Annotated in this window: 41 protein-coding genes and 1 CRISPR repeat array; of the genes, 4 read left to right on the top strand and 37 right to left on the bottom strand. The window is 33.8% G+C overall.

Features of this window, described 5'->3' with window-relative positions:
• Positions 1–19: 19 nt before the first annotated feature.
• Positions 20–2,690: direct repeats of the CRISPR family, unit length 36 nt; unit sequence AATATTGTGTTTTCTAATCTTTAATCAATCCACAAC.
• Between the two features lie 98 nt (positions 2,691–2,788).
• From cas9 to ACODSI_RS11985, 7 genes are all read right to left on the bottom strand, one after another.
• Positions 2,789–6,154 (bottom strand): type II CRISPR RNA-guided endonuclease Cas9, encoded by a 3,366-nt coding sequence (cas9, locus tag ACODSI_RS12015; protein WP_488917097.1) that lies wholly within the window; start codon positions 6,152–6,154, stop codon positions 2,789–2,791.
• A gap of 600 nt (positions 6,155–6,754) precedes the next feature.
• Complete coding sequence (locus tag ACODSI_RS12010) at positions 6,755–7,675, bottom strand: hypothetical protein (protein WP_488917096.1); 921 nt, start codon at positions 7,673–7,675, stop codon at positions 6,755–6,757.
• Positions 7,676–7,679: 4 nt separating this feature from the next.
• Positions 7,680–8,945: an ABC transporter permease gene (locus ACODSI_RS12005; protein ID WP_488917095.1), complete on the bottom strand. Its 1,266-nt coding sequence runs from the start codon at positions 8,943–8,945 to the stop codon at positions 7,680–7,682.
• Positions 8,946–8,948: 3 nt separating this feature from the next.
• Complete coding sequence (locus ACODSI_RS12000) at positions 8,949–9,356, bottom strand: hypothetical protein (protein ID WP_488917094.1); 408 nt, start codon at positions 9,354–9,356, stop codon at positions 8,949–8,951.
• Between the two features lie 4 nt (positions 9,357–9,360).
• Positions 9,361–9,861, bottom strand: a complete 501-nt coding sequence (locus ACODSI_RS11995) for an SH3 domain-containing protein (RefSeq protein WP_488917093.1) — start codon at positions 9,859–9,861, stop codon at positions 9,361–9,363.
• Positions 9,862–10,121: 260 nt separating this feature from the next.
• Complete coding sequence (locus ACODSI_RS11990) at positions 10,122–11,174, bottom strand: type I restriction endonuclease (RefSeq protein ID WP_488917092.1); 1,053 nt, start codon at positions 11,172–11,174, stop codon at positions 10,122–10,124.
• A 138-nt stretch (positions 11,175–11,312) separates the two neighbouring features.
• The gene (locus ACODSI_RS11985) at positions 11,313–11,435 is read right to left on the bottom strand and encodes a hypothetical protein (protein WP_488917091.1); all 123 of its coding nucleotides are present in this window, start codon (positions 11,433–11,435) and stop codon (positions 11,313–11,315) included.
• 147 nt (positions 11,436–11,582) lie between these two features.
• On the opposite strand from ACODSI_RS11985, the gene ACODSI_RS11980 reads away from it, so the two are divergent.
• Positions 11,583–11,717: a hypothetical protein gene (locus ACODSI_RS11980; protein WP_488917090.1), complete on the top strand. Its 135-nt coding sequence runs from the start codon at positions 11,583–11,585 to the stop codon at positions 11,715–11,717.
• 216 nt (positions 11,718–11,933) lie between these two features.
• On the top strand, positions 11,934–12,203 hold the full coding sequence (locus ACODSI_RS11975; RefSeq protein WP_488917089.1) for a hypothetical protein: 270 nt from the start codon (positions 11,934–11,936) through the stop codon (positions 12,201–12,203).
• Between the two features lie 736 nt (positions 12,204–12,939).
• Here the strand turns inward: ACODSI_RS11975 and ACODSI_RS11970 are convergent.
• The 8 genes from ACODSI_RS11970 to ACODSI_RS11935 all read right to left on the bottom strand — a co-directional run bounded on the left by ACODSI_RS11970 (position 12,940) and on the right by ACODSI_RS11935 (position 25,508).
• Positions 12,940–16,584 (bottom strand): DUF6443 domain-containing protein, encoded by a 3,645-nt coding sequence (locus tag ACODSI_RS11970; RefSeq protein WP_488917088.1) that lies wholly within the window; start codon positions 16,582–16,584, stop codon positions 12,940–12,942.
• Between the two features lie 5 nt (positions 16,585–16,589).
• Positions 16,590–20,030: an RHS repeat domain-containing protein gene (locus tag ACODSI_RS11965; protein ID WP_488917087.1), complete on the bottom strand. Its 3,441-nt coding sequence runs from the start codon at positions 20,028–20,030 to the stop codon at positions 16,590–16,592.
• An 11-nt stretch (positions 20,031–20,041) separates the two neighbouring features.
• The gene (locus tag ACODSI_RS11960; protein ID WP_488917086.1) at positions 20,042–21,691 is read right to left on the bottom strand and encodes a T9SS type A sorting domain-containing protein; all 1,650 of its coding nucleotides are present in this window, start codon (positions 21,689–21,691) and stop codon (positions 20,042–20,044) included.
• Between the two features lie 401 nt (positions 21,692–22,092).
• Positions 22,093–22,302: a KTSC domain-containing protein gene (locus tag ACODSI_RS11955; RefSeq protein WP_488917085.1), complete on the bottom strand. Its 210-nt coding sequence runs from the start codon at positions 22,300–22,302 to the stop codon at positions 22,093–22,095.
• A complete protein-coding gene (locus tag ACODSI_RS11950) occupies positions 22,299–22,595 on the bottom strand; it encodes a DUF6804 family protein (RefSeq protein WP_488917084.1) in 297 nt (98 codons plus the stop codon). Before ACODSI_RS11950 ends, ACODSI_RS11955 begins: the two co-directional genes overlap by 4 nt.
• Before the next feature lie 340 nt (positions 22,596–22,935).
• The gene (locus ACODSI_RS11945; protein ID WP_488917083.1) at positions 22,936–23,604 is read right to left on the bottom strand and encodes a response regulator; all 669 of its coding nucleotides are present in this window, start codon (positions 23,602–23,604) and stop codon (positions 22,936–22,938) included.
• A gap of 12 nt (positions 23,605–23,616) precedes the next feature.
• Positions 23,617–25,269 (bottom strand): tetratricopeptide repeat-containing sensor histidine kinase, encoded by a 1,653-nt coding sequence (locus ACODSI_RS11940; RefSeq protein ID WP_488917082.1) that lies wholly within the window; start codon positions 25,267–25,269, stop codon positions 23,617–23,619.
• Positions 25,270–25,319: 50 nt separating this feature from the next.
• The gene (locus tag ACODSI_RS11935; RefSeq protein WP_488917081.1) at positions 25,320–25,508 is read right to left on the bottom strand and encodes a hypothetical protein; all 189 of its coding nucleotides are present in this window, start codon (positions 25,506–25,508) and stop codon (positions 25,320–25,322) included.
• A gap of 322 nt (positions 25,509–25,830) precedes the next feature.
• Here ACODSI_RS11935 and ACODSI_RS11930 point away from each other — a divergent pair, with 322 nt between their 5' ends.
• Positions 25,831–26,682, top strand: a complete 852-nt coding sequence (locus ACODSI_RS11930) for a hypothetical protein (protein WP_488917080.1) — start codon at positions 25,831–25,833, stop codon at positions 26,680–26,682.
• Positions 26,683–26,794: 112 nt separating this feature from the next.
• Here ACODSI_RS11930 and ACODSI_RS11925 read toward each other — a convergent pair whose 3' ends face one another.
• From ACODSI_RS11925 to aspS, 18 genes are all read right to left on the bottom strand, one after another.
• Complete coding sequence (locus ACODSI_RS11925; protein ID WP_488917079.1) at positions 26,795–27,229, bottom strand: LexA family protein; 435 nt, start codon at positions 27,227–27,229, stop codon at positions 26,795–26,797.
• The gene (locus ACODSI_RS11920; RefSeq protein ID WP_488917078.1) at positions 27,220–28,485 is read right to left on the bottom strand and encodes a Y-family DNA polymerase; all 1,266 of its coding nucleotides are present in this window, start codon (positions 28,483–28,485) and stop codon (positions 27,220–27,222) included. The genes ACODSI_RS11925 and ACODSI_RS11920 overlap by 10 nt, the downstream gene beginning before the upstream one ends.
• A 432-nt stretch (positions 28,486–28,917) precedes the next feature.
• Positions 28,918–30,294: an NADH-quinone oxidoreductase subunit N gene (locus ACODSI_RS11915; protein ID WP_488917077.1), complete on the bottom strand. Its 1,377-nt coding sequence runs from the start codon at positions 30,292–30,294 to the stop codon at positions 28,918–28,920.
• 6 nt (positions 30,295–30,300) lie between these two features.
• The gene (locus ACODSI_RS11910; protein ID WP_488917076.1) at positions 30,301–31,743 is read right to left on the bottom strand and encodes a complex I subunit 4 family protein; all 1,443 of its coding nucleotides are present in this window, start codon (positions 31,741–31,743) and stop codon (positions 30,301–30,303) included.
• A gap of 10 nt (positions 31,744–31,753) precedes the next feature.
• Entirely contained in the window at positions 31,754–33,667 is a 1,914-nt protein-coding gene (gene nuoL, locus ACODSI_RS11905) for an NADH-quinone oxidoreductase subunit L (protein WP_488917075.1), read from the bottom strand.
• A gap of 6 nt (positions 33,668–33,673) precedes the next feature.
• Positions 33,674–33,994, bottom strand: coding sequence for an NADH-quinone oxidoreductase subunit NuoK (nuoK, locus tag ACODSI_RS11900; protein ID WP_488917074.1), 321 nt, complete (start codon positions 33,992–33,994; stop codon positions 33,674–33,676).
• 1 nt (position 33,995) lies between these two features.
• Entirely contained in the window at positions 33,996–34,517 is a 522-nt protein-coding gene (locus ACODSI_RS11895; protein ID WP_488917073.1) for an NADH-quinone oxidoreductase subunit J family protein, read from the bottom strand.
• Positions 34,518–34,519: 2 nt separating this feature from the next.
• The gene (locus tag ACODSI_RS11890; protein ID WP_488917072.1) at positions 34,520–35,065 is read right to left on the bottom strand and encodes a NuoI/complex I 23 kDa subunit family protein; all 546 of its coding nucleotides are present in this window, start codon (positions 35,063–35,065) and stop codon (positions 34,520–34,522) included.
• A gap of 12 nt (positions 35,066–35,077) precedes the next feature.
• A complete protein-coding gene (nuoH, locus tag ACODSI_RS11885; protein ID WP_488917071.1) occupies positions 35,078–36,106 on the bottom strand; it encodes an NADH-quinone oxidoreductase subunit NuoH in 1,029 nt (342 codons plus the stop codon).
• Positions 36,099–37,154: an NADH-quinone oxidoreductase subunit G gene (locus ACODSI_RS11880; RefSeq protein ID WP_488917070.1), complete on the bottom strand. Its 1,056-nt coding sequence runs from the start codon at positions 37,152–37,154 to the stop codon at positions 36,099–36,101. The genes nuoH and ACODSI_RS11880 overlap by 8 nt, the downstream gene beginning before the upstream one ends.
• Before the next feature lie 87 nt (positions 37,155–37,241).
• Positions 37,242–38,609: an NADH-quinone oxidoreductase subunit NuoF gene (nuoF, locus tag ACODSI_RS11875; RefSeq protein ID WP_488917069.1), complete on the bottom strand. Its 1,368-nt coding sequence runs from the start codon at positions 38,607–38,609 to the stop codon at positions 37,242–37,244.
• Between the two features lie 4 nt (positions 38,610–38,613).
• Entirely contained in the window at positions 38,614–39,144 is a 531-nt protein-coding gene (locus ACODSI_RS11870; RefSeq protein WP_488917068.1) for a complex I 24 kDa subunit family protein, read from the bottom strand.
• 106 nt (positions 39,145–39,250) lie between these two features.
• Positions 39,251–40,486: an NADH-quinone oxidoreductase subunit D gene (locus ACODSI_RS11865; RefSeq protein WP_488917067.1), complete on the bottom strand. Its 1,236-nt coding sequence runs from the start codon at positions 40,484–40,486 to the stop codon at positions 39,251–39,253.
• A 17-nt stretch (positions 40,487–40,503) separates the two neighbouring features.
• A complete protein-coding gene (locus ACODSI_RS11860) occupies positions 40,504–41,022 on the bottom strand; it encodes an NADH-quinone oxidoreductase subunit C (protein ID WP_488917066.1) in 519 nt (172 codons plus the stop codon).
• A gap of 1 nt (position 41,023) precedes the next feature.
• The gene (locus ACODSI_RS11855) at positions 41,024–41,569 is read right to left on the bottom strand and encodes an NADH-quinone oxidoreductase subunit B (RefSeq protein WP_488917065.1); all 546 of its coding nucleotides are present in this window, start codon (positions 41,567–41,569) and stop codon (positions 41,024–41,026) included.
• Between the two features lie 35 nt (positions 41,570–41,604).
• Positions 41,605–41,970, bottom strand: a complete 366-nt coding sequence (locus ACODSI_RS11850; RefSeq protein WP_488917064.1) for an NADH-quinone oxidoreductase subunit A — start codon at positions 41,968–41,970, stop codon at positions 41,605–41,607.
• A 205-nt stretch (positions 41,971–42,175) separates the two neighbouring features.
• A complete protein-coding gene (locus tag ACODSI_RS11845; protein ID WP_395045125.1) occupies positions 42,176–42,376 on the bottom strand; it encodes a cold-shock protein in 201 nt (66 codons plus the stop codon).
• A gap of 220 nt (positions 42,377–42,596) precedes the next feature.
• Positions 42,597–44,348: an aspartate--tRNA ligase gene (aspS, locus tag ACODSI_RS11840; protein ID WP_488917063.1), complete on the bottom strand. Its 1,752-nt coding sequence runs from the start codon at positions 44,346–44,348 to the stop codon at positions 42,597–42,599.
• 156 nt (positions 44,349–44,504) lie between these two features.
• On the opposite strand from aspS, the gene ACODSI_RS11835 reads away from it, so the two are divergent.
• Positions 44,505–45,500 (top strand): TlpA family protein disulfide reductase, encoded by a 996-nt coding sequence (locus ACODSI_RS11835; protein WP_488917062.1) that lies wholly within the window; start codon positions 44,505–44,507, stop codon positions 45,498–45,500.
• A gap of 68 nt (positions 45,501–45,568) precedes the next feature.
• Here ACODSI_RS11835 and ACODSI_RS11830 read toward each other — a convergent pair whose 3' ends face one another.
• The 4 genes from ACODSI_RS11830 to ACODSI_RS11815 all read right to left on the bottom strand — a co-directional run bounded on the left by ACODSI_RS11830 (position 45,569) and on the right by ACODSI_RS11815 (position 52,215).
• Positions 45,569–49,039, bottom strand: coding sequence for an efflux RND transporter permease subunit (locus ACODSI_RS11830; RefSeq protein ID WP_488917061.1), 3,471 nt, complete (start codon positions 49,037–49,039; stop codon positions 45,569–45,571).
• A gap of 61 nt (positions 49,040–49,100) precedes the next feature.
• Positions 49,101–50,243 carry an efflux RND transporter periplasmic adaptor subunit gene (locus tag ACODSI_RS11825; protein WP_488917060.1) on the bottom strand — a complete coding sequence of 381 codons (1,143 nt, stop codon included), beginning with the start codon at positions 50,241–50,243 and terminating at the stop codon, positions 49,101–49,103.
• A gap of 24 nt (positions 50,244–50,267) precedes the next feature.
• Positions 50,268–51,608 carry a TolC family protein gene (locus ACODSI_RS11820; RefSeq protein WP_488917059.1) on the bottom strand — a complete coding sequence of 447 codons (1,341 nt, stop codon included), beginning with the start codon at positions 51,606–51,608 and terminating at the stop codon, positions 50,268–50,270.
• Positions 51,609–51,618: 10 nt separating this feature from the next.
• Entirely contained in the window at positions 51,619–52,215 is a 597-nt protein-coding gene (locus tag ACODSI_RS11815) for a TetR/AcrR family transcriptional regulator (protein ID WP_488917058.1), read from the bottom strand.
• Positions 52,216–52,292: the final 77 nt, after the last annotated feature.

Raw genomic sequence — 52,292 nt, 5'->3', positions numbered from 1 at the left:
AATATATCAAGAAAACATTAATATTGTGTTTTCTAATCTTTAATCAATCCACAACAACACTACGCAAATATATCAAGAAAACATTAATATTGTGTTTTCTAATCTTTAATCAATCCACAACGGATATAATGTTTTATGTGAAAAAGTAATTAATATTGTGTTTTCTAATCTTTAATCAATCCACAACGCTTTAAACTTACATAAGAAGAAAATTGCAAATATTGTGTTTTCTAATCTTTAATCAATCCACAACACCGCAAAATTATGAATACATTGATTAATAAATATTGTGTTTTCTAATCTTTAATCAATCCACAACGGCACGGATGGTTTAATGTCTCTTTCACTTAATATTGTGTTTTCTAATCTTTAATCAATCCACAACTGCATTTATAGATTTTTTGGAGACGAACCTAATATTGTGTTTTCTAATCTTTAATCAATCCACAACACCATTTTGAAGTCTAACAAGTAGTTAGCTAATATTGTGTTTTCTAATCTTTAATCAATCCACAACGTGGGACTTTTGCATTATATAAATTATGGAAATATTGTGTTTTCTAATCTTTAATCAATCCACAACAGTATTGATAAAGTTATTAATATGAATCAAATATTGTGTTTTCTAATCTTTAATCAATCCACAACCAATATTTGTATAATACCAATTATATTCAAATATTGTGTTTTCTAATCTTTAATCAATCCACAACAGTGAAGATTTAGGTTATAGTTCAAATGCTAATATTGTGTTTTCTAATCTTTAATCAATCCACAACAGATTTTATCGTAACGGTTTAGAAACAGTTAATATTGTGTTTTCTAATCTTTAATCAATCCACAACACGGAGGTACAGAAATAACAGTTCATTTTAAATATTGTGTTTTCTAATCTTTAATCAATCCACAACGAATTAAGAGGATATGATGTAGAATTTCATAATATTGTGTTTTCTAATCTTTAATCAATCCACAACAAGTACATACGGAGGCATTTTTTTTATCCTAATATTGTGTTTTCTAATCTTTAATCAATCCACAACATTACCATTATAAAAATATTGTTGAAGATAATATTGTGTTTTCTAATCTTTAATCAATCCACAACAAAGTGCAGTATAAACCTCCATTTTCAGAAAATATTGTGTTTTCTAATCTTTAATCAATCCACAACTGTTTAACGATTTCGTGTTGTTGCTCGGTAAATATTGTGTTTTCTAATCTTTAATCAATCCACAACCTTTTAGGAACTAAATCAGCATCTAAACCAAATATTGTGTTTTCTAATCTTTAATCAATCCACAACTTTGGGTATCGAGCTATTCGATAATACGACAATATTGTGTTTTCTAATCTTTAATCAATCCACAACTACATAAAATTAGATAATGGAGAAATATTGAATATTGTGTTTTCTAATCTTTAATCAATCCACAACATAAATATCTTAAAAAATAAATTTTAATAAAATATTGTGTTTTCTAATCTTTAATCAATCCACAACGAGTTGGTTAATGAATCTATACTCTTCCGCAATATTGTGTTTTCTAATCTTTAATCAATCCACAACATTATCTGGTGCATTACATACTGTTGTGGAATATTGTGTTTTCTAATCTTTAATCAATCCACAACAAGACAAGGGCGTTTTTACTCAAGTGCTTAAATATTGTGTTTTCTAATCTTTAATCAATCCACAACACAGAGGGTTCGGCAGTTTATTTAAGCGCAAATATTGTGTTTTCTAATCTTTAATCAATCCACAACGTAATTGGGGACAATGGGGAACTAAACAAGAATATTGTGTTTTCTAATCTTTAATCAACCCACAACACCTTTGAGTGGTTTTGACCATAATTACAGAATATCGTGTTTTCTAATCTTTAATCAACCCACAACCCATTTGCTGGCGTATGTTTATAAATACCAAATATCGTGTTTTCTAATCTTTAATCAACCCACAACACGCTATGGCTTCACTGCTAAAAAAAGCCTAATATCGTGTTTTCTAATCTTTAATCAACCCACAACATAGTAAATTCAAATACTTACGGAACAACTAATATCGTGTTTTCTAATCTTTAATCAACCCACAACGTTGGCGCTTCTTCTGTATCTGTAGCTTCTAATATCGTGTTTTCTAATCTTTAATCAACCCACAACATAGTAATATCAACAAAATTTAAAGTAATAAATATCGTGTTTTCTAATCTTTAATCAACCCACAACATGTAGAACAAAAATGTACTTCTTGTCAAAAATATCGTGTTTTCTAATCTTTAATCAACCCACAACTCCTTTGTACTTTGTTTCAAAAGATTTAGTAATATCGTGTTTTCTAATCTTTAATCAACCCACAACATTACGATGGTATTTGGAGAGATGAAAAATAATATCGTGTTTTCTAATCTTTAATCAACCCACAACGGCAAGCGCAAGAGAGGAAATAAACCGACAAATATCGTGTTTTCTAATCTTTAATCAATCCACAACAGGTTAACTATCTAGGAAAAAAAGTAAAAGAATATCGTGTTTTCTAATCTTTAATCAATCCACAACGGAGTAGGATCTATTTTATTACTCACATTAAATATCGTGTTTTCTAATCTTTAATCAATCCACAACGCGGTGTTGACTTATTTCGGAATTAAATAAATATCGTGTTCTCTAATCTTTAATCAAACCACAACGGTAAGTTCCTGCATCTTTTGCAAGTCAGATGCCATAACTTCCAGTTGTGGTTTGGCTGTTTAAGACTATCGTTTTATGTCAAAGAACATTTGTAAAGTTATACTTTTTGAATTTTTCCTGATACTGATATTTTCACTTTTACAGGATTATTTGATATCAATCCTTTTAAACTTTTAATTCTAATTTCTTCATTTTTTTTATCAACACTTGACGCTTTATGAAATCTAAAAGAATAATCAGTAGATGATAATTTCTGAACTCTAAATAAATTTTCATTCAAAACATCATAATCTGGATTATCCCAATTGATTTCTTCTTCCTTTGGCCCTAACAAAAACATATCATTTATGTGCAGTGTAGTGACAATCTCTATACCATCTATTGGTAATTGGTAAACTGGTAATCCTTGTCTTTTTCGTTCTACAACAGTCCAAAAAGTAGCTATTTCTTCTTTTAAATTTTCTTTATCATCTTTATAAATCAATACATGATGGTTATTTCTTGGATTTACCCATTGGTTTACATTATCTTTTAATTGTACTGCTCCACCAATGTTTTCTTTCATTCTTATTTTTAAAATGGGCACTGGAGCACCATTTTTGTTTGGCAAGAATATTTGGGGTTGTTTTATTCCGTTTTCATCAACAATAAAAAAAGTGCTTGCTGGTATTGTTCCTTTTACAAATCCACCTAATTCTTGTATTCTTTTTAGAATAATCATTCTTATAGATTCATCTACTACTTTGTCTAGTTGCTTTTCAGTAGTCAAACTATCAATAGCTTTTCTAACATGGTAGGCTTCTTCTCCATTAAAATCTCTTTTTCCAAAAACAGTTTCTTTATGCAATTGTCCTCTTGCAGCAACACCTACATTTTTATATTTCACTCCGTTTTTTTCTGTGGTGTGTGTCCTTACGGTTATAGTATTGCTAATTCGTTTGTGAGAAATTAATATTTTATCGACTGCTTTTTCGGCATCAAATCGAAACGTTTCCCATGGCATTGGGAACTCTTTTAAATCATAATTTCTATTGTATCGATTCCATTTGGACAATTCTTGCAAATAGCTTGTTTTACCACATGCCATAACCAAAGCGTCAATAGCATGATGGCGATGGTCTTCGCGTGTTTTGGCATTTTCATCATTTAATACCGTGTTCAATCCCCACTTTTGGCGCAAATTAGCCGTCATTTGTCCAGGTGAAACAGTTACTTTGCTACATATTTGCGATAAATATTCTTTTGCTTCTTTACTAATGTATCGTGTATCATTCAATTGTCTTGATGAAAAGTCGTCATCAAATTTTATCTGTACAAATCTTTTAAATTTTTGATAAGCGTTTGGATATTCTCGAGTATCTGAAAACAATTTCAAAGCACGCTCTTTGATAGCTGACCAATTAGACTCATCACTTCCATAAAACTCAAATGGTGTTTTATCTCCTTTTCTTCTGTTTTCGTCAGCCCAACATAAGGTTTTATTATTAAAGCTATCATTAAGCGAACGACTCCAAGGATGAATATGTTCTATTTGTATTTCACCAGTAAAGAGTTTATTTATAGGAATAGCAACTCCTGTATAAGGACAAGTTTGTTTACACTCTTCCCAAAGTTTGAACTTTAAAATGTTATCGTTAGTAACTTTAATATATTTTTCAACCTCTGCTTTTACTCTATCATTTTCACGCTCTAATCGTTTTTGGTCTCTTCTAATTTTGTTACGTTGTGATTTAGATATTTTTAAATCACGCGCCATTTCTACTTTAATTTCGTCCAATTGTCCGTGTTCGTCAATTAATTCATTTACTAATTTTCTCAACTCAAACAAGGCAGTAATAACAATAGGGTTTCTTATAGCTTGAATTTCTTTATCTGCTTCTTTACCAATAGGCAATTTCTCGAGCAATTCTTTTACATCTATAGTAGCCGAATGATGATACATTTTTTTCAATTGTTTATCATTCAAACCAAATTCTTTACGCAACAATTTTTTAATAGTATCTATAAAACCACCCGATATTTTAGATCTAACAATGTCATGAACATTATCAATTACATCTAATTGCTTTTGATTGTTTTGAGCAGTATCATTTTGCCATGTATTACCAAAAACATTTTTAATACCTGCCATTACTACAGCCACATCATAAGTATAGCCTTGTTGTAAAAAAGGCAATATATTACCTATAGCTTTTCTACTCAAACTAGCATAACCATCTTTTACGTTAAATTTAGAAATAGCTTCCGCTTGTTCTTCTGTAAAGTTCCATTTTGATAAAGCATATTCTTTAACATTAGATTTACTATCAAAAAAATAAAGTACATGCCAAATGTCTTCTTGTTCTTTCTCTGTGAAGTCAAACCATTGTTTACCAAAGTACTTTTTATTGGATAAATTTGAAATAGTATGTGTGCCAACTATCTTATCGTCGTCTTTATAATTAAACTTAAACTCTGCACTTTCTTTTCCGATAGCCTTTCTTAATTTCTTAAATTCAATTTTATCATGTGACAGTAACTGTTCGATCAACTTACTTTTTTCATCCTGAGTAATTTTATTTCCATTGTATTCAACAGTATTTACCCATTGGTATATTCGAAATAACTCCACAGGAATAGCACTTATAGGACATTTTGTTTTGCTAGGTTCAAAAGAACAATTCCCTACTAAATGCTTTTGTGAACGCAAAGGGCGTTGATGAAATAAGATTCCATCTGCTGCATAACCATCTTGCTTTCTACCACCAAACAACTCTTTTAAATGGTCATTTAAAACGGAATGAAATTGACTTTGTTTGTTCCATATCACTTCAAATTCATCAACATACATTTTACGAGTAGTGTATCGATTTCTAATTCTTTCCAAATCATCTTGAAAGGGTTGGTTTTCTTTTGGATAGATTTCATATAAGTAAGAACCTAATGTTTTACCTTCAATACTTTCTAATGTATCATCAATACCAATTTTACCTTCTTTAGCATTTCCTTTAAAGATAGCACCATCATCACTACCACCTTTTCTGCTATTGCTTAAAAAACCTCTACGTTGTATTAAATGATAAAATATTCTTCCTATTTGTTCCAACGAAAGTTTTTCATGTAAAGCTTTTTGTCGTAATTCGTATGGATTTAAGGCAAACCAAGTAGCTAATTTTTCTGAAGGAAATTGTTTGGTCTTTTTCCAATCGTCAAAATCTGCAGCCACCATTGGACACATTTTATTTTCAGAAAGTGATTTTAGTAATACTTTTTTCCGTAATCTTCTTCTAAAAAATTGTCTTCTTACACCTCTTGCACCAGTACGGCTTGCATTTTTAGACATTTCATTATCACCATCACCAAGATTTTCAACGCCCATTGGAAATATTCTACTTCCAATACCAAGAATTTTATTCTGTTTGTCATCAACTATTGCCCATCCAATACTGTTTGTCCCTAAATCTAAACCTAAAATTTTTGCCATAATCTGTGCCGTATTAAAATCAATTTCTAAAGATAAATAAAAAATAATTCTTTGTTTTACGGTTTTCCGCATTTACTTGTAATTATTTTATTCCTACATTTGTTACAGATTAAAACAATTCTAATCTTTAATCTTTTCACAATAAGGCTATATGCCGTAGATGAAAATCTTTAGTCCTGCTTCGGTGGGACTTTTTTTGTATAAAAAAAACACTCTTCGGAGTGTTTTTTCTTTAATTATTTTATTGACATTTGAAATTTCTTAAAAACATTATTTCAATATTATTTGGAACTAAAGCGGTATCTGCTCCTGATGAATATACTAAAATTTTTAGTTGAATTGAAACATTTGGACCAGCTAAACTTTTGCTATATCTGTTTAATTAATTTATATCAGCCAGTGTAGCTTTACAGGTGCATTTTACCTCAACAGGAATTTTTGTTTATTTTTCTCTCAACAACAAAATCAGGAATATAAGTTTGACTTCCTCTTCTGTCTTGGGGGTAATTTTCCATACTTCATTTTTGGGGAATTTAGCTCTTAAATTAGTATTGACATTAGGATACATGTGTTTTAAGATACATTAGCCATAGTTATAAATTATTTAGAAGTTATAAATTCTTTAATCACTTTATCCATATTACTTGGCAAATCTGTTTCTTTAATTTCAAACCGTCTTACATTCATATCTTTAAACCAATTGCTCCAAAATTCTTTGATCACTTTTCCTTCATAAGGATTTTTTTTATCTGGATTTATACCTAAAACCAAAATTTCAAGATTTGACAAATCGTTATTTGTTCCTAGATAGCCAATCTTTTTTGATTTCATAGTTTCATTCCAATTTTTATTATTCAAAGAATAAGAACGGATTAATTCTGGAGTTAAATATGTTGATTGATTACCTTCTTTGAAATTATTATTTTTATAAAAAACATAGCCATCTGTTAGAATTATAAGTATATTTCTATGATCCTTTTCAATGCAATAATCATTAACATCATTCTGAAAAAAGTTCCAAATATCGGAACCAATATAGTTGTTGTCCTTAAGAGCTAATGAGTATATTTTAGATGTCTGATTCATATAAACATCATTAATAGTATTGATAAATTCCTTGGTCGCATTATTTCTATCAACCTTAATTTTCAACTTTTTTGAAATATCATTTATTTCAGGATTTAATGGATTTGGATTAAAAAAAACTTGAATATTATCATTCATAATTCTAATTCTTTTATCCTTTATATGGTTTGAAAATGCTTCTGATATTGACTTAATGTGTCCCAAATCTCTTTTATAGTATTCCATCGTAGGGTTTGGGTATTTTGTTGTGCTTATTCTGTCTGATAGGTCAATTAAAATACTAATATTGTAATTTTCATCTTTTTTGTTTTTTAATGTTTCACTAGCAGAGCTATCCATTGTTGCCTTTACTTCTTCTTTTTCATCTTCATTTTTACACGAAAACAAAAGAGAAAACATTATTAAAGTAAAAACTATCTTTACTATATCTTTCATGATCTTAATTTTTAGAGTATACCAAATGTTGAAAATCTGGATTTATTAAGTCTAATGATTTCAAATGCTCGTTCGCAATTTCATCACATTCATTCAAGAGTTCTTCCTTTGAATTTTTTGCAAGAGCTATTTCAGTCCCAATAGCTTGAAACCAACCTTCTTTGTATTGATTATGATAGTTTAAATATTCCTTAACAGGAAAGACGAAACCATCTATTTTAGATTGTAAAACTGATATTTTGCCATTTTCTTCTATTACTTTATTTTTAAAATCATTTACCAGTTGCACAACTTTTACTAATTGTTTTTCAATATTCTTAATTTCTTCATTTTTGGAGCGAACATATACTTTTATTGCATCTAATTTTTCATGTTCTTTCATAACAAAATCAAAAACTAATCCCCAAATAACATACACAACAAAACCAGCAAAAATAATCATCCAAAATTCTGCTTCTCCTAATGCTATTCTTAGGTTGTATAAAGGAGAATCAGGAGTCTTATTAAAATCGTAAATCTTTTTCTCAATCTGATACGCTAATAACCCATCAAATAAGAACGTTAATAGAAAAAGCAAAATTAACCTGACTGTATTTTTTACTCCTCTACCTTTTTGAACCATATGTATTATATAACCTAATCCCATAAAGACAAAAGGGATTGTAATTACTAAAGTTCCTTCAAGCCAACTATCTTTGAATGAGTTATTGAAAGCATCTTTGTCAAAAATGGCAGCGGTTAAGCTATTATCTGAGAACTCTTTAAAAAAAGCCGAATACGAAGCTGAAACATAAAAAACAAGAAGATACAATGTTATTGGAATCAATAAAACAATACCGATATAAAATTGAGCGCTTAGTCCTTTAATTCCATCGATATATTTATCTGGATTTTTTCTAACCTCAACTATTTCTTGCCTTAAATCTTCAATGTTTTTATTTAAATCTTCTTCTTTCTTTTCGTGAATAGACAAACCTGTTTCATACTTTTTAAGTTCAATTCGATACCTTTCTTGTTCTTCCTTGTAAGGTTGTTTGAGTCTTTCTTGTTCTTCTTTTTGTTTTCTACATTGATTCTCAAAACTACTATAAAGATTTTGTAAACAAGTTTTTAAAACAATTGGTTTTCCTGTAGCCTTTACAGAAGCGGCAAAGCCACTTTGGTAATAAGTAATTCTTATTTGTTCTCTATCTTCATTTTCTATTTCTGTTGGCTTTGAAATGATTTCGTTGATTGTTTTTACGCTGAATAACTCTTTTAATGACTTCATAAATCAAGAATTTAATTGATTAATAATTTCTTCTTTTCTTATCCCTTTTTTCACACAATCAATCAAATAATCTGACAATTCATTAATGTTTTCTTCAAGAAAACCAAATTTTAAACAATACTTTCTTAAGGTATTTATTTCATCTTCAGTAATCTTGCTATCAGCCCATATTATTAAAGTTAGATCATATAGGTATTCAATTCTTGTGTCCAGTTCATCTGGAATACATGATTGATAATTAACCGGATTTAAAAAAAGTTTGTCTAATTCCTCTCTTGGAATTCCTCTTTCATCTGCCAAATTATAAAGCATTTGAAGTTCAAGTGTGTCAAAATTCTCATCTGATAAAGCCATCTGATAAAGTCTTATAAAGTGGCTTTTTAGTTCAATTGTCATGGTGGTTTTATTCATGATTTTAAAAGTTTAATAAATTAGAAAACACATATCCAACACTTCCTGTTTCTTGAACCTTTACTCTTGACCATTCTCCAGTTTTTTCAATAAAAACAACACTTTTACCATAACTTATCTTTTCGATGATTTTAGATTTTGTATTTGGTAATTCTCTTAAATTAATAGATTCTTTATGGGTAATGATCACTTCATTTACGTAATACTCTTTAACCTCACTAACTGGCTTATAATAAATTGTGGAGTTTGTCCTTTTTCTTGCTTTAGTTTTTGGTGTCGAATAAAAACTATTTGAGTTAGATCCACTACAAACTCCACAAGTTCCACCATTAGAACAATGAGCACATCTAGAACAATTACTACATGCTGAACAATAAGCTGAACCAGTACATCTTCCATCATTAATTGTTGTAAAGCAATCATAATGAGATGAAATTTTTGTTTTTGTTTTGTTTCCATTGAATCCAATAGTAAACACCATAATTATTAATGTAATTGTTTTCATGTTTAATTGATTAATTTTTGAATTATTATAATTGATATGGAAATTATGACAATTACCATACAACCGCTCGATTTACTCCTACTAACCTTTTTTTGATATGTAATTCCTGGTATACCAGTTTTAATTGAAAATCCCTTTGTGCTTATTGAGCCTGATTTAGTTCTTAAACTAGGAGTAATACCAGATTTACTAATATTAAAACCCAAGCCTTTCCCTAGGTTGACTCTTTTTAAAAATCGTATTCCCATTAGTTCTATAATTTATTCTACCTCATACAATTTGACCGTTTCCAACAATTCTTTTTCAAAAGAATAAATCTCATCAATACTGTTTATGGGTTGGCGGTTTTCGGTTTTGTTGTTGTTGAAGAGACCGAGGTACTTTTTACCACTGTTGAGGTGTAATCGGCATAGGGGTTTCCGGTTGTTGTCGTCAAGAAGGATTCCGAAATAAGATTGGGTGTCTCGGGATACTATGCGATGGGTTGGGAGTGTGCGACGTAGAATGGCAACAACTATTCGGTATCCTTCTAGTTCTTCGTCAGTGGTTAGTACTTTGGTTTCGTCTGTGATTTCTACCTGTTCTTCTTCTTGTTGTTTGGCTTCTTTGTTGAGTGCGGCATTGAGGCGGTCGTTGATTTTTTCGCTTACAAATTGGCTGAATCCTTTTTGGACGAGGTCTTTGAATTCTTCCATTACTTTTTCGGTTAGTCTGCCAGCGTACACTTTATTAGCAAATAATTTAACAAACTCGTTGGATGGATTGGTGAGTTCGTTGTTGATTTGTTTTCTAATTTCTTGAATGTATTTTAACGAACTAGCATTGTTGACAATGTTGTTGACGTCGAAGCTTGATTTGTGGAATTTGGCAATTTCGTTGATGACATTGTCTTTTAGGTTGGTGATATCAAACTCTAGAAATGGCTTTTGGTCCATTTTGTTTTTTTCGTCGAGGTCGGTAAAGAATTGGTATACGATTCCGTTGGTTAGCAGTGCAAATCGGGTTTTGGACACGTGAAAATAGCGGAACAATTGTGAGCCATGAACCGAAAGGTTTTCTTTCCAGTTTTTACATTCGATGATAAGAATGGGTTCATTGTTTTGAATGATAGCATAATCTACTTTTTCACCTTTTTTGAGTCCGAGGTCGGCGGTGAATTCGGGCACTACTTCGGTAGGGTCGAAGGTGTCGTAGCCTAGGATGTTTATAAACGGCAGGACAAAGGCGTGTTTAGTAGATTCTTCGGTTTCTATTTTATCTTTAAGCTGATTGATTTTATCGGCTAATGATTTTAGTTGGTTGTTTAGTTCCATGATTAATAGTTTTAGATTTCAAACTTAAAACGATTAAAAATGAATTCCTTACGGGAAACCGTAATGATAGAAAATAGATAAAAGAGAATAGACAAAAGATGCAAGATGTCAGGCTTTTACTTACACAATAGTGCAAATTTAGTTTTTCAGTTCGGTCAGTGTATGTAATCTATGCCCACAATGAACCTCAATCCATCCAACGGTAGTAATAGTTATAAAATAGACTTCCTCTGTAGTAGTGGCTTTGTACTTGGTTGACATTGGCGTATACATTAGTTATCAAATATAAAAAACTACACCATTGTGGATGTAGTTTTTTTATATTCTTTGTAGGCAAGGATTGCAAATCCGCGCTATCTATTGTGGGACATATCTGCGCTATCGGGTGTATCAAAATAAATTAATCGCATGAGAATATTTTTTGCAATAATAGTTAGTATTGTAGCTTCTTTTATTATTACGCCTATTGGTGGATTGGTTTTATTCCTTATTATGGTGTTTACTGGTAAAAAGAAAACTCCCATAGAAATTCAACCAATGTAACTGTATACAACCACCAAAACAGTAAAAAAAATAAATATCGCCGATGAATTGGAGAAACTTCATAATCTAAAAGAGAAAGGAGTTATTACCTCTGATGAATCTGAAACCAAGAAGAAACGTTTGCTTCAATAGTTTGTTGAAAAACAAGTATTTATACGTAGTTTAGATAATTATTTTTGTTGTTTATTTGTTGTTAACTCTTTAAACAATAAATATATGGGAACAACTGTTGGCAATATATTAATATCTTATGATGTTGATGCTAAAAATCCAGAAGTAAAAGCTGCTTTGCTTCAACTTGGTTACAGAGATCGGTGGAATTTTACTGGTCAAACGAAAATATACCTGTTACCAAACACAACGTTATGGCATCCAAATAAAAGCTCTGACCAAGGCTTTATAGATATGCAAACCGTATGTAATGGTTTAAATGTAAAACTTGAAAAAGCAATTTCAGTTAAGGCGACCGAATTTGTCGGTATCTAATTAAAAACCCCTCAATCACGAGGGGTTTATTTTTATGTTTTATTATTATTTTAGGTTTTCCTATGTTTACATCATTAAAATAGACCTGCGTATTTTACAATCAAATAGACTTCATCTTTATTAGTGGCTTTGTACTTAGTTGACATTGGCGTATAAATTAATTATCAAATATAAAAAAACTACACCATTGTAGATGTAGTTTTTTTATATTCTTTGTGGTCACGGATTGTAAATCCGCGCTATCTATTGTGAGGTATATCCGCGCGGTCGGGTATAAAATAGGCTTCCTCTGTAGTAGTGGCTTTGTACTTGGTTGACATCGGCGTATACATTAGTTATCAAATATAAAAAAATCTACACCATTGTAGATGTAGTTTTTTATCTTCTTTGTGGGCACGGATTGTAAATCCGCGCTATCTATTGTGGATATATCCGCGCTATCGGGGTTGAAATTATCTCTCTATTCCTATAAATACATACATCATTAATAATATATATATAGACATCATAATATTTAAAATTGAGGTTACTAAAAGGATTTTTTTGTTCTCAACTTTAAAAATAATAATTAAGGAACATGTCAAAAAACAAGAAAATAGAATAATGTATATTAAATCACCTATCCCATATCCCAAGGGAATTTTTAAAATAAAATATCGAATAATAAATAAGATATATATTATAAGATATAAGTATAAACTCTCTTTGCTTTTTAATTTTTTGTAAAGCATAATTTCTATTCTTTAGTTTCTATTCTGTTTTTTGGATCATCAGCCGAACCAGCTGAACCGTGATATTCAGGTCTTTTTATATCACCTTTATCTATAGCATCTTGAATAGTACTTGGATGCTCTACATCAAATGAATGTGCATCTAAGAATTCATACGAATTGTAAAATTTTGAAACATCTATTACTCCAGCATTTCTTGTATAAGTACCATCACCACCAAGCTCATTAAAATGATTACTACCCGCAAGTCCTCCTTGCACACCATCTATAGTATTAGATAAGCTTAAAAAATTTCTTATCGCTTTGTGTCCTAATTGTGTATTTGGGTCTTCCATTAAAGGTTTTGAATCTTTTGGAGTATTATATGCAGGTGTTGCAATAGCTATAATATCAATTCTTTCACCAGTTTTTTCATAAAACATTTTGGCAGCCTGTATTGCAACATTTCCTCCATGACTATGACCAATTAATGTAATTCCTTCTCCCTTGATTCTGTTTGCAATAATGTAATCAACTAATGACTTTGCAGCTTCGTATCTATCATTGGAGTTATTTGTTATTCCACTTCTGTCCTCCCACGAAAAACCAGTATTAGATGTTTTGTTATTAGTTAGTTGCATAATTGTTTTAACTGATTTTTCTGTCCATCTATTTGGTGATGATTCTGTTCCATGTATATAGAATGCCTCTAATCCTTCAAGTTCTCGGGCTTCAAGTACTCTGTTTTCACAAAAATTGTATAGAGATTGATAACTATATTTCTCAGCCAATGGGTCAATGCTCATAAACCTACCTGTAGTATAGTCATAATTTCTAAACTTAAAGCTATCCCAGTTAAGCCCCAACTCGTCTTGCCGTTCTTGACCTTGGTATTTATAATTATAGCTCGTCAATAGAGAACTACTCCCCGAAGGAATCGTTTTCATTTTCATTTCCTGTTCTTCTTTGACATAGGCTTTAATATCACTATTATAATTACTATGCTTCAGTCCAAAAGGGTAATAATGGTTTTCTTCAATAACTTTAAGAACGCCGTCACTTGGGTCGATACCATAACTCACTCGGATATTACCCAAATGGTCGGTGTAATTGTACACATAATTAAACACATCCTCTTCGGTTTCTATTGGGATGACCTCAAATTTATCATTTTTGTATCTAATATGAGAGATATTCACATATCCTTCAGCCGTAGGGAAAAACTGCAACCCTTTATTTTTATACTGAAATCCATCCAAATAATCGGTTAGTATTTCTCCATGAATAGTATCAGTAACTACTTTTCGCAATTTTCTTCCGGTTGCATCGTAAAAGTAATGAATTATTCCTTTGGCTCCAAAATCTATTTCAGTAGGTAAGTTCAAATGATTATATGTAATTTTTTCAATGCCTTTGTTTTCATCATTTTCCATGTTACCATTACCATCATATTTATAATCATCATTAGCATCTGTCGGATCAGTTGCTGTATCATCAGCAAACCCATTAGGGTCAATAGTGGCATCGGTCACCTTCGCTAGTTGATTGGAATCCGTAGGGTATGTATAGGTTAAATTATCAATTTGTAGCGTTTGTTGTTGGTCGTCTAAGGCACCATTGCGTTGCAAACTCATGATATTTCCGTTTTTATCATAACTCATGCTTTCGTTATAACTGTTAGTCAAACTAACTGGAGCATCTGGTTTTTGATAGAACGAATTAGTTAAACGGTTTAAATTGTCATATTGATAACCGTATTTACGTTTTACATTATCACTACTGGTTCTCCAATACGTTTCTGATATATTGCCGTTAAAAAGTGCTTTTACACTTCCTGAAATATCATTGTCTACTTCATCATAATTGATTTTAAAAGCAAACAAATCTTTTGGTTCGTTGGAAACATTTAAATTACGTAAATCATTGATGTTCTTTAACCAACCTCTTATATTGTAGGCGTAATCTACTTTTTGTAAACCCGTGAGGTTAACCACATCGGTACCTCCAACATTTTTACTGATGAGTTTGCCTAATTCATCATACACATTATGAGACAACAGTTCTTTAACACCGCCATTAACAGTGTGAAAATGGTTTAATACTCTTCCTTGTGTGGTATATTCAAATTCTTCAAGAACGGTTAATAGATTAGAACCATCATCTCTTTTATGCTGCGTCTGAGTTTTTAATACTTGTCCCGCAAAATTGTATTTCGATTGTGTATTAGTAAATCCACCCAAATAGTTTTGGCTATAAGTTGCAACTGTTCTGGCTTTATTATCATAAAGCAAATACGATAGAATGGCACCTGTTTCATTGGCATCAGTCAACACTCTAACCCAACTGCCCATAGCCATGCCTTTGGTATTGGTTAAAACGGGTTCTCCAAAAACACTTTGAGGTAGTGTTGCTGTTGAACCTAAAAAACTATAATCATCATAATAATTTATAGTTAACAATTTATAACGTGAGGTCGGTGTAACAGCACTGGAATAAAAATTCTCAACCGAATCAACATTAGAGCGCGTATTAGTTTCATAGAGTATAGAATTGTTATGATCGTAATCACTTTGATAAATAGCTCTATTACTACTGTTAAAATTATCATTTGGCAACCATGCTGTATAGGCTACTCTTCCATATACATCATATTTAGTAATTAACCATCCTGTATTGGTTCCTCCAAAAGGAGTAAAGGCAGGACCTGTGGCTACAACTCGATCTAGTTTATCATAAACTATATATTCCCATTGCTTACCCGGTAGCTTTTTTTCTACCAAACGATTACGATAGTCGTATTGGTATTGATAACACAATCCATCCAAAATAGCTTGCGAAATGCCTTGAGCCAAATTAACTTTAGGTGGAATCACATACGTAAGATTACCATAACTATCGTAAACATAATAGGTTTCATGAGCTACACTGTTATTATACGTTCGCTTTAAAAGTACTCTACCCTGAACATCTTTAAATTCTTCGGTAGTATTATTTACCCCATCAGCTTGAACCCAATTCTCATCTTTGGTAATGGTTTTATACAATTTGTTTTCTAAATAATAGCCATTATCTACTAAAGCGATATCATAAAGATTGGTAGCCGAATTCCAAGTAAGGGTAACATTAAACATTTTAACCTCACTAGAATTATTGGTTTGATAATCAAACTTAACCGTATGATCATCATCATCGGTATCATGCCCAATCCAAGAAGCTCCGGGTGCCGCTTGCTTTAATACTCTAGCAAGTGGTGAAGCTTCAAAAAACTTTTGACTGTAAGGATTTTGTCCATTATAATCGGTGGGTACAAGTCCTGTTGAGGTGCCATCTGCGTAATTTAAAGTATTATTTAGCCCATCAATATCAAATTCCAAAGTACCACTTCTACTAACATAGGGTAAATACTCTTTGGCTTGTCTACCAAATTGGTCGTATTCCATGTGGGTAATGATATCTTTACCGTCATTAGATTGTTTGCCTGCAATAGTCTGAATAGGTCTTCCCAATCCATCATAATAGGTTACTTGAACTGTGGCATCAGTATCAGCAGGATTCGAAATTGAAGTGGTTGTTGGTTTTTTATATGTAGTGACTTTGGTGTAATTTTCACTTTGAGTTTGTCCAATAGCCAATATTGGAAACAAAACTAAAATATATAATAACTTTTTCATGACTGTTAGTTTTGTGGTTTATAGTTGTGTTCAAACTCTTGTACAATATTGCCATCATTATCTTTAATTGCTTGTAGTTGGTGCAACGCATCATACACATAATACATTGTTTTACAATTAGGCGCCACAATACTCACAATCTGATTAGTGACAGCATCATAATTATAAACCGAAATTACGGCTTGTGGGTATTGTGTAATAAAAGCACAAGCATTACTCAAATTGGGTGACGCAGACATATTTAATGCTGTAGAATAATTTTCCACCTTAGCGACCACTTGATTAAGGTTATTGTAAAAATATTTGGTTTTAGTACCGTCCTTTAATGAAACAACAGTAGGATTGCCCTTTACATCATATTCAGAAAAAACAACTCTGTCTTCCAAAGGATTATTCCCTTTAGTGGTTTGAATAATTTCTGGAAGTATCTGCGTATTATTGTTCCAAGATTTATATAAAATGCGTTGGGTAGAAAGCAAATCGTTGTTTTCATATTTTTGAACTTGAATAGGGGTACCAATACAATTTTGATTCACTAAAGCAGTGTAATCATGAATTTGACCGCTAGTCAAACCACTTAAAGAACTAGCATCAGTTGGATAATAATTTTTAGTTTTTAAGATTCTAGCATTATCACTTGTCGTTACTGTAGTTTCAATTGGGAGACCACGTAAGGTACCATAGGTGTTACTTTGGGTTGTAATTACTTTCTTTACATTATTAGGATCTGGGTAATCCGAAAAATTGAAGGTTAGCTCCTGTTCCAATCCATAAAAATCATAATCATAATCAGGCATCTCACATTGACTGAAATAATCACTTTCAGTAATAGAATTTAGTTTAGTATTAAATGATTTGGTAAGATATGCCTTGATGTAATAATTAGAAGAAATCATCATTGGATCATTAACTCCATAAAATTCTAGTACTTCAAATACTTTTCTACCTACTACATTAACGTATGATTTGTTAACTATTTGATTAATATTCTCATAATCATAATCTTTTTGTTTTTTCTTGTAATACCTAGTGCCACGTTTTTCGAAATCAATTTGTTGAACTAAATCTCCACTAATTACATTTTCATTGTTTAATTTATTATAAAATCTATTTGTTGAAATATCTGTTGGATATTGAGGTGCTGTTAATGGGCTTAACTTATTTCCAATGTCGGAAACAATTTTGTTATAAATTTTTTGTGTTCCTCCATTTTCGAAATCATCTCCTCCGTAACTAATTGTTACAAATGGATAAGCAGTTCCATCTGTTGCAGAAAATGAATTTTGTACTGCATTTGAATTAATATAAGTGTAATACGCTTGATCAGTCCAAAAATTGACAACACAAGTTGCATCAGGATTTTCACTTGATTTATGTTTACCACGATAATTTGACATCCCATAAGTTAATAATCTTGGTATAGATTCAAATGGAACATTTTCTGGATTTAAATATGTATTTACTTTATTGACGGGAACATAATAATATCTCTTTACAGTTGCAACTACATCAGGAGCGGTTTTATCAATAACTCTTTTGACCCTAACACCTTTGCCATCTACCACTCTATAACTTGTAAATAAATCGAAATTAAATCTAACATTTAGTGGTGAAGAGGTACAATTGGAAGTTGTGTTTAGAAAAATCACACTAACTCTATAGCTTTTGTTTTTTAGGAATGTAAACGGAAATATTGCTGTTCCTCCTTGATAACCTATTTGTTGATCAAAAGTTGTAACATTAGTTTGGCTACTTTGAGAAGATAAATCTTCAATTATTAGTCTTGTCTTTAAATTATGATTTGGTAATGCACAAATACTATCTCTTGATAAAACAACTTCAATATTTACTAACTGATCTTCAAAAATTGGGTCTAAATTATACCAATGCTCAAAATCAACGTCATATCTTGGCACATGATTATTTGTTAAATCAGCTCCTGTAGTATTAAGTATTGCATTACCCGTGTAATGAGTATACACTTTTTCTTTAACTGGTATTCCTTCATATTCAAACTCAGTAAACCCTTTCGTTGGATATATAATTTTCTTTAAGGTTCCTTTTTTTGCATATTGAAAATTAGGCTTCCTGTTTGCTGCTAAGTAATTGTAGTTAGAATTATTAAAAGTATTAATATTCAATTGTGGTAATGAAGAAATATTATCTTCTTCACCATTATAATATCCATAATAATCCTGAGCATATGACAATCTATCTGGTAAACCTTCTAAATCATCATAAACGAGACTGTACTCTTCAAATTTATTTTGTAAACCATTAATAATTGCAATATTCTTGTTTATTGATACTTTACTTAAGAAGAACCGTTTACTAAAAGAACTAGACTGATCAGATCCTAAATACTCGAAATCAACTTCTTTTATAATCGATGATCCATTTTGGATATTTATTTTGTTTAATATTTTATGAGAATTTCCTAAATTCTTATTTTCTGATATAAAATCAACATAAGATGGAGTGTTAGGACTATATATTTTATTTAAATATTTGCTACCACCTTGTCTTGTTGTAACAACAATTTCTTCTGTTTTTTCAGATGCTGGTGGTGGTGGACTACAATCGTAATTAGTCTGAGTCGTGTATGTCATAATGCCATAATTCCTTGATTTAGCAATTGTATTTATTGCGCCAACTCCTGCATCATATCCAAATAAAATTGTTCCATTCACTGGATGTTCAATTTTCGTCAAATAATACGCTGTAGCTACACCGCAAGAAGAACATGGATTTTCACTCGTTCCTACTTCAGTTTCAATAGCATCTGCGCCTCCGAAATAATATTTTACACCATCGGGTGTAGTAATAATAAACTCCTGATTATTTAATAAAGTTCCGACTATAGTTATTTTTAATTCTGAATCATTTTTTACTAATGTAGGTTGAAAATTATTGTCTAAAAAGAAACTACCTGAATAACCATTAAAGTTGAAACTAAAAATATCGGCTTCACTATCAAACATCGGATTTTCAATAATATTAACAATGTTATTGGCTGCTGCCGTACCATCTTCTCCTGAATTAGCTGGAATATTATTTAAGACAATTCTATTAGACTGACCGTACAATTCATCCGCTAAATCATTTATTGTTCTTGTAATGACACCCCCTGATCGAAGCACCCAATTTATTCCTGTCCAAGTGCAAGATTGGTCAACTTTGACTCCACCCCCAGAATATTCTAAAAAAATTGGTAGACTCAAATTTCCTGCTTTGTATTCATAAATCGGGATATTAGCATTAATCATCCCTGTAAATTCATTAACAGGAATGTCACCGTATTTGGTCATCTCAAAAGAATGAGGTGATGGTGGAGTGAAATTTGGCAAAGCAACATTATTATTTGTTGGACTTGAAGTAGTACTTTGCCCACTCACCAATCCGAAATTCAATAAAATGACTAGTAATATTATATAGTTAATCTTCATATCTAAACGCATTAATTCTTAGTAATTCCTTTTATAATCTTAACTCCCTCCGAGGTTTCTTTGCCTTGGTAGTTGGTTTTGAGGTTCACAATGTAAATCCCTTCGGGAACCGAACTTAAATCTACAGGCACAGTTTTACTCGTGATTTCAAAAGTTTGCAATACACGTCCTGCTAAATCTACCACGGTGGCTGTTCCGTTGTCAAACTCATACCCAATCACTATATTGGTATACCCTTGCGTCGGATTCGGCGAGGCTTCAAGGTTTAGCTTGACTTTTTCAGGTTTTTGTTCGTCTTTAAGTTTAACCACCCAGAAATCATTTTGTCCTATGGCGCTATTTTTATCTCGTGAGGCTTTTGCATTGGAAGTTCCTGTCATTAAATACCCTCCATCTCTAGTCTCAATCACTTTCTTTAAAATATCAGTACCGTCACTACCTACTATTTTACTCCAAAGCTCTTCTCCAGTTTCACTGACTTTTAACGCAATAAAATCATCGGTCCCTTTTTTCATTTTTGGGGCTACTTTCTGACTGTTCCCTTTTGCCTTTTGAGTAAGTTCTCCTTGTGCAAATCCGCCTAATAATAGCGTATGGTCTTCATTTTCTACCAAAGAAGTCAGTACATCAACCTTTCCAAAATTATACGTTTGTTGCCAAAGCATTTTACCGTTTTCATCAAGTTTTACTACCCAAAAATCAGTGCCGTTTTCATTACTCTTGCTTTTCTCATTGCTGGTTTGTGAATTGGAGTTGCCACCCAATACAAAGCCTTTATCATAGGTTTGATACACTACATACAATTGGTCGTCTTGATCACCACCAATGGTTTTTTGCCACTCAACAATTCCTTTTTTATCAATCTTGACCACCCAATAATCACCAATACCTTTATTGTTTTCCGCTTTAGTTCCAGATTCTGGAGAGTTAGAATAGCCGCCTAAAATATAGCCACCGTCTTTGGTTTGCGCTACACTACGCAGCTCATCACTATACAGTCCGCCATAGGTTTCTTGCCATTCAATTTTCCCTTTAGAGTCTATCTTTACCACCCAATAATCTAAATTACCATAGCTCTTTGCCGTTTTTTCATCGGTGGTTGTGATCTTTTTTTCAACAGGTTCTGAACTACTAGAGCCTGCTAATAAATAGCCTCCATCTGTTGTTTGCAAAATGCTTTGCAATTTATCTTGACCACTACCGCCAATAGTTTTTTGCCATTCTTGAGAACCGGTGGCTGTAAGTTTAATAATCCAAAAATCTTCACCACCTTTGGAGTCGGCTTCTTTATTAAACCCTTTATTAGAACTCGAGGTTCCTGCTAAAATGTAGCCTGCGTCTTTAGTAAGGGCAATGCTTTGCAAAAAATCACTACCCGAACCACCAAAATTCTTTTGCCAGTCTAAATCGCCATTTTCTTTCATCTTCCAAATCCAATAATCCAAATCGCCATTATTTCCTTCAGTTTTGTTTCCTGTCTTTTTAGACAGCGAACTCCCTGCTAAAATAAATCCGTAATCGGGTGTGGGCTTGGCATCCATTAAATAATCGGAATGTTTACCGCCATAGCTTTTTTCCCATTGTACTTTTTGAGAAAATAGCTTAGGAGTACTGATGCTAAGAGCCATCAATAAACTAAGTTGGGTGAGACTGTGCTTCATGGTTAAAAAAAAAGGTTATGTTATATTTTATAATATTATGATATTCAAAGAGCATAATGTTATTTCAACTTTAATTTTATTTTAAAAAACAAATACGGTTCATACTTTAAAATGTCTTTCAATTTATTCAAATTTAGTAGGATTTTAAAGAGTAACAGGCAAGTTAAAAGTGTGCATTTTCAATTAATTTTCAAATCTAATACAATCGATTTTTCTATATACCCGTAGTTTTACGTGTTTTTTATTTTTCTCAAAAGATCCGATTGGTTTTGAGCAAATATATATTTTTGCTAGGAAAACTCCTAATGAATTATAGGAAAAAACTTAATGCTTGTGTCAAGAAAATCGCTTCCAATTTCCATTTAATTAAATTCATTTCTAAAGGTTTTAAGATTTAACCTTTAAAAGGTATCGAAATGGTATTTGCATTGGATGAAGTTGAGGTAGAATTCTTCTGTGTTTTCTGATTTCATAAGGGCAATGAATTCGGATAAGGGTACTTCGAAATATTGGTGGATGACGTTGAGTTTGAATTCTATTTCGAGTACTTGGTTGACTTCGTCGTAGCCTATGTAGGTTATGTTGCTGGATTGGATCAGGTATTGTGTCATGGCTTTAGGAAGTTGTTTTTGTAACTGTAAGTTAAAAATAGTAGTGCGGTGCTGATGTCTATTGGAATCCAAATGGATTTTTGGTATAAATATATTGGAATGATGGGATTGAAAATGATGAGTATCATAAGGAATGCAATACTCCAAAGGTTTACATCGCTTTTCATTTCGTTGATGACTGCGACTAAGGCTCCGACGGTTATTATGATCCGAAGGAAGGTATAGTAATGAATGGGCAGTTTGAATACTGCCAATAAAAGAGTGAGAGCACAAAGTAGCCATAGTTTCTTCATGATGATTTTGGTGTTATGTTAAAAACTTCATGACAAACTGAGGTTTGCCACGAAGTTTAGTGGATATTTTGTGTGGCGTTTAATTGGTGAAGCAAACATAAAATGGAAAAAGTTGGTTTTTTTACGGGAAACCGTAATTAAGGGAGAAAGATTAAGAAAAAGATGGAAGAAGCAAGAGAAAGATTGATTAGGTTGAAGGTTTTTGATACACTTACATCTCATTGCATTGCGTGCAAACCACACGAAATGAGGGTAAAAACAGAAAAAAAGTTATGAGAAAAGAATAGTTTTGAGATTCCTCCTGCGTCGGAATGACAAAAGTGTGTTGAAATGATTGAGGTTATGCAATCCCTAAATCTTTTGCAATGGCAATTAAATGTACGGTATTGTTCGCTTTGAAATAGTCTTTTAGTTTGCTGATTCTTTTTTCGATGGTACTTTTGCTGTTGGGGGTTATGCCCAGTTCTTGGAATTTAAGATCCATTTTGTCTTGAGGTACCCCAATGGCAAGTTGCTTGATGAGTTGGATGTCGAAATCGTCTATTTCATTGATGGTTTTGTCTTGTAGAATGTGCGCCATTTCGGGTGAAATGTATTGCGCATCGGTAGTGTATAGGTTGTTGATGGCAGTTTTAAGTTGTTCAATACTTTTTCGGCCTTTGGCTACAAATCCGTTGATGTTGTAATTATCGAATAATGATTTTATAGAAAAGGATTTGTCCTCAACAGAATGAACAATTACTTTTAAATTGGGTTGTTCTTTTTTAGCCCATGCTACTAGTTGTTCGCCGCTTTCTATGATTACTTTTCGGTGGTCGGTTTTAAAGGATAAATCGGAGATGAGAAGATCAAAAGGGTCGTTATCGAGGATGGCTTTTTTAATTTTGAGTTGCGCATCATCACAGTATTTGGCATGATGAATTTCGGTTACACCAATATCGCTTAATACTTGCATTACGGCTAGGTTGATGCTGTCGAAATCTTCTGTTATTAGTACTTTTTTAAACATGATACGTTACTTTTATTTTGGAATAGTTATTTTGGCTTTGAATCCTTTATTGTTTTCTGATTCAAAAATAATGCTTCCTTTTATAGTAAAAATACGGTTTTCCGTATTTTGGAGTCCTTTTTTGAATTTTAACACATCGGCACAACCAATTCCATTATCGGAGTAGCTAATTTCTATGTTGTTTTTAAGATTTTCAAATCCAATAAGCACTAGTGAACATTGGCTGTGTTTTTTCATGTTGACCATGAGTTCTTGCAGTGTTCGGTATATCGTTATTTTGGTTTCTTTTTTGAGTTTGAGCCACTCAATAGTGTTTGTTTTATTGATGATGACATTGACTTGCGAGCTGGAATAACCGGATAGCATTTCTTTAAGAATTTGTTCAAATTTTTCGCCTGTATCGATTTGATTGTTTTCTCTTGATATGTTTCGAGCTTGTGTGTATATTTTGTCAAGATTTTCAACTAGCAGTTCCTTTTTAGAAGGGTCTGTTAGGTTTTGAGTATCGGCAAATGTCATAGTATTGAATACGTCGTTGGCTAATTCGTCGTGTAATTTTTTAGCGATACGTGTTTCGGTTTCGTAGCTAATAATTTGAAGTTTTCGCTTGTTTCTGGAGCGAAAGGCAATGAAGAGTACTAATGAAAGAATTGTAATAAAAACCGCAAGTGACAGATACAATTGCTTTTGTGTTTTTTGGTTTTCACTTTCTTTCAGAGCTAGTGAAGCATCATATTTTATTTTGGCAAATTGTGTTTTGGCGGTTTGTCTAACTATAGTAATACTATCTGAAATATGAATTTGTTTGAGTGCTAGACTTTTAATTTCGTTGGCATTGGCATTGGTGATTAACAGTTTTAAGGCTTCAAGTCTGTCGTCAGTACTGTTGGCTTTTGTGGCTGCTTGATAGGCTTTAGTAGCATACTCTTTAGCCAATGCTTGATTGGACTTTTGGTAGTATTCTGATAAGTGTACGAATGAAGCGATGAGTTCGTAGTCATTTTTGAGGCTGTCTCTTATTTTAAATGATTGCTTTAAATAGTCTATGGCTTTGGGATTGTTCATTTTGAAATAGGTAAAGCCAAGATTATCTAACACTCTTGCATAGTTGGTTTTATCAGTAATAAGAAGTTTGTTTTGAACCGTTTTAGTTAATAATTGTTCCGCTTGAGTATATTTTTTTAATTCTAAAAGCGCATAGGCTATGTTGTTATTGTATACCAATTTTTCCGATTGGTTTACAGTTGTTTTAGAAGCCAAGTTGAAATAGTTAATGGCACTCGGGTAATTGTATTGTTCTAAATAGCCAAGACCTAATAAGTTGTAAGTACAATATAGGTAACTTTTGGATGGATTTAAAGCTATGATGTTGGTGGCGGTAGCTTCGCTTTCGGCAAAATCACAATGTTTTTGTTGGATGCTTGCTAAATTGAATAAGGCATAGGCTATTCTGTCTTTTTCATTAGTAGAGCAAGCTTCTTTTGCTTTGTAATAATAGTAAAAGGCACTGTCGTATTTTTGATTTGTATTGTAATTACTTGCTTTGTCGATAAGTGCATCATACACTTTGTTTTCTATTTTTTTGTCATTCTGATTTTGACAAGAAACTAGAAAGGAAAGTATCCAAATAATACAAATCGGGAAATGTAGTTTTTTAGCTATCATTTCCCGAAAGTATTGATTTTAATTATAAAGGAAAAATTAATCTAATATAATTATGGTTTTGGCGGAGGCGTTTGACCGCCTTGACCACCAGTTGAGTCACCTGGTTTTTGAGTGAGTAACATTTCATTGTGTGGATTTGACATATTAGAAGTATTTTTAATTCCTTCAACGGCATCACTAGTGCATGAAACGAAAGTGATAGACAAAGCAACAAGCGTTGCGAAAATTATTTTTTTCATTTGATTTAAAATTTAAAAATTGAACATAGTTGTGGCTGTTCGGAATCTTTTTCCGAAAGCTAGTGGCACAGGTTATCCTGCTTTTTTTGAGTACTCGGTATTGTTTTTCGGGAAGTGAAGTGCGCTAATACAGAACCTTTTAGTTATACTTCCCGAAATAAAAAATCAGTTCTGTATAGCTCACTTTTTTGGAACTAGTTTTGTACATTTGTTCTTATCGCGAAACCGAACAAGAACTAATTCCGAGACAAAGGAATGGGGTTTTTGTGTGAGTGTTTATAGGGAATTCCTGAAATTCCTAGTATTCCTAAAAATTCCTAATATGACTACAAGACAAGATGCCCTTGATGCTTATAAGAAAGCAATACGGGTAAAATTTGAAGCAGAAAAAGACAAAGAATATTCAAGTTTTTTGATTGTTCCTTCAAGAGCGAAGTTGCGTCAGTTGTGTTTGGAACGGTTTAAAAACAATAATAATGTTGATGATTTAAAAAGTTTTGAAATCTTTTTGGGTTTTGAATTTAATTCAAGTAGTAAGAATAGATTACAAGCAGCTACAGATAAGTTTAGACCTATTGAAAATTTTTTAAAAGGAGAAACCGATTTGGTTGATTATGAAGGAATAAATATTGCGGCTGTATTAGTAGATTTTAATCCAAGACCTTTTAAGAAGTTTGCTAAAATGGGTTTTGAATATGTCGAAAGTGAAATTATTGATAAAGGTTCTGAAGAAATAATAAAAGAGGAGAGTGAAAAATTAAGGGTTTCTGATAGAAATACACCTGTTGGAGATTTACGCAAAAGATTAAAGAAAAGAGTAGGGATTGGATTACTAGTGGTTTTAAGTTCCATAGGAATTAAACAGACCATTTTCAAACAGAAAGAATGCATGCAATGGCAAGGCGATCATTATGAAGTAGTGCATTGTGATGTGCAAGGAATAGGGGGTTTGGCTTCGATTGAGCCAGTTAGGAAAGAAGTTTTAAAATTAAAACAGATAGCCGTTTGTGATACCACTACTTTTTTTAGAGAAGGGAAGGCTGTTATTTGGTATTGTAAAGTGGGAGCAAACACCGAATTTTTCAACACACATGGTATTCACCCTGAAACAGGTAAAGCTTTGCGTCCTGTGACAAAATATATAATAAAGAAATATGTGTTACATCAGAATTAGTGATTTAAGTTAACGCATTTATAAAACTGGAAAAAGCCTCAATATCTATGAGTAATTGGTTAGATATTTTGTCTAAAATGTGTACTAAACCTCTCAGCAATGGGAGGTTTTTTTATACACTTTTAACAACATAAGTTACTATTCCCCAAATGATTAATTCATTTTCACTGGTGACTTTTATCGGTTGGAATTCTTTATTTTCAGGCATTAAATACACACACTCTTTTTCAATTTTGATGCGTTTTACGGTAAATTCACCATCGATATAACACACCGCCACTTTGTTGTTTTGAGGCTCTACACTTCGATCGATGACCAAAATATCACCATCATCAATCCCGGCACCAATCATTGAGGTTCCTGATGCTTTGGCATAAAAGGTAGCTTCTCGATTTTTTACTAAAACATGATCTAAACTAATTTTCGTTTCATCAAAATCGGCTGCTGGCGATGGAAAACCAGCTTTGATACCGCTCGAAATGAACGGAAGCTCAAAAGTATTTTCCAAGTCGGGTAGAAAGAAGGTTATGTTGTTTTTCAATTGCATTTTACGGTAAAAATATCTTTTATATCAGTAGTATATTTGGGCGATAAGTGCTCTTGTTTCATTTTCCAAGTACGTTGTAAATCTTGATTCCCGAGTCGAATTTTTCGTTCGCCTGTTTTTTTATGAAAATCATCAATCACTTTCATTAGCTTTTGATGTTTCGGATTTTCTTCTTCAAATAAATGAAATTGTTTTTGATCTTGCGGAATAATCTGTGTCACAATCACACCAGCTTTTTTATAGATTTCACCTTCTTCAAAAAGCTCTTTCAGCATTTTTACTGCTAAATTACTTAAGGTGATATTCGAATTGCTGGCATAAGGCAAGGTTTCCATTTTATAAAAATTGTAACGCTGTTTTTCTATTTTGTATTTGTCTTTTCGCAAGTATAAAATCACGCCATAGCAACACGAATTTTGTTTGCGTAATTTCTCGGCACAAACCGTCGCAAACGTCGAAACGCGTTCTTTCATTTCATCAAACGTAGTGATGTTACCATCAAAACTTCGCGTAATGGCAATGTTCTTTTTATCTTTAGGTTCTTCCATTTCCAACACCGATTCGCCCAACAATTCCATTCGCAATCGCATGCCCACGACGCCCATCTCTTTTTTAATAAAAACCTCGTTGTGTGGTAGCGTAAAATCATAAGCGGTTAAAATATTTTTCGCTTGCATCTTTTTTGTCAAGCGAAAGCCAATGCCCCAAACGTCTTCAATTTTGGTCCATTTCAAAGCTTTGATGCGCTTTTCTTCGGTGTCAATCACATACGAACCTTGGGTGCGTTCTGGGAATTTTCGGGCAATCTTATTCGCCACTTTGGATAACGCTTTGGTGGGTGCAAAACCAACTGATACCGGAATACTCAACCATTTCATGATGCGCTTTTTCATCTGAATACCGTAGTTTTGATAATCATCGATTTTCATACCGTCAAAGTTCAGAAACGCTTCATCAATACTGTACACTTCCACATGCGGTGTAAAGCCTTCTAAAATTTTCATGACCCGACTGCTCAAATCGCCATAGAGCGCATAATTGGAAGAAAAGACACGAACGCCTTTTTGCTTTAATTCTTGTCTAACTTTAAATTCGGGACCACCCATCGGAATGCCCAACGCTTTAACTTCATCACTTCTGGAAATGATACAACCGTCGTTGTTTGACAAAATAACAATCGGTTTTCCATTCAATTGAGGCTGGAAAACACGTTCGCACGAAGCATAAAAATTATTACAATCGACTAAAGCATACATCTCGTAAATTTACAAAATAGCACTTTATACAGATGTTAATTTTGGTACTTGTTGATAATTATTTGAAGCGAATGGTTTGGGCTTTTTTTGGTTTCGGTATTCCTGCTTTCCGTTCTATCCCGAAGCTTCGGGATGCCACTGCAATCAGGGCTAGGGTGTAAGCGTCTTTTGTGAAATCAGTAGAATAAACCCCTTAGGTCACTAAGTTTTTAATGATAAATTTTCGTCAGTTCGAGTGATTTTCGATAGAATATAGTATCGAGAACAAGAAATTTTCATTAAAAACGGTTCTCGATACTTTTTTTGTTTCGTTTTACTGCACAAAAAACACTCGAACTGACGTTTTAATACGAGCAATTAACATGTTAGTACCAAACAAAAAACCACCAAAATAACTTTTGATGGTTTTCAGTATAATGATAGGTTAGAAATTTATTTCAATAAATTACCGATTACGGTTGGATACAATCCAATAGCAATATTCAATACAATAGCGACCACACCTACAGCATAATATACAAAAGGTGTTGCTTGTTTTTCGGCAGCTGGTTCTTTAGTGTACATCGCCAAAATCAATTTGAAATAATACCCCACGCTAATAATCGAGTTGATGACTCCAGCAATAACAACCACTAAATACCCTGCTTGAATAGTTTGTGTAAACAAATTAAATTTCGCAAAGAATCCAGCAAAAATTGGAATACCCGCCATCGACAACAGCGACATGGTCAACACAGCAGCCATCAACGGATTGGTTTTTCCTAATCCGTTAAAGTTGGTAACATCTTCGTTTCCTTTGCCTTTAGTAACGCTTATCACCACTGCAAAGGCAGCGATACCCGCTAAAGCATACGCAAAAGTGTAGTATAATAAATTTCCAGCAGCATTAGCAATACTCAATACCGTCATCAGCATAAATCCCGCGTGAGAAATACCCGAAAAGGCCAACATACGTTTTACATTTTGTTGACGCAACGCCATAATATTTCCAACCGTCATCGAAAGAATCGAAATGACTACAATAATATTTTGGAATTGAATGGTTGGGAACAAGTTCATCGCAGCCAACAGTTTGTATAATGAAGCAAAAGCAACTACTTTAGCTAACGTACTCATCGTAGCAGTAACCAAAGACGGTGCGCCTTCATATACGTCTGGAGCCCAAAAATGAAATGGTACAGCAGCTATTTTAAACAACATTCCGATGGTGATTAAAGAAACGCCAATAGAGAACCAAACTGCTTTGTCTAAAGCACCCGAAAACTCGGTAATTTCTTTTAAATCGAAAGTTCCAAAAGTTCCGTAAATCAAGCAAATTCCGAATAAAATAAATCCAGAAGCGAAGGAACCCATTAAGAAATACTTCATACCGGCTTCGTTACTTTTAATGTTTAAACGGCTGCTTCCTGCTAAAATGTATAATGCAATAGAAAGCGTTTCAATTCCTAAGAAATACATTGATAAGTTAGCAAATGAAACCATGGCAACGGCTCCAGCCAAAAGAAATACTTTGATGGCTACATAGTCGGAAATTTTGGTTTGATGTTCTTTATACACATCATGACTCATCGCCACCAAGAAAATGGTTAGCAAAATAAACAGCGATGAAAAAGCATCGGCATATTTATCGGCAAAAATCATGTTGTTGTAATCACTACTCAATTCTGCGATAGAATAGAGGTGTAGTGTTGACCCAAGAATTCCTAACAATCCTAGAATTGTTATGGGAACAAGAGCTTTTCTTAAATTAAAGATTTCAGCGATTAAGCAAAAAACACCAAGTGCTGATATGGCTATTAATGTATTCATTTATGATTAGTTAAATCTATTAATTTGAGTTAAAATTTCTTTGATGCTTGGGCTTACCAAGTCAACTATTGGTTTTGGATACAATCCGTAAAACAATAAAAAGGCAATTAGAATTACAAAAACGATAGCTTCGCTAGTGGTTACATCAGCAAAAACTTTAGTATTGGTTTCTCCAAGCATTACATTTTGAAACATTTTCAACATATAATAAGCCCCTAAAATAATGGTTGTTCCACCAAGCACGGCAAACCAGATATTTACTTGAGACAAACTGTACAATACGGTAAATTCTCCCACGAAGTTAAATGTTCCTGGTAAAGCTACAGAAGCTAATACCAAAATCATAAACATTGAAGTGAATTTAGAAGCTTGTGTACGAATGCCGCCTAGTTCGTCTATTTTATAGGTTCCAAAACGTCTGAAAATTACCTCCGCAGCAAAGAACAATCCGACGATAACAAAACCGTGAGCAATCATTTGCGAAACCGCACCGCTTAAACCATCTGCTGTTAGTGTATAACATCCTGCTGCAATCAACCCAACGTGTGCTAGCGACGAATAGGCTAATAATTTTTTCAAATCTTTTTGACGTAAGGCTACAATCGAACCATAGATAACGCCTGCAATACTCAACCCGATTAAGATAGGCATGTAGGTTTTAGCTGCTAAAGGTGCGATAGGTAATTGCCAACGAATCACGCTGTACAATCCCATTTTTAGCATGATACCTGATAAAAGCATCGTTCCGATGGTTGGTGCTTTTTGGTACACTTTTGCTTGCCAAGTGTGGAATGGTATAATTGGGATTTTAATTGCATAAGCTAAAAAGAATGCGAAGAATATCCATGTTTGTTCTGTAGCTGATAAATTTAATTTGGTTAAATCGGTTAATAAAAAGCTTCCTGCTTTGGTATATAAATAGGCAAAAGCCACCAACATAAATAACGAACCACCTAAAGTGTAGATGAAGAATTTTACTACTGCTTTTTTGCGTTCTTCTGCATCACCATTACCCCAAACTAAAGCAATAAAATAGATTGGAATTAAAGCCAATTCCCAGAAAATGTAATATAATAAACCGTCTGCAGCAAGGAAAGTTCCAGTCATTGCAAATGCCATGAACAATACTAACGCATAAAAGTTTTTCGATTTCTCAAAATGGTTTCCGAAACCAGAAAAGATAATGATTGGTGTTAGGGAAGCCGTCAATAATACCATGGCCAATGAAAGTCCGTCTGCTTTTAAAGCAAACGAGACATTGGGTTGTAAAATCCACGGATTGTTTAAGCTGATATCTATTCCGCCCAAAAAGTGATTTACCAATACCGATGCACAACCTAAAGCTGCCAAACTGAATAATAAAGCCACTTTAGAAGCAAATTTATCTCCTGAAAGGAAAGTTGCCAATGCACCAATTAAAAGGATAATTAATATAAGTGATACGTTCATTTTCTTAAAATTATTGCGCTAAAAATAAATAACTAACTAATGCCAAAACTCCAATAACAAAGGCAAACAAGTACAATCCAATACTACCAGATTGTAACGATTTACCCAAATTGCTAAGTCCGTTTGCTGCCGATCCAAATCCATATACTACATTTCCTAAAGCAGGTTCCAATGTAGTTCTGAAGAAATTAGAAAGCGCATTTATTGGTTTTACAATTAATGCGGTATATACTTCATCAACGTAATATTTGTTGTAAATCGTTTTAGAGAAACCAGTAATATCGGCATCTTCTTTAGGCACATATCCTTGTTTGATGTATTTAGAATACGCCCAAACAATTCCAATAATAGCACCAGTTAAAGCAATTCCCATTAACATTAGGGCATTCCCTTCAAAAATACTTTCTTCTTTGTGTTTTGTAGATAATATTGGTTCTAAGAAATGATTCAACCAACCATTTCCGATAGGTTTTGGCAAATTGATTAAACCACCAATAGTAGCTAATGCTGCTAAAATAATTAAAGGCAACGTTATTAATTTCGGACTCTCGTGTAAATGGTGTTTTTGTTTTTCGGTACCTCTAAAGTCTCTAAAGAACGTCAAATACATCAATCTAAACATATAGAACGCTGTCATGATGGATGCAATTGAACCTACAATCCACAACACTTTGTTATGCTCAAAAGCTACCATTAAGATTTCGTCTTTTGACCAGAATCCTGCGAATGGAAAAATACCTGCAATGGCTAATGTTGAAATTAACATAGTTGCAAAAGTGATGGGCATTACTTTTCGTAAACCACCCATTTTACGCATATCTTGTTCACCGTGTAACGCATGAATCACCGAACCTGAACCCAAGAACAAACACGCTTTAAAGAAGGCATGAGTAATTACGTGGAAAACAGCAACATTATAAGCACCTAATCCTAGAGCTAAAAACATTAGTCCTAATTGCGATACCGTTGAGTAAGCCAATACTTTTTTAATGTCGTTTTGAAGTAATCCGATGGAAGCAGCTACTACAGCAGTGATTGCTCCCACTACAGCAATGATGTTTTGTACTTCAGGCGTTAGATCAAATAAGAAGTTCATTCGAGTGATCATAAAGATACCAGCTGTTACCATGGTTGCCGCATGAATCAATGCAGAAACTGGAGTTGGACCCGCCATCGCATCTGGTAACCAAGTGTATAGTGGTAATTGTGCTGATTTACCAGTTGCTCCTATGAATAGGCATAAAGCGGCTAACGACAATAAAGGCCAAGCATCTACACCATTTGGCATTGGTAAATTATGAAATTGTACTATTGAATGACCTAATTTTAAATAATCAAGTGTATTAAAGGTGTAAGCCAAAATAAAAATTCCAATCAAGAAACCTAAATCTCCAATACGGTTCATGATGAATGCTTTTTTAGCAGCATCGTTATAGTCTTGATTCTTATACCAAAATCCGATAAGTAAATAGGAGCAAAGACCAACGCCTTCCCATCCGATAAACATTACTAATAAGTTGCTTCCTACTACCAAGGTAATCATGAAGAACACGAACAAATTCAAATACGCAAAAAATTTGTGCATATTGTCATCTTCGTGCATGTAGCTGATGGAATATAAGTGAATCAACGAACCAATTCCGGTTACGAATAATAACCATAATAATGATAATTGATCTAATAAAATTCCGAAATCAACTTTAAGTTTTCCGATTTGAATCCAATCAAACAATTTGAATGAAAGAGGTTTTCCAGTTTGATTTAATTGCATGAAAAAGTACACACTTACCACAAATGAAACTGCTACTGCAATTGTTCCAATGGCACCTGAAATTGTTTTTCCTGCTTTCTTTCCTAAGAAAACATTGAATAAGAACCCAACAAATGGGGTTAATAATAAGAGTAAAACTAAACTATTCTCCATTAGGGATTATCCTTTTAAGTTTTTTAAATTTGAGATGTCTACCGAACCGATATTTCGGAACACAGAAACTAATAGTGCTAAACCTACCGCAACTTCTGCCGCAGCAACCGCCATCGAAAAGAATACAAAAACTTGTCCTTTAGCATCTTGATGGTAGGTTGAAAAGGCTACAAACAATAAGTTTACTGCATTTAGCATAATTTCTATCGACATGAATACGATGATGGCATTTCGTCTGTATAATACTCCGAACACTCCAATACAAAAGAGTAATATCGAAAGAAAAATATAATTTTCTATACCTATTTGATTTAAAATATTGTTCATATTACTTTCCTTGTTTTTCTTTTTTAGACAATAATACCGCGCCAATCATTGCTACTAAAAGCAAAATTGAAGCAAACTCAAACGGAACCATAAATCCATTTTTTCCATCTAACAACACGGTTCCTAATTTTTTAATTGATTGAAAGTCGCCTTCAATGGGAGCATAATCTCCAAAGAACGGTTTCGAATTTCTAAACAACACCATTAAAACTGTGGAAAGCAATACTAATACAGTAATCGCTCCAAGTCTTGTAATACGTGGTTTATGCACTTCGTCTTCTTTGTTCAAATTCATCAACATGATGGTAAATAGGAACAAAACCATGATGGCTCCAGCATAAACAATAATGTGAACAATGGCTAAGAATTGCGCATTGAACAACAAATAATGTCCAGCAATTGAGAAAAAACAGATCACTAAATAAATAGCACTATGAATAGGGTTTTTACTGTAAATGGTCAAAAAAGCCGTAGACAAAGTAAGCGCCGCTAAAACGTAAAATAATATAAGTACTGGTGCCATGATTAATTTAGATTTTTAGTGTTTGCCATTGCCATTTCTAGTGGCATTACCAATTTGTCTTTGCCGAAGATAAAATCTTCTCTATCGTATTGTGCCGGAACTAACTCTTTTGAAATAGTTAGGTAAATGGCATCTTTTGGACACGCTTCTTCACACAATCCACAGAAAATACAACGCAACATGTTGATTTCGTAGATTTCGGCATATTTTTCTTCTCGGTACAATTTTTCTTCTCCCGGTTTGCGTTCGGCAGCTTTCATGGTGATGGCTTCTGCCGGACATGATAAGGCACACAAACCACAAGCCGTACAGTTTTCTCTACCTTGTTCATCGCGCTTTAACATGTGTCTGCCACGATATACTGGACTGAAAGCACGAACTTGTTCTGGATAATGAATGGTTGCTTTTTTTCTAAAAAAGTGTTTGATGGTAATCCACAAACCTTTTACGATGGTAATCAGGTATAATCTTTCTAAAAACGTCATTTCCTTATTGGAAACCTGTTTTTTCTTACCTGATAATGATATACTTTGTATTGCTGTTGACATAATTGCTGTATCTTATTTAAAAGCTAAAATGCAAATTCCGGTTATAATAATATTGGCGATTGAAAGTGGAATTAAGATTTTCCATCCCAAATTCATCAATTGATCGTATCTAAATCTTGGTATCGTCCATCTGATCCACATAAAGAAAAAGATGAAGAAACACAGTTTTATAAACAAGGCACCCATACCAATAACGTTGGCGATGTTTACGCCCCAATGTTCTACAGCCCAACCCATGCCAGGATAGTTATAACCACCGAAGAACAAAATTGAAATGATAGTTGCTGAGATAAACATATTAGCATATTCGGCAAACAAATAGAATCCCATTTTCATGGAAGAATATTCGGTATGATAACCACCGATTAATTCGGATTCACATTCTGCTAAATCGAAAGGGGTTCTATTCGTTTCGGCAAAGGCACAAATTAAAAAGATTAAGAACGATAAAGGTTGGTAAAACACGTTCCAATGAAAACCGTGTTGTTGCACCGATATTTCTTTCAAACTTAAAGTACCCGTCATCATCAATAAAGCAATCATCGATAATCCCATCGCAACTTCGTATGAAACCATTTGCGAAGCGGCACGAACAGCTCCCATTAAAGAGAACTTGTTGTTTGAAGCCCATCCACCAATCATAATTCCGTAAACTCCAATAGAAACTACGGCGAAAATATACAATAAAGCACTATCGGTATCGGTAGCTTGAAGAATGACATCTTTTCCAAAAATGTGTAATTTATCACCCCAAGGAATTACCGCACTGGTCATTAAAGCGGCACTCATTGCGATTGCTGGTCCAACAAAAAATAAAAATTTGTTTGGTGTATTAGGTTCAAATTCTTCTTTTGCAAAAAGTTTCATACCATCTGCAAGAGGTTGTAATAAACCACCCCAACCGGCGCGATTGGGTCCAACACGATCTTGAAGAAAAGCAGCTACTTTACGTTCTGCCCAAGTAGAATACATTGCCATTACCATAGTAAAAGCAAAAATGACTACAATGAAAATACCTTTTTCTATAATAAAACTATCCATTGTTCTTAGTATCTAATTTATTACCATCAATTTTTTCGTTGTAATCGATTTCGGCCATACTGATTTTTTTACGGTCGATATCTCTACCCATCAAAATTCCTTTTTCAGTTTCAATAACCACTTTATCAGTAGTGTTGTACTTTTTATTTTGGTTGATAACCGAGTCTTTTTCAAATTTACGCGGTCCTTCAATAACCCAGTCACTCACTTCTTTTTTGTCGAAACGACACGTATTACAAATGAAATCTTCTACTTCGTGGTATTCATCTTTACGAGCGGTGACTCTTTGAATTTCGTTCCCAAACATCCAAAGGGTTGTTTTTCCACAACATCCTGGCGTAGTACATTCTCTGTGCGCATTGAAAGGTTTGTTGAACCAAACTCTTGATTTGAATCTAAACGTTTTATCGGTTAAAGCACCAACGGGACAAACGTCGATCATGTTTCCAGAAAATTCGTTGTCGATGGCTGCAGAAATACAGGTTGAAATTTGAGAATGATCACCGCGATTCAATACACCGTGAACTCTTTTATCTGTTAATTGATCGGCAACTTCTACACAACGTTGACAAACAATGCAACGGTTCATGTGTAATTGAATTTTGTCTCCAATGTTTTCAGGTTCAAACGTTCTTTTCTCTTCGATAAATCGTGTTTGCGACTTTCCGTGTTCGAAACTTAAATTTTGCAAATCACATTCGCCTGCTTGGTCACAAACTGGACAATCTAATGGGTGATTGATTAAAAGAAATTCGGTTACCGCTTTGCGCGCTTCAGTTACTCTTTCAGAAGATTTGCTGGCTACTTCCATGCCGTCTTGACAACCTGTTACACAAGAGGCAACTAGTTTTGGCATCGGACGAGGATCAGCTTCACTTCCTTTGGTAACGTCAACCAAGCAGCAACGGCATTTACCGCCCGTTCCTTTTAGTTTAGAATAATAACACATGGCTGGCGGAACAGATTCTCCACCAATCATACGAGCCGCTTGCAGGATGGTTGTTCCTGGTGCTACTTCAATTTCTTGACCGTCTATGGTTACTTTCATATTTTTAAGCTCTAGGCTTTAAGCTTTAGGCTTTAAGCATAAACTTTTTAGGGCTTACGGCATATAGCTTACGGCTTATAGCCATTTTTATATTTCTTGTTTCGACACTAAATGTTTCACCTTTTCAAAAGGTTCAGCAACAAAGTGATCTCTATTTTTTACTTTTTCTGGAAAACGAATGTGGTATTCAAACTCGTCTTTAAAGTGACGAATAGCTGCTGCTACTGGCCATGAAGCCGCATCGCCTAAAGGACAAATCGTATTTCCTTCAATTTTTGATTGGATGCTCCATAACAGTTCAATGTCTTCTTCGCGACCTTGACCGTTTTCAATTCGCCACAATACTTTTTCTAACCAACCTGTCCCTTCACGGCATGGAGTACATTGACCGCAAGATTCATGATGGTAGAAACGAGCAAAATTCCATGTGTTGCGAACAATACAAGCTCGATCATCATACACAATAAATCCACCTGAACCCAACATCGAACCGGTAGCAAATCCACCATCGGATAAACTTTCGTACGACATTAATCGGTCTTCACCTGCAGCGGTTTTGTAAATTAAGTTAGCTGGCAAAATTGGCACCGAACTTCCTCCAGGCACTAATGCTTTTAAAGGTCTGTCGGTTTGCATTCCACCACAATATTCATCTGAATTCATGAATTCGTATACAGACAACCCCAATTCAATTTCGTAAACGCCTTGGTTTTTAATATTTCCAGAAGCCGAAATTAATTTGGTTCCAGTCGAACGACCAATACCGATTCCGGCATAATCTGCACCCGAATTATTGATAATCCAAGGCACCGCCGAAATGGTTTCTACGTTATTTACAACCGTTGGGTTTTGCCACAATCCTTTAACCGCAGGAAATGGTGGTTTCAATCTTGGATTTCCACGATTTCCTTCTAAAGATTCAATTAAAGCCGTTTCTTCTCCACAGATGTAAGCTCCGCCACCAATTTGAACATACAAATCCAAATCGTAACCCGAACCTAAAATATTTTTACCTAACCAACCAGCAGCTTTAGCTTCGGCGATGGCTTTTTCTAAAATTTTATAGACCCACATGTATTCTCCACGGATGTAGATGTAGGATAAGTTGGCACCAAGTGCATAACTGGATGTAATCATTCCTTCAATTAAAAGGTGTGGAATGTACTCCATCAAGTAACGGTCTTTAAACGTTCCTGGTTCCGATTCGTCGGCATTGCATACCAAATGTCTTGGGTTGCCCGACTTTTTATCGATAAAACTCCATTTCATACCAGCAGGAAAACCTGCGCCACCACGGCCGCGAAGTCCCGAAGTTTTTACTTCTTCTACTACTTCGTCTGGAGTCATTTTCTTCAAGGCTTTTTCTACCGAAGCATAGCCACCTTCACGACGGTATACTTCATAGGTTTTAATGCCTGGAACATTGATTTTGTCTAATAATATTTTTCTTCCCATGATATTATTTATCGTGTAAAGTGATTTTTCCGTCGTTACAATCAGCAATTAACTGATCAATTTTTTCTTTTGTCAAATGTTCTTGGTAGAAATCACCCAACTGCATCATTGGTGCATATCCGCAAGCACCTAAACATTCTACACCACGAACTTCAAACTGTCCGTCGGCAGTAGGTTCGCCAACTTTTACACCTAATTTTGAACAGGTGTAATCCATCAAATCTTCTACGCCATTTTGACAACAAGGCGACGTTTGACAGAATTCGAACATGTATTTACCAATGGGTCTTTGGTTGAACATGGTGTAAAACGTCACTACTTCATAGACTTCGATGGGTAAAATGTTAAGAATTTCGGCTACTTTATTTTGCAATTCAATACTCAACCAATTATCGTGAGCATCTTGAACTTCGTGCAAAACAGGCAATAAAGCTGATTTTTGCTTGCCTTCTGGATAATGACTAATTAATTCATTAATGCGGTTCATCAATGATTCGGTCATGTTTATCTCTTGTTTTATATGTGATCTTTCCATTCTATATTTTAGATTTTAGATTTAGGATTTTATGATTTAAAACGTTTTCCTTGAGAATCCGTTATTTCTAAAATGCCATAAATCTATATTCTTCTTTCTTAAATCTTTATGCGTCTAATTCGCCTGCAATTACATTTAAACTTGATAATATAACGATAGCATCGGATAACATGCCGCCTTTAATCATTTCAGTATACGCTTGATAATAAATAAAACAAGGTCTTCTGAGTTTTAATCGGTAAGGCGTTCTACTTCCGTCAGTAGTTAAATAAAATCCTAATTCTCCGTTACCACCTTCAACGGCATGATAAATTTCATCAACTGGAACAGGAACTTCACCCATCACAATTTTGAAGTGATAAATCAAGCTTTCCATGTTGTGGTAAACATCTTCTTTTGGAGGTAAATAATAATCAGGAACATCAGCATGAATTGGTCCTTCTGGCAATTTGGCTAAAGCTTGCTTAATGATGCTTAAACTTTCCCAAACTTCAGCATTACGAACGCAAAAACGATCGTATGTATCCCCTGATTTTCCTACAGGAACGTCAAATTCAAAATCTTCATAAGAAGAATATGGAGCCGCTTTTCTAACGTCATAATCAATTCCAGCAGCACGTAAATTTGGACCTGTTAATCCGTATTGCATAGCGCTTTCTGCAGTAATTCCACCAACATTCACAGTTCTATCAATAAAGATTCTGTTTCTTTCAAAAAGATTTTCAAATTCTTTCCAAGCTACAGGGAAATCAGTTAAGAAAACGTCTAATTTTTTAAAGGCTTCTTCCGACCATTCTCTTTCGAAACCGCCGATTCTACCCATATTAGTGGTTAAACGAGCACCACAAATTTCTTCGTAAATCTCGTATACTTTTTCTCTAAATTGGAACACATACAAGAAACCTGTATAGGCTCCAGTATCAACACCTAAAATCGAATTACAGATTAGATGGTCTGTAATACGTGCCAATTCCATTACGATAACCCTTAAATATTGAGCTCTTTTAGGCACTTCAATGTTTAACAGTTTCTCAACAGTCATCCACCACGCCATGTTGTTAATAGGTGATGAACAATAATTCATACGATCAGTTAACACATTGATTTGATAAAACGGACGGTTTTCTGCAATTTTTTCGAAAGCACGATGAATGTAACCAATAGTTGGTTCGGCATCAAGGATGCGTTCACCGTCCATCAATAAAATATTTTGAAAAATACCGTGAGTAGCTGGGTGTGTTGGTCCTAAATTTAAGATAGAAAATTCACTTCCATCTTCATTTCGGGTTTGCTCTATAACTTTAGCATATCGATGCTCTGGTGGTAATAATAAATCTGACATTTATAATGTTGAATTATTTAATTATTAACTGGTGTTCTTCCGAAGAAACGGTCGTCTTTGTCGGTTCTTCCGCTGTCTTCCATTGGAAATTCTTTGCGCATTGGATGAGAAACCATTTCATCCATATTTAAAATTCGCTTCAATTGTGGATGTCCAATAAAATTAATTCCGAAGAAATCCCATGCTTCACGTTCCATCCAATTGGCACACAAAAACAAATCGGTAATGGTTACAGTTTCTGGGTTTTCTGGTAAAAAAGTTTTTACTCTAAGTCTCACATTTTCCACCCAATTGTGCATTTGATAAACCACTGCAAATTGATGTGTTTCGTCGTTATCAGGAAAGTGAATTCCAGTTAAATCGGTTAGGAAATGAAAGTTTAAATCTTCTTCTTCTTTTAGAAAACGGATAACGTCGTGAATCACATTTGGAGTTGCCTCTAGGGTGAAAATATCTCTTTTCATCTCAAAATTCAGAACGTTGTTTCCGAATTTTTGGGATAGTTTTTCTTGTATGTAAGCAGTTTCTAAGGCCATATTATAGGTTGTAAGAAGCTAATAATTCTTTGTATTCTGGCGAATTTCTTCTGCGAACCGATTCGTTTCGAACCAATTCTTGTAGTTGCATTACACCGTCTACGATTTGTTCTGGTCTTGGTGGGCAACCCGGTACATAAACGTCAACTGGAATTACTTTGTCAATTCCTTGTAAAACAGAGTAGGTATCGAAAACACCACCTGATGAAGCACAAGCTCCAACAGCAATTACCCAACGAGGCTCCGACATTTGTTCGTATACTTGACGTAAAATAGGGGCCATTTTTTTAGAAATAGTTCCCATTACCATTAACATGTCGGCTTGGCGAGGAGAAAAACTCACACGCTCAGATCCAAAACGCGCTAAGTCATAATGAGATGCCATAGTAGCCATGAATTCGATTCCGCAACAAGAGGTAGCAAAAGGTAACGGCCAAAGTGAATTTGCACGAGCCATACCCACTACATCGTTTAGTTTGGTAGCGAAGAATCCTTCACCTGTAACTCCTTCTGGTGGAGCAACCATATTTATTTTTGAATCACTCATTTATAATTCGTAGTTTATAATTAGTAATTAAAGTATTATTCCCATTCTAGTGCTTTCTTCTTAAGAATGTAGAAGAATCCCACTAAGAGTAACAACATAAAAATAACCATTTTAATCATTCCGTCACCGCCTAATTCTTTAAAATTTACCGCCCAAGGATATAAGAAAATTACTTCGACGTCAAAAAGAACGAAAAGAATAGCGACTAGAAAATATTTTACAGAGAACGGAATACGAGCATTTCCAACGGACTCAATTCCACACTCAAAGTTAATGTCTTTGTTTTTGGAATGTCTTTTCGGACCTAAAAAGCTGGAACCAATTATGGTTGCGACAACAAATCCAACGGCTAATCCCATCTGCATTAGGATTGGTAAATAATCATGTTGAGTAGATTGCATATACCTAAAATTTTAGACTTTTATAAAATAGCCACAAATATACGTTGCAATATTTAATTCACAAAAATCAAAGCTGAAACGTTTCTTATTTATTACTCAAAACTAACTATTTAAACCAATTCTAAATAAAAGAATTAAGCATAAAAAAACGTCCCGATATTATCGGGACGTTTAGACCATTGAGGTAACCAAAAAATAATATATATTAGTCTTCGATAACAGCTACTTGAGCTGCAACTTTACCTTTTCTTCCTTCTTCTTCTTCGTAAGAAACTTTGTCACCTTCATTTAGTGATTCAGCTTTAATACCTGTTGCGTGAACGAAAATGTCTTTTCCATTTTCATCATCTGTAATGAATCCGTAACCTTTTGACTCATTGAAAAATTTAACTGTACCTGTGCGCATTTTGTAATGTAAAAAAATTAATAATGGTCAAAGATATACTTATTTCTGACATAGCAAACAAAAATCAAATAAAAAAGTTAAAATAATAATCTTAATTTAAAATTCTAATTAAATGATTTTCAGCTAAATATTTGAATTATCATTAAAATTAAAATAAAAAAGCAGCTATTTATGAATTTTTAACTAGTTGTTTTCTAATTGGTTGCGAATTTGATATAAATTACGTTAGTTCAACTTTAATGTGTAATTCGTTCAATTGAGCATCATCAATAACTGATGGAGCATCAATCATAACATCGCGTCCCGAATTGTTTTTTGGGAAGGCAATAAAATCACGAATGGTTTCTTGTCCTCCTAAAATAGCCACTAATCGATCCAATCCAAAAGCCAATCCACCGTGTGGTGGTGCGCCAAATTGGAAGGCATCCATCAAGAATCCAAATTGATTGCGAGCTTCTTCTTCGGTAAATCCTAAATATTTGAACATTAATTGTTGCGTAGCTTTATCGTGAATTCGAATCGAACCACCACCAATTTCATTTCCGTTCAACACCATATCGTAGGCATTAGCACGAACTTTGCCTGGATTGGTCGCCAACAACTCCATATCTTCAGGTTTTGGTGACGTAAAAGGATGGTGCATCGCGTGCCATCTTCCAGATTCTTCATCTAATTCTAATAATGGAAAATCGACTACCCATAACGGTGCAAATTCTGCTGGATTTCGTAAACCTAATCGTGTTGCTAATTCCATTCGTAGTGCAGAAAGTTGGGTTCTGGTTTTATCGGCAGGACCAGAAAGCACAAAAATCATATCACCAGCTTTAGCGCCTGTAATTTCAGCCCATTTTGCCAAATCGTCTTGATCGTAGAATTTATCAACAGACGATTTATACGTTCCATCGGCTTCACATTTTACATAAACCATTCCCGAAGCACCCACTTGTGGACGTTTTACCCAGTCAATTAAGGCGTCAATTTCTTTACGAGTATATGTTGCACAATTTGGAGCAGCAATTCCAACTACCAATTCAGCCGCGTTGAAAACAGGAAAATCTTTGTGTTGTGCGACTTCGTTTAACTCGCCAAATTTCATATCAAAACGAATATCGGGTTTGTCGTTACCATACGTTTTCATGGCATAATCGTAGGTAATTCTTGGAAATTTTTCTACTTCAATACCTTTTATTTCTTTAAGCAAATGGCGTGTTAGTCCTTCAAATACATTTAAAATATCTTCTTGTTCCACAAAGGCCATTTCGCAATCGATTTGGGTGAACTCGGGCTGTCTATCGGCACGTAAATCTTCGTCGCGGAAACATTTTACAATTTGAAAATATTTATCCATTCCGCCTACCATCAACAATTGTTTGAAGGTTTGTGGCGATTGTGGTAAGGCGTAAAACTGACCTTCGTTCATTCTACTTGGAACTACGAAATCTCTTGCGCCTTCGGGAGTTGATTTGATTAAATAAGGCGTTTCCACTTCACAAAAATCCAAATTAGAAAGATAATTTCTAACCGCTTGGGCTACTTTATGACGAAACAACAAGCTGTTCTTTACCGGATTTCTACGAATATCCAAGTAACGGTATTTCATTCTGATGTCTTCGCCACCGTCGGTTTCGTCTTCAATGGTAAATGGAGGCGTTAGTGCTGCGTTCAAAATCGTCATTTCTTTTACAAGAATTTCGATTTCACCTGTTGCGATATTTTTATTTTTAGCTTCACGCTCAATTACAGTTCCTTTTACTTGCACTACAAATTCTCTTCCAAGCGTTTTGGCCAATTCGAAAACCGATTTTTCAGAACGACTTTCGTCAAACAACAATTGTGTAATTCCGTAACGGTCGCGCAAATCAACCCAATTCATGAATCCTTTATCTCTTGATTTTTGCACCCAACCGGCTAAGGTTACTTCTTGGTTTATGTGTGAGGCGTTCAATTCACCACAATTATGACTTCTATACATTTGGAATAAAATTTTATAAATAACAAATAGACCTTGGTCTCGGGTGCAAAAGTAAAAAACTTCAACCGAAATAAGCACTAAATATTTTCTTAATGATTATTTACTACTAAATAAATTTAGCTACATTTGGATTTACTTAAAATAAAAACATAGAATATGAAAAAAATCGGAATCTTATTAATGGCACTTGTATTTTCTAATATAAGCTTTGGTCAAGAAAATACTGTAAAGTTTCAGGCAGATATTGCTAATAGAAATGGCGACATTATTTTTATTAAAAACAAAAATGTAATTGTTAGAGAAATTAAGGTGCAAGGCGACGGACACTTTTCTACTTCTTTTGATGTTAAAGAAGGCATGTATCAATTGTATGACGGACAAGAATATACCGATTTGTTTCTAAAAAACGGATATGATTTGACGTTGAAAATGGATTCTAAAAATTTCGATGAGTCTGTTTCTTATACTGGAAAAGGATCGTTAGAGAATAATTATTTAGCTCAGAAAATACGCGACGATAGTGCTTTTAACTATGAAGAGATGTTGGCTTCAACTCCGGATGATTTCAACAAAAAAATCAATGACAAACAAAATGCAGCAATTGCCAAACTAGAAAAAGGCGGTTATGATGTGAATTTTATTGCGCTTCAAAAGAAAGCAGCGCAACAAGAATTGTTTGAAATGAAAATGTATTTCAAACAAAAACAAGAACAACAAAAATTAAATAACGCTCCGGCACCATCCTTTGATTATGTAAATTATGCAGGTGGAAAAACCAAGTTAGAAGATTTAAGAGGAAAATATGTGTACATTGATGTTTGGGCTACTTGGTGCGGACCATGTCGTGGTGAGATTCCTCATTTGAAAAAAGTAGAAGAAAAATACCACGGTAAAAACATTGCTTTTGTGAGTATTTCTGTTGATGTTCAAAAAGATTTTGAGAAATGGAAAACGTTTGTAAAAGATAAAGAATTAGGCGGTATTCAATTGTTTGCTGATAAAGATTGGAATTCTGATTTTACAAAAGCTTTCGGAATTAATTCGATTCCGAGATTTATACTTATAGATCCAACCGGAAAAGTGGTTGATGCTGATGCAGCGCGTCCTTCAGATCCTAAATTGGTTGAAAAATTGGATGGACTTTTAAAGTAATCTTCTTTTATATAAAAGCAAAAAGCTCCGAATGATTTCGGAGCTTTTTTGTTTAACCACATTTATAACTAATTTTCAAGAGTTATTTTTTTTGCAAGTCTTCGGTCACGTAAACGGTATTTTATACGTTTTACCAAGTAGAACATTACCGGTACCATGATTAATGTTAACACCGTTGCATAAGTCAATCCGAAGATGATCGTCCATGCTAATGGTCCCCAAAACATAACGTTATCTCCACCCATAAATAAGTGCGGATTCAAGTCGGTTATTAAAGAGAAAAAGTCAAAGTTCAATCCGATGGCTAACGGAATTAATCCCAAAACGGCTGTCAATGCTGTTAATAATACGGGACGTAATCTTGATTTTCCTGATTCGATGATTACTTCTTTTATTTCTTCTATAGATAAATCGTCGTGACTTGTTAAGTGTTTATCAGCCACTTTTTTGTCTAATAAAAGCACAAAGAAGTCCATCAATACGATTCCGTTTTTCACCACAATTCCAGAAAGCGATATGATTCCCATCATCGTCATTAAGATTACAAAATCCATATTGGCAATGACATAACCATAGAAAACACCACTAAAACTCAATATTACAGTAAACAAAATAACGACTGTTTTAGAAACCGAGTTAAATTGTAATACAATAATAATTGTGATTCCTGCTAAAGCTAAAAACAACGCCAACATCAAGAAACTTTGGTTTTTACCTTGTTCTTCTTGAACTCCAGAGAACGAATAAGTTACCGATGGATTTAAGTTATAGCCTTTAAGCTCTGAAGCAATTTGTTTTGTAATTGCATCCCCATTAAAACCAGTTAAAACATTAGAATAAATGGTCATTATTCTTTTTTGATTTTTACGTTTAATCTGATTGTAAGTGGTTGTTTTTTCAGTTTTTGAAACCGCAGAAATTGGAACTTGAACAATTTGTCCGTTGTTTTGATTTCTGAAAGTTAATGACTGGTTGAACAATACGTTTTCATTCTTGCGTTGGTCGTCTTGCATACGCATAGTGATGTTGTAATCGTCATCACCTTCTTTGTAGGTAGAAATCTCTTGACCATAAATAGAACGTCGTAAATTAAACCCAAGTTGGCCTGTAGAAACCCCTAAACTTCCTGCGTTTACGCGATCTACTTTTACTTCCAATTCAGGACTTTCTTTGTTTACATCAACATCCAAACGCTCAATCCCACCAATATTTTTAGAATCGATAAAAGCAATCATTTTGTGTGCTTCCTTCAGCATTACATCATAATCCGTTCCGGTTAATTGAATACTAATTGGATATCCAGCAGGTGGTCCATTGGCATCTTTTTCAACCGTAACTTTAGCGCCAGCGATTCCTTTTACTTTACGTCTAATTTCTTCTAAAACATCTGTAGTGTTAACACCACGTCTGAATTTGAATTCAGAAAAATTAACCGTTACCTTTCCTTTAAAAGGCGTTTCAGAAGCAGAACCTGCATCAACATTTGGATTTCCAGCACCTTTTCCTACTTGTGAAACAATGGATTCGGCTAAGAAGTTTTCATTTGTTTTTGGATCAATGTATTTCTTCATGATAGAAATCACTTGATTCTCAACAAATTTTGTGGCTTTGTTAGTTTTTTCAATGTCAGTTCCTTGCGGATATTCGATGTATGTAATGATTTGTTTTGGTATGTTTTCTGGGAAAAACAATACTTGTCTTGGGAAAATTCCCAACAAAACAAAAGAGAAGAACATCATCCCGATGATTCCAATCAAAGCATACCAAGCTCTTCTACCGGTTAAAATTTTGGCTAAAAATAATTTGTATTTCTCTTCCATTCTCGGGAAGAAGCTGTGTTGGAAATCTTGAGTCCATTGGTATAATTTGATTTTATACAACCACATTAATCCTAATGAAATGATTGCTAAATGCCCGATGGCTCTTGCAAATTTAGAATCATAAATGTTTCCAATTAAAACAAATACTACTCCAATAATCGTGAAAATAATGGAATATAATTTAGCCGATTTTTTAGAAACATTTTTATCTTCTATATCCATCGAACCACCAGTCATTGCCGCATTAACCACCATCGCTACAAATAATGACGCCGATAAAGTTATGGTTAAAGTAATCGGGAAATATTTCATGAATTTACCCATAGTTCCTGGCCATAAGGCAAAGGGTAAAAATGCCATTAAAGTCGTAGCGGTAGAAGAAATTACAGGCCAAGCAATTTCACCAATACCAATTTTAGAAGCAGAAACGCGGTCCATTCCTTTTTTCATATTGGCAAATACGTTGTCAACCACTACAATTCCATCATCAACCAACATTCCTAATCCCATTACAAGACCAAAAAGCACCATGGTATTTAAGGTTAAACCAAATGCGGATAGAATGCTAAACGCCATTAACATCGAAAGCGGAATAGCAGCTCCAACGAATAACGAATTTCGTAATCCCATGGTGAACATCAACACAATCATTACCAGTACAATACCAAAAATAATATGGTTCGAAAGTTCATCTACTTCGTGTTCTACTCTTGAGGATTGGTCGTTGGTAAGCTTCAATGATAAATTGGACGGCAAATAGGATTTTTGCGCTTTTTCAATCTTTTCTTTCACTTGTTCAATCGCCGAAATCATGTTTTCACCCGAACGTTTTTTCACGTTAAGCATCACAACTTCAGTACCTTTTTCACGAGCATAGGTCGTTTTTTCTTTTTCTTTAAAACTTACTGTGGCAATGTCTTTAAGGTACACTGTTCCGCCAAAAGATTTTACAATAATGTTTTCTAACTCCTTTGGATCTTTTATTTCCCCTACAATTCGGATGTTGTTTCTTGAACCTTGAGAAATTAAATTTCCGCCAGAAAGCGTCATGTTTTCATATTTAACCGCATTTTGAATGTCGTCAAAGCTTACTTGAGCTGCGGTCATTTTGTATATGTCAACAGCAATTTCAACCTCTTTGTCGTCTACACCAAGAATATCTACTTTTTTAACTTGAGGTATTTCTTCAATATCGTCTTGAAGTAATTCACCATATTTTTTAAGTTGTTGTGTAGTATAATTTCCTTGTAAGTTGACGTTTAAAATCGGCACTTCCTCCGAAATGTTTAATTCAAAAACACTCGGTTCCACTTTACTTCCGTTGTCCAAATTGGGCCAATCGGTATCGGCTTTTGCCAAATCAACTTTATCCTTGATTTTGGTTTTAGCCTCTTCAATTTTTACTTTATCGTCAAATTCAACGATAATCATTCCGTAATCTTGAAACGAACTAGACGTTATTTTACCAACACCACTGATGTTTTTAAATTCCTTTTCGAGTGGTTTAATGACTAACTTTTCAACATCTTCAGCCGAGTTTCCTGGAAAAACGGAAGAGATGTATACTTTATTTTCAATAATTTCTGGGAAATCTTCGCGTGGCATTGTAATGTAGGCGGTTACTCCTAATATTACAATCAAAAGTGTCAAGATATATACTGTAACGCGATTGTCTACAGCCCAACTTGAAATACTAAATTCTTTGTTTGTGTGACTCATATAAATTTTAGATTTTAGATTTTAGATATTAAATTTGATATTTAAAATCTACTATTTACTTTTAGAAATTCAATTTCATTCCTTCAGAAATCGTGTTTACACCTTCAGTAACAATAACATCATTTGAGGATAAACCGCTTAAAATTTCAGTAACATTATCAGAAGATTTTCCTATTTTCACCAATACTTTTTTGGCAACGGCTTTCTTACCATTAATTTCAGAGGCTACAAATACAAATTTGTTGTGCTCGCCATCTTCTTGAACCACATTGGTAGGAACTACAATAGCATTTTTACTAACGTAATCGATGATTTTAAGTTTGGCAACTTGATTTGGACGCAATAAATTTTCTGGATTTGGAACAGCAACTTCAATTCCGAAGCTACGGTTACTTGGGTTGATGAAAGTGCCTACTTGACGCACTTTACCTTTGTAGGTTTTTCCTAATGATGAGATGACCACATCCACTTGTGTACCTACTTTTAATTTCCCAATGTATGTTTCAGGAACAGTAGTAGATACATACATATTTCCTAAATTTACAATTCGCATTAATCCTTGTGGACTGGCAGCAACTACTTGACCTCTTTCTACAAAAACTTCGTCAATGGTTCCAGAAAATGGCGCTCTAATTAAGGTTTTAGACAATTGAGCTTTAGCTTGAGCCACTGATTTTGACAAACTAATCATTTGTGTTTGTGCTTGCAAGTATTGAATTTCAGATCCAATTTTTTGATTCCAAAGATTTTTTTGTCTTTCAAATGTTGTTTTTGCCAATTGATATTGTGTTTCCAAACTCGCTACTTGTTGACTAGAGCCACCATCGTCAACACGACCCAGAATTTGTCCTTTAGTGACATGTTGGCCCGCTTTTACGTTCAACGTTACCAATGTTCCTGGAATTTCCGGTTGCACTAAAATATTTTCTTTAGTGTTAACATTACCTTGAATGTCTAGATAATGATTGAATAAAGTATCTTTTAGAGTCAAAACAGAAACCAACGCTTCTTCGTCTTTTTTAACTTCTAAGGTGGTTAAAGCAGCGTCAATTTTGGCTAAATCGGCTTGGATTAAGGCTTTTTTAGCTTGAAGTTCTTTCGTGTTTTTTGATTTGATTAAATCGTCAATGGAAGCCGAATTTTCTTTCTTTGAACAAGAAAATAGCGACAAGGATAAAACGGTTATTAAGAGTATTTTTCTCATTTTATTTTTGGGTTTGTGAGTTTATTATTTAGTTCCGATTACTTTTTCTAAGGCGGCTTTTTTATTGATTACATCCACCATGGTTTGCAAATAGTTTTGTTGCGAAGTGTACAATTGACGTTGTGCTTCGGTAAAATCAAAGCTGCTTGAAAGTCCTTCTTTAAATTTGATTTCTTGTTTTTTCTCGATGCGTTCGGCCAATTTTAAATTTTCTTTAGAACTGTTGTATTGTTCTACACTGTATTCATAATCGCTTTTGGCATTTTGATAGGCTAATTTCAGTTTTTGTTCGGTTTCGGTCAAATCGGTTTTGGCTTTTTCCAAAGCAATTTTAGCTTGTTGTGTTCTAGCGCTTCTGGCAAAACTGCTGAAAATTGGTACGTTCAAACTCACACCAAGATTGGAATAATTAAAATAACGTTGGCTTGAATTAAAAAACGTAAACGTATTTCCAAAGGAGTTGTAACCAAAGTTTACACCAGCAGCTAAGGTTGGTAATACTTTACTTTTTTGAAGTTTCAATTCCAAACTGCGTTGGTCAACAAAGTTTTGTGAAATGATAAAATTGATGTTACTAGAAGCATTAAATTCGTTGCTTTTTAAAGCTAAATCGAGATTACTTTGTGCCAAAACATCCAATTTATCGGTTAAAGCCAAATCCGAATCGATGTCAATTCCCAAGTTTACCTTTAACATTTTTAGACTAATGTCTTTCAATCGGGTTACGTAGTTTAAATTACTATTTACTGACGACAAGGTGATTTTTAGTTGTTCTACGTTCTCTTCTTCAATAAGACCATTTTTATAGGTTTGATCGGTGTCAAAAAGCGTTTTTTCCAAAATAGCTTTATTTTTTTGAAGAATTTGAGCGCTTTCATCAGCAAGTAACACATTACCATACGAGTTGATGATCATTTCTCTAACTTCGGTATCGGTTTTTACTTTGTAATTTTCATAAAACTGAAGATAGGTTTTCGATGCTTGTAACGCCACTAAATAGGAACCATCAAAAATCAATTGGGTTAACGAAAGACTTCCGCTACCGTTGTGTTTGGTTCCGAAAGTAACTTCTGCAAATTCCCCAGCAGGACCACCAAAAATCTGAGCAGGAATTAATGAGGTTTGTAGTTTGAAATTATTCTGATAGCTGATAGCGCCATTAATTTGTGGCAAACCCATAGCGGTAGTTTCCCATTTTTTCTTTTTGGCCATTTCGATATCGCGCCCAGCATTTATAGCCGTTCTGTTGTTCGTCAAGGCATGACTTATGGCTTGTTCTAAACTAAACGAATAGCTTTGTTTTTTATCTTGAGCCTGAATAAAGCTCGCTAATAAAAAGATGATTAATACTAATTTGTTTTTCATGGATTGATGATTATGTATTTAGGTTAGATAATTGTTTTTCGAGTTCTATAATTCCTTTTGGAGTTGCCATAGCTCTGGTGTGGTATTCTAGAGCAAAATTTTCTAATTTGACCGATTCTTTTTCAGAAGCAGTACTTTCTTTTATCGAGAAAATCAGCAAATAATAAAATTTAGCATAAACTTCAACATCCAAATCTTTTCGATACAAATCTTCTTCCATACCTTTAATGATGTTTTGCTTGAACATAGTATTGCAATCTTCAAGCTCGTTAGCAATCATTTTGGAATGGATTTCTGGATAATGCTTTTTGAGTTGATAAACAGGAGAGTTGTCAATTGTTTGAAACATTTCTTTAAACATTCTTCTGATTTCAAAATTTTCTTCAATGGCATTATATTCTTTGGCTATAATTTCATCGATAATCGTGTGTATTTTTTGATGAATTATTTCTGTGCCTTCTTCAATTAAGACTTCTTTGTTGTGAAAATATTTATAAATCGTTTTTTTAGAAATACACATCTCACAGGCAATATCATCCATAGTCACGCTTTTGAAACCCAGTTTCAAGAACATTTCTGTAGCTTTTTTGATGATTTTTTCTTTCATTTTATTCTAAATTTCGAGTGCAAATGTAATCAGGAAACTTTGGAAACAAAAATAGTTTCCTTATATTTTACATAAAT

The sequence above is a fragment of the Flavobacterium sp. FG139 genome (assembly GCF_057809695.1).
The sequence above is the reverse complement of the archived record's forward strand: the minus strand, read 5'-3'. Positions and strand labels throughout refer to the sequence as shown.

Coding starts and splice junctions, on each gene's coding strand:
- ACODSI_RS11995 (WP_488917093.1), bottom strand. CDS start 9,861: ATGAAAACAATTACATTAATAATTATGGTGTTTACTATTGGATTCAAT.
- nuoK (WP_488917074.1), bottom strand. CDS start 33,994: ATGAACAATATTTTAAATCAAATAGGTATAGAAAATTATATTTTTCTT.
- ACODSI_RS11960 (WP_488917086.1), bottom strand. CDS start 21,691: ATGAAGCACAGTCTCACCCAACTTAGTTTATTGATGGCTCTTAGCATC.
- ACODSI_RS11870 (WP_488917068.1), bottom strand. CDS start 39,144: ATGGAAAGATCACATATAAAACAAGAGATAAACATGACCGAATCATTG.
- ACODSI_RS11990 (WP_488917092.1), bottom strand. CDS start 11,174: ATGGAACTAAACAACCAACTAAAATCATTAGCCGATAAAATCAATCAG.
- ACODSI_RS11880 (WP_488917070.1), bottom strand. CDS start 37,154: ATGAAAGTAACCATAGACGGTCAAGAAATTGAAGTAGCACCAGGAACA.
- ACODSI_RS11920 (WP_488917078.1), bottom strand. CDS start 28,485: ATGTATGCTTTAGTCGATTGTAATAATTTTTATGCTTCGTGCGAACGT.
- ACODSI_RS11935 (WP_488917081.1), bottom strand. CDS start 25,508: ATGAAAAAAATAATTTTCGCAACGCTTGTTGCTTTGTCTATCACTTTC.
- ACODSI_RS12005 (WP_488917095.1), bottom strand. CDS start 8,945: ATGAAGTCATTAAAAGAGTTATTCAGCGTAAAAACAATCAACGAAATC.
- ACODSI_RS11910 (WP_488917076.1), bottom strand. CDS start 31,743: ATGAACGTATCACTTATATTAATTATCCTTTTAATTGGTGCATTGGCA.
- ACODSI_RS12000 (WP_488917094.1), bottom strand. CDS start 9,356: ATGAATAAAACCACCATGACAATTGAACTAAAAAGCCACTTTATAAGA.
- ACODSI_RS11955 (WP_488917085.1), bottom strand. CDS start 22,302: ATGACACAATACCTGATCCAATCCAGCAACATAACCTACATAGGCTAC.
- ACODSI_RS11860 (WP_488917066.1), bottom strand. CDS start 41,022: ATGGCCTTAGAAACTGCTTACATACAAGAAAAACTATCCCAAAAATTC.
- cas9 (WP_488917097.1), bottom strand. CDS start 6,154: ATGGCAAAAATTTTAGGTTTAGATTTAGGGACAAACAGTATTGGATGG.
- ACODSI_RS11830 (WP_488917061.1), bottom strand. CDS start 49,039: ATGAGTCACACAAACAAAGAATTTAGTATTTCAAGTTGGGCTGTAGAC.
- ACODSI_RS11820 (WP_488917059.1), bottom strand. CDS start 51,608: ATGAAAAACAAATTAGTATTAATCATCTTTTTATTAGCGAGCTTTATT.
- ACODSI_RS11815 (WP_488917058.1), bottom strand. CDS start 52,215: ATGAAAGAAAAAATCATCAAAAAAGCTACAGAAATGTTCTTGAAACTG.
- ACODSI_RS11950 (WP_488917084.1), bottom strand. CDS start 22,595: ATGAAGAAACTATGGCTACTTTGTGCTCTCACTCTTTTATTGGCAGTA.
- ACODSI_RS11890 (WP_488917072.1), bottom strand. CDS start 35,065: ATGTCAACAGCAATACAAAGTATATCATTATCAGGTAAGAAAAAACAG.
- ACODSI_RS11895 (WP_488917073.1), bottom strand. CDS start 34,517: ATGGCACCAGTACTTATATTATTTTACGTTTTAGCGGCGCTTACTTTG.
- nuoL (WP_488917075.1), bottom strand. CDS start 33,667: ATGGAGAATAGTTTAGTTTTACTCTTATTATTAACCCCATTTGTTGGG.
- ACODSI_RS11925 (WP_488917079.1), bottom strand. CDS start 27,229: ATGCAATTGAAAAACAACATAACCTTCTTTCTACCCGACTTGGAAAAT.
- ACODSI_RS11945 (WP_488917083.1), bottom strand. CDS start 23,604: ATGTTTAAAAAAGTACTAATAACAGAAGATTTCGACAGCATCAACCTA.
- ACODSI_RS11915 (WP_488917077.1), bottom strand. CDS start 30,294: ATGAATACATTAATAGCCATATCAGCACTTGGTGTTTTTTGCTTAATC.
- ACODSI_RS11850 (WP_488917064.1), bottom strand. CDS start 41,970: ATGCAATCTACTCAACATGATTATTTACCAATCCTAATGCAGATGGGA.
- ACODSI_RS11965 (WP_488917087.1), bottom strand. CDS start 20,030: ATGAAGATTAACTATATAATATTACTAGTCATTTTATTGAATTTCGGA.
- ACODSI_RS11970 (WP_488917088.1), bottom strand. CDS start 16,584: ATGAAAAAGTTATTATATATTTTAGTTTTGTTTCCAATATTGGCTATT.
- ACODSI_RS11940 (WP_488917082.1), bottom strand. CDS start 25,269: ATGATAGCTAAAAAACTACATTTCCCGATTTGTATTATTTGGATACTT.
- ACODSI_RS11865 (WP_488917067.1), bottom strand. CDS start 40,486: ATGTCAGATTTATTATTACCACCAGAGCATCGATATGCTAAAGTTATA.
- ACODSI_RS11855 (WP_488917065.1), bottom strand. CDS start 41,569: ATGAGTGATTCAAAAATAAATATGGTTGCTCCACCAGAAGGAGTTACA.
- ACODSI_RS11985 (WP_488917091.1), bottom strand. CDS start 11,435: ATGTCAACCAAGTACAAAGCCACTACTACAGAGGAAGTCTATTTTATA.
- ACODSI_RS11835 (WP_488917062.1), top strand. CDS start 44,505: ATGAAAAAAATCGGAATCTTATTAATGGCACTTGTATTTTCTAATATA.
- ACODSI_RS12010 (WP_488917096.1), bottom strand. CDS start 7,675: ATGAAAGATATAGTAAAGATAGTTTTTACTTTAATAATGTTTTCTCTT.
- ACODSI_RS11845 (WP_395045125.1), bottom strand. CDS start 42,376: ATGCGCACAGGTACAGTTAAATTTTTCAATGAGTCAAAAGGTTACGGA.
- nuoH (WP_488917071.1), bottom strand. CDS start 36,106: ATGGATAGTTTTATTATAGAAAAAGGTATTTTCATTGTAGTCATTTTT.
- nuoF (WP_488917069.1), bottom strand. CDS start 38,609: ATGGGAAGAAAAATATTATTAGACAAAATCAATGTTCCAGGCATTAAA.
- aspS (WP_488917063.1), bottom strand. CDS start 44,348: ATGTATAGAAGTCATAATTGTGGTGAATTGAACGCCTCACACATAAAC.
- ACODSI_RS11975 (WP_488917089.1), top strand. CDS start 11,934: ATGGGAACAACTGTTGGCAATATATTAATATCTTATGATGTTGATGCT.
- ACODSI_RS11825 (WP_488917060.1), bottom strand. CDS start 50,243: ATGAGAAAAATACTCTTAATAACCGTTTTATCCTTGTCGCTATTTTCT.
- ACODSI_RS11930 (WP_488917080.1), top strand. CDS start 25,831: ATGACTACAAGACAAGATGCCCTTGATGCTTATAAGAAAGCAATACGG.
- ACODSI_RS11980 (WP_488917090.1), top strand. CDS start 11,583: ATGAGAATATTTTTTGCAATAATAGTTAGTATTGTAGCTTCTTTTATT.